The organism is Bradyrhizobium sp. TM233, from assembly GCF_036247965.1.
Classification (GTDB): domain Bacteria; phylum Pseudomonadota; class Alphaproteobacteria; order Rhizobiales; family Xanthobacteraceae; genus Bradyrhizobium; species Bradyrhizobium ottawaense.
Map to the genome: position 1 here is coordinate 511,687 of NZ_BTIG01000007.1, position 57,671 is coordinate 569,357.

The 57,671-nt window shown below is 65.3% G+C and carries 49 protein-coding genes (2 of these 49 only partly in view); 16 read left to right on the forward strand and 33 right to left on the reverse strand.

Features of this window, described 5'->3' with window-relative positions; translation table 11 throughout:
- Positions 1–271, reverse strand: the start of a protein-coding gene (locus tag AABA86_RS17010; RefSeq protein ID WP_338307603.1) for an MMPL family transporter. It extends 2,318 nt beyond the left edge of the window; the window shows 271 of its 2,589 coding nt (coding positions 1–271); the start codon lies at positions 269–271; its stop codon lies beyond the left edge, outside the window.
- Between the two features lie 462 nt (positions 272–733).
- Here AABA86_RS17010 and ispH point away from each other — a divergent pair, with 462 nt between their 5' ends.
- The 3 genes from ispH to AABA86_RS17025 all read left to right on the forward strand — a co-directional run bounded on the left by ispH (position 734) and on the right by AABA86_RS17025 (position 4,847).
- Complete coding sequence (ispH, locus tag AABA86_RS17015) at positions 734–1,660, forward strand: 4-hydroxy-3-methylbut-2-enyl diphosphate reductase (protein WP_028143209.1); 927 nt, start codon at positions 734–736, stop codon at positions 1,658–1,660.
- 36 nt (positions 1,661–1,696) lie between these two features.
- The gene (gene hpnH / locus AABA86_RS17020; RefSeq protein WP_212251355.1) at positions 1,697–2,857 is read left to right on the forward strand and encodes an adenosyl-hopene transferase HpnH; all 1,161 of its coding nucleotides are present in this window, start codon (positions 1,697–1,699) and stop codon (positions 2,855–2,857) included.
- 1,015 nt (positions 2,858–3,872) lie between these two features.
- Positions 3,873–4,847: an alpha/beta hydrolase family protein gene (locus tag AABA86_RS17025; protein ID WP_338307604.1), complete on the forward strand. Its 975-nt coding sequence runs from the start codon at positions 3,873–3,875 to the stop codon at positions 4,845–4,847.
- A gap of 83 nt (positions 4,848–4,930) precedes the next feature.
- On the opposite strand, the gene AABA86_RS17030 is transcribed toward AABA86_RS17025, so the two are convergent.
- The 8 genes from AABA86_RS17030 to AABA86_RS17065 form a co-directional block, all read right to left on the reverse strand.
- Complete coding sequence (locus AABA86_RS17030) at positions 4,931–5,323, reverse strand: type II toxin-antitoxin system VapC family toxin (RefSeq protein WP_338307605.1); 393 nt, start codon at positions 5,321–5,323, stop codon at positions 4,931–4,933.
- Positions 5,310–5,585 carry an AbrB/MazE/SpoVT family DNA-binding domain-containing protein gene (locus AABA86_RS17035; protein WP_212251352.1) on the reverse strand — a complete coding sequence of 92 codons (276 nt, stop codon included), beginning with the start codon at positions 5,583–5,585 and terminating at the stop codon, positions 5,310–5,312. Before AABA86_RS17035 ends, AABA86_RS17030 begins: the two co-directional genes overlap by 14 nt.
- 190 nt (positions 5,586–5,775) lie before the next feature.
- Positions 5,776–6,525, reverse strand: coding sequence for a phosphorylase (locus tag AABA86_RS17040; RefSeq protein ID WP_338307606.1), 750 nt, complete (start codon positions 6,523–6,525; stop codon positions 5,776–5,778).
- Positions 6,522–8,504: a squalene--hopene cyclase gene (gene shc / locus AABA86_RS17045; protein WP_338307607.1), complete on the reverse strand. Its 1,983-nt coding sequence runs from the start codon at positions 8,502–8,504 to the stop codon at positions 6,522–6,524. The genes AABA86_RS17040 and shc overlap by 4 nt, the downstream gene beginning before the upstream one ends.
- A 51-nt stretch (positions 8,505–8,555) precedes the next feature.
- Complete coding sequence (gene hpnE, locus AABA86_RS17050) at positions 8,556–9,812, reverse strand: hydroxysqualene dehydroxylase HpnE (protein WP_338307608.1); 1,257 nt, start codon at positions 9,810–9,812, stop codon at positions 8,556–8,558.
- Positions 9,812–10,651: a presqualene diphosphate synthase HpnD gene (gene hpnD / locus AABA86_RS17055; protein WP_338307609.1), complete on the reverse strand. Its 840-nt coding sequence runs from the start codon at positions 10,649–10,651 to the stop codon at positions 9,812–9,814. The genes hpnE and hpnD overlap by 1 nt, the downstream gene beginning before the upstream one ends.
- Positions 10,641–11,525 (reverse strand): squalene synthase HpnC, encoded by an 885-nt coding sequence (hpnC, locus tag AABA86_RS17060; RefSeq protein WP_338307610.1) that lies wholly within the window; start codon positions 11,523–11,525, stop codon positions 10,641–10,643. Before hpnC ends, hpnD begins: the two co-directional genes overlap by 11 nt.
- Positions 11,526–11,718: 193 nt before the next feature.
- Complete coding sequence (locus AABA86_RS17065) at positions 11,719–11,952, reverse strand: hypothetical protein (protein WP_212251345.1); 234 nt, start codon at positions 11,950–11,952, stop codon at positions 11,719–11,721.
- A 459-nt stretch (positions 11,953–12,411) separates the two neighbouring features.
- On the opposite strand from AABA86_RS17065, the gene AABA86_RS17070 reads away from it, so the two are divergent.
- Entirely contained in the window at positions 12,412–12,909 is a 498-nt protein-coding gene (locus tag AABA86_RS17070; RefSeq protein ID WP_028143220.1) for a hypothetical protein, read from the forward strand.
- Positions 12,910–12,986: 77 nt separating this feature from the next.
- Positions 12,987–13,820 carry a hypothetical protein gene (locus AABA86_RS17075; RefSeq protein WP_338307611.1) on the forward strand — a complete coding sequence of 278 codons (834 nt, stop codon included), beginning with the start codon at positions 12,987–12,989 and terminating at the stop codon, positions 13,818–13,820.
- A gap of 28 nt (positions 13,821–13,848) precedes the next feature.
- Here the strand turns inward: AABA86_RS17075 and AABA86_RS17080 are convergent, their stop codons facing one another.
- The 4 genes from AABA86_RS17080 to AABA86_RS17095 form a co-directional block, all read right to left on the reverse strand.
- Positions 13,849–16,215 (reverse strand): efflux RND transporter permease subunit, encoded by a 2,367-nt coding sequence (locus AABA86_RS17080; RefSeq protein ID WP_338307612.1) that lies wholly within the window; start codon positions 16,213–16,215, stop codon positions 13,849–13,851.
- A 207-nt stretch (positions 16,216–16,422) separates the two neighbouring features.
- Entirely contained in the window at positions 16,423–17,208 is a 786-nt protein-coding gene (gene eutC / locus AABA86_RS17085; protein WP_338307613.1) for an ethanolamine ammonia-lyase subunit EutC, read from the reverse strand.
- A gap of 6 nt (positions 17,209–17,214) precedes the next feature.
- On the reverse strand, positions 17,215–18,801 hold the full coding sequence (locus tag AABA86_RS17090; RefSeq protein ID WP_338307614.1) for a B12-binding domain-containing radical SAM protein: 1,587 nt from the start codon (positions 18,799–18,801) through the stop codon (positions 17,215–17,217).
- Positions 18,802–18,945: 144 nt separating this feature from the next.
- On the reverse strand, positions 18,946–20,328 hold the full coding sequence (locus AABA86_RS17095; RefSeq protein WP_338307615.1) for an ethanolamine ammonia-lyase subunit EutB: 1,383 nt from the start codon (positions 20,326–20,328) through the stop codon (positions 18,946–18,948).
- A gap of 222 nt (positions 20,329–20,550) precedes the next feature.
- On the opposite strand from AABA86_RS17095, the gene AABA86_RS17100 reads away from it, so the two are divergent.
- Entirely contained in the window at positions 20,551–22,290 is a 1,740-nt protein-coding gene (locus tag AABA86_RS17100; protein ID WP_338307616.1) for a methyl-accepting chemotaxis protein, read from the forward strand.
- A 332-nt stretch (positions 22,291–22,622) separates the two neighbouring features.
- Positions 22,623–23,975 carry an epoxide hydrolase family protein gene (locus AABA86_RS17105; RefSeq protein ID WP_338307617.1) on the forward strand — a complete coding sequence of 451 codons (1,353 nt, stop codon included), beginning with the start codon at positions 22,623–22,625 and terminating at the stop codon, positions 23,973–23,975.
- A 105-nt stretch (positions 23,976–24,080) separates the two neighbouring features.
- Here the strand turns inward: AABA86_RS17105 and AABA86_RS17110 are convergent, their stop codons facing one another.
- The 16 genes from AABA86_RS17110 to hpaR all read right to left on the reverse strand — a co-directional run bounded on the left by AABA86_RS17110 (position 24,081) and on the right by hpaR (position 45,221).
- A complete protein-coding gene (locus AABA86_RS17110; RefSeq protein ID WP_338307618.1) occupies positions 24,081–25,043 on the reverse strand; it encodes an alpha/beta fold hydrolase in 963 nt (320 codons plus the stop codon).
- Between the two features lie 139 nt (positions 25,044–25,182).
- Entirely contained in the window at positions 25,183–26,397 is a 1,215-nt protein-coding gene (locus AABA86_RS17115) for an acyl-CoA dehydrogenase family protein (RefSeq protein ID WP_338307619.1), read from the reverse strand.
- Positions 26,398–26,555: 158 nt separating this feature from the next.
- On the reverse strand, positions 26,556–27,767 hold the full coding sequence (locus tag AABA86_RS17120) for an ABC transporter substrate-binding protein (protein WP_338307620.1): 1,212 nt from the start codon (positions 27,765–27,767) through the stop codon (positions 26,556–26,558).
- A gap of 116 nt (positions 27,768–27,883) precedes the next feature.
- Positions 27,884–28,459, reverse strand: a complete 576-nt coding sequence (locus tag AABA86_RS17125; RefSeq protein ID WP_212251320.1) for an HdeD family acid-resistance protein — start codon at positions 28,457–28,459, stop codon at positions 27,884–27,886.
- 126 nt (positions 28,460–28,585) lie between these two features.
- Positions 28,586–30,109 carry an FAD-dependent oxidoreductase gene (locus AABA86_RS17130; protein ID WP_338307621.1) on the reverse strand — a complete coding sequence of 508 codons (1,524 nt, stop codon included), beginning with the start codon at positions 30,107–30,109 and terminating at the stop codon, positions 28,586–28,588.
- Between the two features lie 27 nt (positions 30,110–30,136).
- Positions 30,137–30,763, reverse strand: a complete 627-nt coding sequence (gene folE / locus AABA86_RS17135) for a GTP cyclohydrolase I FolE (RefSeq protein WP_338307622.1) — start codon at positions 30,761–30,763, stop codon at positions 30,137–30,139.
- 135 nt (positions 30,764–30,898) lie between these two features.
- A complete protein-coding gene (locus tag AABA86_RS17140) occupies positions 30,899–31,789 on the reverse strand; it encodes an alpha/beta fold hydrolase (protein WP_338307623.1) in 891 nt (296 codons plus the stop codon).
- A 126-nt stretch (positions 31,790–31,915) separates the two neighbouring features.
- Positions 31,916–32,743 (reverse strand): metal-dependent phosphohydrolase, encoded by an 828-nt coding sequence (locus tag AABA86_RS17145; RefSeq protein ID WP_212251312.1) that lies wholly within the window; start codon positions 32,741–32,743, stop codon positions 31,916–31,918.
- Positions 32,744–32,958: 215 nt separating this feature from the next.
- On the reverse strand, positions 32,959–33,837 hold the full coding sequence (locus AABA86_RS17150) for a transglutaminase family protein (protein WP_212251310.1): 879 nt from the start codon (positions 33,835–33,837) through the stop codon (positions 32,959–32,961).
- Positions 33,834–36,371: a circularly permuted type 2 ATP-grasp protein gene (locus AABA86_RS17155; RefSeq protein ID WP_338307624.1), complete on the reverse strand. Its 2,538-nt coding sequence runs from the start codon at positions 36,369–36,371 to the stop codon at positions 33,834–33,836. Before AABA86_RS17155 ends, AABA86_RS17150 begins: the two co-directional genes overlap by 4 nt.
- Before the next feature lie 27 nt (positions 36,372–36,398).
- On the reverse strand, positions 36,399–39,668 hold the full coding sequence (locus AABA86_RS17160; protein ID WP_338307625.1) for a transglutaminase family protein: 3,270 nt from the start codon (positions 39,666–39,668) through the stop codon (positions 36,399–36,401).
- A 247-nt stretch (positions 39,669–39,915) separates the two neighbouring features.
- Complete coding sequence (locus AABA86_RS17165) at positions 39,916–41,220, reverse strand: methyl-accepting chemotaxis protein (RefSeq protein WP_338307626.1); 1,305 nt, start codon at positions 41,218–41,220, stop codon at positions 39,916–39,918.
- Entirely contained in the window at positions 41,198–41,716 is a 519-nt protein-coding gene (locus AABA86_RS17170; protein WP_212251302.1) for a PAS domain-containing protein, read from the reverse strand. Before AABA86_RS17170 ends, AABA86_RS17165 begins: the two co-directional genes overlap by 23 nt.
- 243 nt (positions 41,717–41,959) lie before the next feature.
- Entirely contained in the window at positions 41,960–43,483 is a 1,524-nt protein-coding gene (locus AABA86_RS17175; RefSeq protein WP_338307627.1) for a UxaA family hydrolase, read from the reverse strand.
- A gap of 162 nt (positions 43,484–43,645) precedes the next feature.
- Entirely contained in the window at positions 43,646–44,422 is a 777-nt protein-coding gene (locus AABA86_RS17180) for an HpcH/HpaI aldolase family protein (RefSeq protein ID WP_008549964.1), read from the reverse strand.
- A 265-nt stretch (positions 44,423–44,687) separates the two neighbouring features.
- The gene (hpaR, locus tag AABA86_RS17185) at positions 44,688–45,221 is read right to left on the reverse strand and encodes a homoprotocatechuate degradation operon regulator HpaR (RefSeq protein ID WP_212251296.1); all 534 of its coding nucleotides are present in this window, start codon (positions 45,219–45,221) and stop codon (positions 44,688–44,690) included.
- 111 nt (positions 45,222–45,332) lie between these two features.
- Here hpaR and hpaH point away from each other — a divergent pair, with 111 nt between their 5' ends.
- The 6 genes from hpaH to AABA86_RS17215 all read left to right on the forward strand — a co-directional run bounded on the left by hpaH (position 45,333) and on the right by AABA86_RS17215 (position 51,902).
- The gene (gene hpaH, locus AABA86_RS17190; protein ID WP_338307628.1) at positions 45,333–46,139 is read left to right on the forward strand and encodes a 2-oxo-hept-4-ene-1,7-dioate hydratase; all 807 of its coding nucleotides are present in this window, start codon (positions 45,333–45,335) and stop codon (positions 46,137–46,139) included.
- A 29-nt stretch (positions 46,140–46,168) separates the two neighbouring features.
- Positions 46,169–46,567 (forward strand): 5-carboxymethyl-2-hydroxymuconate Delta-isomerase, encoded by a 399-nt coding sequence (locus AABA86_RS17195; RefSeq protein ID WP_338307629.1) that lies wholly within the window; start codon positions 46,169–46,171, stop codon positions 46,565–46,567.
- A complete protein-coding gene (gene hpaE / locus AABA86_RS17200; RefSeq protein WP_338307630.1) occupies positions 46,560–48,098 on the forward strand; it encodes a 5-carboxymethyl-2-hydroxymuconate semialdehyde dehydrogenase in 1,539 nt (512 codons plus the stop codon). The genes AABA86_RS17195 and hpaE overlap by 8 nt, the downstream gene beginning before the upstream one ends.
- 128 nt (positions 48,099–48,226) lie before the next feature.
- A complete protein-coding gene (gene hpaD / locus AABA86_RS17205; protein ID WP_212251288.1) occupies positions 48,227–49,210 on the forward strand; it encodes a 3,4-dihydroxyphenylacetate 2,3-dioxygenase in 984 nt (327 codons plus the stop codon).
- Positions 49,211–49,384: 174 nt separating this feature from the next.
- Positions 49,385–50,254, forward strand: a complete 870-nt coding sequence (locus AABA86_RS17210; RefSeq protein WP_338307631.1) for a fumarylacetoacetate hydrolase family protein — start codon at positions 49,385–49,387, stop codon at positions 50,252–50,254.
- A 19-nt stretch (positions 50,255–50,273) separates the two neighbouring features.
- Positions 50,274–51,902, forward strand: a complete 1,629-nt coding sequence (locus tag AABA86_RS17215) for a thiamine pyrophosphate-dependent enzyme (RefSeq protein WP_338307632.1) — start codon at positions 50,274–50,276, stop codon at positions 51,900–51,902.
- Between the two features lie 107 nt (positions 51,903–52,009).
- On the opposite strand, the gene alkB is transcribed toward AABA86_RS17215, so the two are convergent.
- The 4 genes from alkB to AABA86_RS17235 form a co-directional block, all read right to left on the reverse strand.
- Entirely contained in the window at positions 52,010–52,663 is a 654-nt protein-coding gene (gene alkB, locus AABA86_RS17220) for a DNA oxidative demethylase AlkB (protein ID WP_338307633.1), read from the reverse strand.
- Between the two features lie 9 nt (positions 52,664–52,672).
- Positions 52,673–53,419 carry a 2OG-Fe(II) oxygenase gene (locus AABA86_RS17225; RefSeq protein ID WP_445083468.1) on the reverse strand — a complete coding sequence of 249 codons (747 nt, stop codon included), beginning with the start codon at positions 53,417–53,419 and terminating at the stop codon, positions 52,673–52,675.
- Between the two features lie 205 nt (positions 53,420–53,624).
- Positions 53,625–54,311, reverse strand: coding sequence for a DUF2848 domain-containing protein (locus AABA86_RS17230; protein WP_338307635.1), 687 nt, complete (start codon positions 54,309–54,311; stop codon positions 53,625–53,627).
- Entirely contained in the window at positions 54,304–55,653 is a 1,350-nt protein-coding gene (locus tag AABA86_RS17235; protein WP_338307636.1) for an amidase, read from the reverse strand. Before AABA86_RS17235 ends, AABA86_RS17230 begins: the two co-directional genes overlap by 8 nt.
- Before the next feature lie 192 nt (positions 55,654–55,845).
- Between AABA86_RS17235 and AABA86_RS17240 the strand changes: the two genes are divergently transcribed.
- The 3 genes in view from AABA86_RS17240 to AABA86_RS17250 are tightly spaced (at most 5 nt apart) and all read left to right on the forward strand, a layout consistent with a single transcriptional unit that may run on beyond the window.
- Positions 55,846–56,259, forward strand: coding sequence for a Zn-ribbon domain-containing OB-fold protein (locus AABA86_RS17240; protein WP_338307637.1), 414 nt, complete (start codon positions 55,846–55,848; stop codon positions 56,257–56,259).
- A 3-nt stretch (positions 56,260–56,262) separates the two neighbouring features.
- A complete protein-coding gene (locus AABA86_RS17245) occupies positions 56,263–57,402 on the forward strand; it encodes a thiolase C-terminal domain-containing protein (RefSeq protein WP_338307638.1) in 1,140 nt (379 codons plus the stop codon).
- Between the two features lie 5 nt (positions 57,403–57,407).
- Positions 57,408–57,671, forward strand: the 5' portion of a protein-coding gene (locus AABA86_RS17250; protein ID WP_038947755.1) for an SDR family oxidoreductase. It continues 651 nt past the right edge of the window; the window shows 264 of its 915 coding nt (coding positions 1–264); its start codon is at positions 57,408–57,410; the stop codon falls past the right edge of the window.

Here is a 57,671-nt window from a genome sequence, read left to right on the forward strand (position 1 = left end):
GCGCGTCCGCCGCTGCGCTGGTCATCTCGGGGGTCCGGGCCTCGACCACAGCGAGGATCGTCTCGTTTTGATCGAACGCTTTGTCGAACTGCTGGTCACGCTTGCGCCAGTCGAGATTCTGGGAAATCAGCGAATTGATGTCGGTGTTGATGGCGAAGTGGTGCACAGCGTAATAGCCCGCTCCCACCGACAGCAGGAGCCCGAGAACGACGACGAGGGAGGCAAACCGGGTGCAGGCCCTGACGATGGCAACGACTACGCTTTGCAGCACTTCTTTTCTTTCTGCGGTTAACAGCTTGCCGGAAACGCCCGCTGTTTATCGGAGTTCCCGGGCGAAACCTATTGCTGTTTTGAGTGGCACTCGCCGCCAGAAGGTTCGAGGTAAACGGCGGAAGACCGTGGCAAAATCATGCGGGGCGGTCGGTATAGACGGGGAGTTGAGGCGGGAAAGTGACGAAGGGCTGGTCACTGATGTCGCTGACTTGCGCACTCCCAAGTTCCTACTATAATACCGCGCAATTGGCCCGGCAGGGAACCCGGGTCCATTCGATCTTTCCTTACCGCCGATTTTTTGACACAAAGTATTGCGCCTCCATGCGCCGGAGCCCCGACGGGGGTGGGTGGCTACCGCGTGCGCGAACCATGGTGCGGATATTGCAACGCATTGGTCAGTATCGGGGTGCCGACGGGAACTTGCGAAGCGGATTGGTGCAACTTGCGTGATGGACATCCAATGGAAGTTTATCTGGCGCAGCCGCGCGGCTTTTGCGCGGGCGTGGTGCGTGCGATCGAGATCGTGGAACGGGCGCTGGAGAAGTACGGCCCGCCCGTCTACGTGCGCCATGAGATCGTGCACAACAAATACGTCGTCGAGAGCCTGAAGAACAAAGGGGCAATCTTCGTCGAGGAGCTGTCCGAGGTCCCGCCGAAGGCCGTGACGGTCTTCAGCGCTCATGGCGTCGCCCGCAGCGTCGAGGAAGAGGCCGCCGCGCGCGACCTTCCCGTGCTCAATGCCACCTGCCCGCTGGTCACGAAAGTTCACAATCAGGGGAAGCGCTACATCACCAGGGGCCGCACGCTGATCCTGATCGGCCATGCCGGCCACCCCGAGGTCGAGGGCACGATGGGCCAGGTTCCCGCCCCCGTGCTGCTTGTCCAAAGCGTTCAAGAGGTTACGGCCCTGACGCTGCCGGCGGATACGCCAGTGGCCTACATCACCCAGACCACCCTGTCGGTCGACGACACCAAGGATATCATCGCGGCCCTTCAGACCCGCTTTACAGATATTCAAGGTCCGGATATCCGGGATATCTGCTATGCGACACAGAACCGCCAATCTGCGGTAAGGGACTTGAGCAAGCTGGTCGACGTGATCTTGGTGGTGGGCGCTGCCAATAGCTCGAATTCGAACCGGCTTCGCGAAATCGGCACCGAAGCCGGCGTCGCGAGTTATTTGATTGCCGACGGCAGCGAGCTCAATCCGGAGTGGTTGAAGAATGCCAGGACCGTCGGCATCACGGCCGGCGCTTCGGCGCCCGAGGTACTCGTGGATGACGTGATCGAAGCGATGCGGCGGATCGGACCGGTCAAGGTCCAGGTACTGCCGGGCCGCGAGGAAAACATCGAATTCCGGCTTCCGGCCCAATTGGCTGCTAGCTGACCCACCCGAATTCCAAGCCCAGAAAGAAACTTTGTAATGGCTATCCCCTTCTTCAAGGAAATGCGTATCGGCGCCTATCTGCTCAAGCAGAAAATGCTTGGCCGCAAACGCTATCCGCTCGTGCTGATGCTGGAGCCGCTGTTTCGTTGCAACCTCGCCTGCGTCGGCTGCGGCAAGATCGATTATCCCGATGCGATCCTCAACCGCCGCATGACGGCGCAGGAGTGCTGGGACGCGGCCGACGAGTGCGGCGCGCCGATGGTCGCCATTCCCGGCGGCGAGCCGCTGATCCACAAGGAGATCGGCGAGATCGTGCGCGGCCTCGTTGAGCGCAAGAAGTTCGTCTCGCTCTGCACCAACGCGCTGCTGCTCGAGAAGAAGCTCGATCTGTTCGAGCCCTCCCCTTACCTGTTCTTCTCCGTGCATCTCGACGGCCTGAAGGACCACCACGACAAGGCGGTGTCGCAGAAGGGCGTGTTCGACCGCGCCGTCTCCGCGATCAAGGCGGCCAAGGCGCGCGGCTTCACCGTCAACGTCAACGCCACCATCTTCGACGGCCATCCGGCCGAGGAGATCGCGAAATTCCTGGACCTCACCGTCGAGCTCGGTGTCGGCGTCTCGATGTCGCCGGGCTACGCCTATGAGCGCGCGCCGGACCAGGAGCACTTCCTCAACCGCACCAAGACCAAGAAGCTGTTCCGCGACGTCTTCGCGATGGGCAAGGGCAAGAAGTGGAACTTCATGCATTCCGGCCTGTTCCTGGACTTCCTCGCCGGCAACCAGGAATACGAGTGCACGCCGTGGGGCATGCCCGCGCGCAACATCTTCGGCTGGCAGAAGCCCTGCTACCTGCTCGGTGAAGGCTACGCAAAAACCTTCAAGGAGCTGATGGAGACCACCGACTGGGAGACCTACGGCACCGGTCGTTACGAGAAGTGCGCCGACTGTATGGCCCATTGCGGCTACGAGCCGACGGCGGCGACCGCTGCGCTCAACAACCCGATCAAGGCGATGTGGGTGTCGCTGCGCGGCATCAGGACCTCCGGTCCGATGGCGCCCGAGATCGACATGAGCAAGCAGCGCCCGGCGCAGTACATCTTCTCGGCGGAAGTGCAGAAGCGCCTGTCGGAGATTCGCAAGGACGAGGCCGACGCTGCACAGGCCAAGGCCGCGCAGAAGGCTTCGACCGCGGCGTAAGCGGACGCAATCAACTCTCACCACGAAGGCCCGGCCGCGATCGCGACCGGGCCTTCTCTTTATGTGGGTCGTTGTGCCGGCGGTCCGTGTCCCGGACGCGCTGCAGCGCTCTTTGCGCTGCTGCGCAGAGCCGGGACCCAGCAGCCGCGTGCCGTGTCGATGCATGGGCCCCGGCTCTGCAGCGCACCGCCCAGGGGCGCTGCGCAGCGTCCGGGGCACGAGACCTTTGCGACGAAATCCATATGGCCTCAGGCGACTCTTCACGCAGACACACCTTCGCAACCTCGCGGCGCATTTCGCCCGAGTCTTGCTGATCGTTGCCGCCCTCAACTGGACCAGAGGGCGCAGGGAAGGCCGGGCGCCGGCGGCACCCGCGGTCCGCGTGCATCGAAAACGCACACGGGGTGGACTACAGGTGCTGCCGGTCGCCCGGCCTTCCCTGCGCGGATGGTTTTAACGGTGTCCTTCGTGCTCTCCTCGGGGAGCGATGCACTATTGCCCCCGTCGTCTTCGCGGCTGATCGATGTGCGCACCCGGTCGGGCCGCGGCATCACCGCAAGACTTGACGCCAGCCTGCGGGCGTCAGGACCACACGACTTCTCCGTCCGCGGACGGCCTCGCCGAAAGCATCGGACGCTCGCGTGTGCTCGCCCCCGATATCCAGCGCGGCCGCTGTTACGGCGCCGTGTCGTGTCGCGTCGCGCATGACTCACGGTTGCCCGCCCTGTCATCGCCTTTCCGCGCCGGCGCTGCCGCGTCCACCGCACCCCGGCCCGCATCTCGTGACGATCGCGAAGCGCCCCTCTGGCAGGGCCGGGATGAGCGCTACATGCCACAAATCCGAAATTCTGAAAAGCGGAATATTTTTGCCGGAAGGGGTTGACGGGTGGTCTGGTGTTTTGCCCGACGGGTCATTTTGACAGCCGTTTGCTGCAGCCAATCGATGGGTTTCGCTTCGCTTTACCCATCCTACCATCTAAGATTGCAGCAGGTTTCAATTTTGGAGTCTTGGCCCTTGCGCGCCTCATTTCTCGTGCTCGCACTGCTGGTGGCGGGCATATCCGCGGAAGCAGATGCTCAGCCATTCAAGGCAAGCGTCACGCGCATCACGGTGCAGGACGCTATCCCGTTTGACGCATTGGTAGCGTATCCGACCGACGTGGCCGAACTATCCTTTCAGGATGGCCCCTACATTGTTGCCGCTGGCCGTGACGCGCCCATCGCGCCCGGGGCACGTTTTCCGATTGTTCTTTTCTCGCATGGCGGAGGAGGAACGATCAAAACGGGAGGCACTCCGCTCCCCTATGCCGATCTTCTGACGTCGTTGGCGCGCGAAGGTTTTATCGTGGTGGCGCCTTTTCACCCAGGATCCAAGCTCCCTCGCGAAGCTCTCGAAGACCGCCCCCGCCAGATCCATAGGGCGCTCGATGCCGTATTGGCCGATCCACGCTTCGCAGCGCATGCCGATCCTAACCGCCTTGGCATGACGGGATTTTCTTACGGCGGTGCCGTCACGCTGATTATCGCGGGCGCAGCTCCCAGCCTGGCTCACTTGGCGGTCTACTGCCGAAACCGCACGAACGATCCGATGGCCTGCGACGGCATCCCAACCGACGGCTCTTTGGCCAACGCGGTCGGCAGGAGATCACCGGATACGCTCGCGGTGAAAGCGCTCGTCCTGCTTGAGCCATGGGGCTCCTTGTTCGATCGGACCGGATTGATGTCGCTCGACATGCCGACCCTGCTCTATCGCGCGGAAAGCAGCGCTCTCCACGCTGACGGCAACATCCTCGCTCTTGCGGAGGCCTTGCCCCATCCGCCACGGCTAGAGACCGTACCAGGCGGCCATTTCATATTTTTCGGTCCATGCCCTCCGGCGCTGGAAGCGGACGCGCCCGCTGTGTGCAAGGATGCTCCGGGCATCGACCGGGCGGCAATCCATCGACGGATCAAGGTTGAAATTGGGGACTTCCTTCGCCGAAATCTCTAGCATCGCATCGGCGAGGATAAAATTACGGTGACAGTCCAGCACTGTCACCGTAATTCGAGCGATCAGTCGGACGATGGCCGCGACTACAGTGCTTCACGCACCCCTGCATGCCCCGCCGCTTTCGCCGCCTTGACGAGCTTGCGATCGAAGGTGACGAAAGCCTCGCAATGGCCGGATCTCGTCAGATGCAGGGCATCGGCGAAATCCATTCCCCTCTCGGCAAGGTCGAGCGCCGCCGCAACCGTCGCGCCGTCCTCGATCGTGACGGTCGGCAACCCCGCGAAGGCACGAAGCGCGTGCACGATGTCCGCAGTCCGATAGCCGTACGCGCTTCGCAGCACCCACTCGACTTCGAGGAGCACCGTGACGGCGGCGAAGACGTTCTCGCCATCGATCAAGGTGCGGGCACGTGGGGATTGGGTGGCGTGATCCCTGGTCAGGTAACGAACGATCAGGTTGGTATCAATCGCGATCATGCCGCCGCCTGGCTTCGGCCAGCACGCTTGCGTCCATCTCTTCGAGCGTTTTCGGCTTGCCTCGGTAAGCCAGGACCCCAAACACCTCTTCCGGTCGCGTCGCCTCAAAGGCCGGCGCCGGCTTCAGCAGGATGCCCTCCGAAGTCTCCTCGACGGTGAGCCGCGTTCCCGCCTTCCACTCCCGCCGTCGGCGGATGGAGCTGGGCAGAATGACCTGGCCTTTGGTGGAAACGATCGTCGTGAGCTTGTCCGTGGCGGCCATTGCCCGACCTTTCCGATGTAAGACAGATGTAAGATAATCGCAGACGGGCCCACGTTCAAGCTGTCAGGTCGCGTGCGGAGGCCGCATCGAGTAGATCCTCCGCCTGTGACGACGATCACGTGGTTCAAAAAAAGAAAAGGCCCGGTCACCTGACCGGGCCTTTTCCTTATTCTCAACTCGACGACGCCACTCACGCCGCCTTGGACACCAGCGCCTCGCTCTCGATCAGCTCGGTGCCGATCAGATAGTCGCGGCAGCCGCGCAAGGAGCGCAGCGCGCGGTTGAAGTCGATGCCGGTCGAGACCAGCGCATGCAGGGTTGCGGGATTGCGCACGATGCCGCGCAGCACGGCGGCGAGGTCGATCTGGCCGTTCGGCTTGATGGCGGCGCGGGCGAGTGCCGGCAGGGCGCGGTGGGCGGGGTCGCTGATGACGCGGACCGCGGCAAAGGGCAGCCCGGCTTCAGTGGCGTAGGCGGCGGCGATGTGGCTTTCCATGTCGACGGCAGAGGCGCCGGTCTCCGAATGCAGCGCCGCCTTGCAGGCGCGCTTGGTGACCACTTCCTCGGCACCGGCGAGGCTGCCGCGCACCACGCGGCGGCGGCCCGAGGTCAGGCGGTCGATCAGATCGTCGCCGAGCGAGAGGCCGGCGGCCCAGCGGCTATCGCCGTCGAGCACCTCGGTCGCCAGCACGACGTCGCCGGAGCGCAGGCTCGGGTCGAGACCGCCGGCCACGCCGAACGAGATCACGCCGCGAATCGTCTTGGGATCCACCACGGTCAGGAGCGCCCGCAACTGGGTCGGGCTGCTGGATGAGCAGATGACGGCCATGCCGGGGCCGGCCGCGATGCGGGCCTCCTGCACCAATCCAGTCACGATCAAGATCGGCCGCGGATCAATGGCATTGCCCGCGGTAAGATAGTCCCCCGTCCCCAAAGTCACATTCCGACCCCTACCACCCTGCTGTTGGTGTTCCGCAAGTTCCGATACCGCGCCAGCGCCCACAGCGGGAAGAACTTCGGGTAACCATGATACCGCAGATAGAATACACGCGGAAAGCCTGTGGCGGTGTACCGCTGCTCGTCCCACAGTCCTTTTTTGTTCTGTGTTGCAATCAGGTACTCCACCCCGCGGGCGACGGCCGGGTGATCAACCTCGCCTGCCGCCATCAGGGCAAGCAAGGCCCATGCCGTTTGCGAGGCGGTCGAGGGGGCGGCTTCCCATCCCTTGTAGTCCAGCCGGTAGCTGACCGCGTCCTCGCCCCAGCCGCCGTCCTTGTTCTGGATCGAGGCCAGCCAGGCGGCAGCTTTGCGAATCATGGGGTCCTTGTGGGCGACGCCGGCCATGTTGAGGGCGCAGAGCACCGACCAGGTTCCATAGATGAAATTCATGCCCCAGCGGCCGTACCAGGAGCCCTCGGGGTGCTGGGTCTTCCTGAGATAGGCGACCCCATCAGCCACGTGCTTGCTCGTCTTCTCGGTCTCGCCGAGCTGAGCCAGCATCGAGATGCAGCGCGCCGTGACGTCCTCGGTCGGCGGGTCGAGCAGCGCGCCATGGTCCGAGAACGGGATGTTGTTCAAATAGTATTCGAGATTGTTCACGTCGAAGGCGGCCCAGCCGCCATCGTCGCTCTGCATCCCCTCGATCCACTCCCGTCCCCGGTCGATCGCGACGTCGTAGCCGGTCGCACCGTGCTCCCGGCGCATGCGGTCCATCGACATCACCACCACGGCGGTGTCGTCGAGATCGGGGTAATGAGCATTGTTGTACTGAAAGGCCCAGCCGCCCGGACGCACGTCGGGCCGCTTCGCCGCCCAGTCGCCCTTCACCTCGAGCTCCTGCTTCGGGATCAGCCAGTCGAGGCCCTGCTTGGCCGCCGGCACCGCCTTGTCGCCGCCGGCTTCCAGCAGCGCATGCGCCGTCAGCGTCGTGTCCCACACCGGCGAGACGCAGGGCTGGCAATAGGCCTCGTCGTCGTGGATCACCAGCAGCTTGTCGATGCCCCGGCGCGTGATCGCGCGCGGCGGGAAATTCTCATCCTTGCCGAGCGCGTCGTACATCATGACGATGTTGGCCATGGGCGGGTAGATCGCGCCCATGCCGTCCTCGCCGTTCAGCCGCTCCTCGGTGAAGGCGAGCGCCGCGTCGATCGCGCGCTTGCGCAAGGCCTTCGGGAACATCGGCTCGATCGCGCGCAGAATCGCGTCGAGCGAGCGAAACAGCAGAAACCAGGCCATGCTCTGGTGCGGCGCCTTCGCGGTCATGCCGATCGAGCGCGGATCCTGCAGGAACAGCTCGTCGATGCCGACGCCCTTGGGGTTCTTCGCGCGCGGCTTGAGCGCTGCGAGCACCATCAACGGCACCATGGTGGTGCGCGCCCAGTACGAGATCTTGTTGAGGTGGAACGGCGACCAGAACGGCAGCAGCACGATCTCGATCGGCAGCACCGGCACCGCGCGCCAGGTCACCACGCCGTACATCGCAAGCAGGAAGCGCGTGAAGACGTTGCTGTTGATCGCGCCGCCGCGCGCATGAATCGCCTCGCGCGCACGCACCATGTGGGGGGCATCGACGCTATCGCCGATCATCTTCAGCGCGAAGTAAGCCTTCACGCTGGCGCTCATGTCGAACTCGCCGTCATGCACCAGCGGCCAGCCGCCATGGGCGCCCTGGATGCGGCGCAGGTAATTGGCGATCTTGGCTTCGAGCACGGTGTCGACCGGCTCGGCGAGATAATGGCGCAACAGGACGTATTCGGCCGGAATCGTGCAGTCGGCCTCGAGCTCGAACACCCAATGGCCGTCCGCCTGCTGGAAGCCGATGACGCCCTGCGTCGCCGATGCAATGCTCGATTCCAGGATGCCCGATTGCAAGATGCCCGATTGAGGGGCTTCGCGGCTGGTCGCTTTCACGGAATCCATCTCGCTCGATTGCTCCGATAGTCGATTGAAATTGGCCGGGAGGTCTGCCCGTCAGGGCCGCTTTGCGGCGAGAATCAGATCGGCGGCGCGATCACCGGATCGAACCGATCCCTCGATGGTTGCAGGCAATCCCGTAGCAGTCCAATCACCGGCAAGGAACAGGTTTTTCAGCGCAGTGACCGGCCCCGGACGCAGGGCATTCTGCGCCGGCGTCGCCGCAAATGTGGCACGGCGCTCGCGCACGATCTGCCAAGGGGGCAGTTCGCCGGAAACGCCGCCGGCCTTGCAGACGTCGTTCCAGATCGTCTGCGCGAGTTCCTCACGCGGCATGTCGACCAGACGGTCGCTGTTGCTGATGGTGACGGACAACCGGTTCGGGAACGCGAACAGCCACTCCACGACGCCGCCGATCACGCCGAGGATCGGCGCCGAAGCCGGCGGCGGTGTGATCCGGAAATGCGCATTCACGATGGCGCGATATTCGGTCGGCGTCTTCACGCCCGGCAGCAGGCTCGCAGCAGCACGCGGCGGCACCGCCATCACGACGACGTCGCCCTCCCCGATCTGAACGACATCCTCGCCGCCGAAATTCAGCGCACTGGCCTTGCCGTCAATGCTGGTGAAGGACCGCAGCTCGTGGCCGAGCTGAACGGTGTGGCCGCGCTCCTGCAGGAACTTCACGGCCGGCTCGATCAGAACGGCGCTGAGGCCGTCGCGCGCGATGAGGGGACGGCAGGCCTGTCCGCCGGCCAGCAGCGTCTCGCGCACGATAGCGCCGGCAAGCCCGGCCGAGCCCTCGGGCGGATCGACGTTGAGCGCCGCGAGCAGCAGCGGCTGCACCAGACGCTGATAGAGCACGCCTTCGCAAGGAATGGATTTGCCGACCAATGTGTCTTCCGACGCCCAGATCAGCGGCGCCAGCTTCAGATAATCGGTGAGGCCGGTGTCGGGCACGCGGCGGCCTTCGTCCAGCACCCAGGTCGGCAGCCGGCCGGTGCCGAGATCGATCTGCCAGCGCTGCCCGGTCTTGATGTCGACGAAGGGAAACTGCGCGCTGTCAGGGCCGACGAGGCCGGCCTCGCTGCCGATCGAACGCGCATAGGCGCGCGCATGGCTGTTGCCCGACAGCAGCAGATGATTGCCGTTGTCGATGGTGAGATTGGTGGCGCCGTCGAAATAGGAACGGCAACGGCCGCCGGCCTGCTGCGTCGCCTCGTGCACGGCGACCTTGAAGCCGGCATTGGCGAGCCGCACGGCGGCGGAGAGGCCGGAAATTCCGGCACCGATGATATGAGCTGTCTTTTGCATCAGATGAAAGCGTAGCGAAGCAGGATCAGGATACGTGTGACCTTCGACACACGCACCGGCCGGCGCGGCGCGTTGAAGCCGCGCGCAATCAGCAGATCCAGAATGGAATGATAGTATTTCGACATGATCCGCGGCGCGCGCACCGTGCGACGCCTGTTGCGGTTCATGATCTCGTCCGACTTCTCGAAATGCGACTTGGCGCGCTGCGCCAGCGGCAGGCAGACCTTCGGCAGCGCGCGCTCGGTGATCACGCGGTTCGGGTCGTCGGAGGTGATGCCGGCATGCAGCAGCGCCTCGCGCGGCAGATAGAGCCGGCCGAGGCCGGCATCCTCGTCGATGTCGCGCAGGATGTTGGTGAGCTGGAGCGCGCGGCCGAGATGGTGCGCGAGCTGGATGCCGTCGTCCTCGGGCAGGCCGAACACCCGCACCGACAGCCGTCCCACCGCGCTGGCGACGCGGTCGCAATACAGATCCAGCGTCGCCATGTCGGGCGCGCGGATGTCCTGCGGCACGTCCATCTCCATGCCGTCGACGATGGCGAGGAAATCCTCGCGCTTGAGGCCGAAGGTCTTCACCGAGCCAACGTAGTCCTGCAGCCGCGGCGGCGGATTGCCCTGATAGAGCGCGTCGATGTCGTTGCGCCATTCCTGAAGCGCGGCGAGACGCTCCGCGCGCGGGCCGTCGGAATCGGCAATGTCGTCGACCTGGCGGCAGAAGCTGTAGATCTGGAACATCGCTTCGCGCTGGTCATGCGGCAGGATGCGCATCGCGGCGTAGAAGGAGCTGCCGGATGCGGTCGAGCCATAATTGGCGCCGGGCGAGGTCGCCTCAAGCGTCATGTGCAGTCCCCGGTCTGGAAATGGCCTTGCGTCCAATTGCGCGGCGGCCGACCTCGCCGATCATTCCGGCAAGGCTGAAGACGAGCAGCTCGAACTTGTTCAGGTGCACCCGCTCCCGCAGGGGATCGCGCACCTTCAAGAGGCGCACGATGCGGTCGGCATAGGCCTGGATCACCGCGACGTCGACGCCGAGGCGGAAATCCCGGATCTCCGCAGCCAGCGACCTGCCCTCGTCGAGCAGCGCTTGGTTGCGAACGGCGAGCGCCTGCAGGCAGGCCAGCATCGCCGGCGGCGACTGCGAAAGCCCGAGCTGCTCGACGGAAGCACCGTGTGCTGCCAGCGCATCGCGCGGCAGATAGACGCGGTTGAGCTCGCGAAAATCCTTGCCGCAATCCTGCAGGTGATTGTTGATCTGCAAGGCTGCGCAGAGCGCATCCGAGGCGGCCCAGGTCGAGGTGCTCTCGCCGTGGACATCGAGCATGAAGCGGCCGACCGGCATCGCCGAGTAACGGCAATAGTGGATGACCTCGTCCCAGTTCTCGTAGCGCAGCTTGGTCACGTCCATGCGGAACGCGATGAGCACGTCGAGCGCGTGGCGCGGCGCCATGCCGCGCTCGGCCAGTGCACGGCGCAAGGTGACGGCCTCGGCCTGGGTGTCGCCCTTGCCGAGCAGTTCCGCCTCGAGCAGGTCGAGATAAGCGAGCTTCTGATCGGGCGGCAGGGTCGCGTGATCGGCAATGTCGTCGGCGGTGCGGACGAAATTGTAATACGCCAGGATCAGGGCGCGATGACGCGGATGAATGATCCAGGACGCGACGGGAAAATTCTCGTCGCGGTCACCTTTACCGGATCGCAATTCGCTCGCAGAGGTCATCGAGGGCTGGTTTACAATCGTTTGGACAGGAAGGGCTTCTTCGCTCGCGCGGGCTCATGCCGGCGATCCGCCGCGGCCCCCATATAGGGGAATACGACCGCAAAACCAATCCTGTCTCTCGATGGCTGCCCTTTCGTGGATCGGGCCCGAAAAGGCGGCCCGGAGGCCGCCTTTTGTGGGCCAGTGGCCGAGCTTACTGGTTGTGGGTCTTCAGAACCTGGTCGCAGGCCTGCGAGATCTTGGACCGGTTCTCCTTGAGGCAGGCCAGGATGGTGAAATCGCCCTGGTCGATGACCGGGCGGCAGAACTTCTGCACGTCGCGCGTGCAGGCCTTCTGCTCGGCGTCCGTGCCGCGCCCTGCCTGGGCAAAGGCCGCCGTCGAAAGGGATGCCGACAGCAGGGTGAGAGCGACGAGAAGCTTACGCATTGTATTCCTTCATTCTGACGGCAGAATCGCACCGGACCCGGACTGCACAGGGCGGATACCGGAACGGATTGTTCTGATGGCAAGTCGCCGCGACAGGTGCGGCCTCAGAGAAGGCACAAGCACTGGCAAATGCGGCCAAATTGGCGCCACGCCCACCAAATCAGGTCTTCCCCGCGCCTTCATTGGCAGATGTAAGAGATTGATACTACGTCATAATTCGGAAGCACTGCGTTTTACTGCATACCTGTTGCAGAGCTGCATCTGTCCGCCCCGCCTTTCCCGCCAGAAACATGCGGAAACAGGGCAAATCGACGGGTCCAGGCCTGGCGAGAGGCGTCGTGAACCGCCATCTCTGGCGGCCGGGCTTTGAACCTGACACTGGCTCGGAGCACTAAACTTTCGATGTGGCGAGACGTTATCACGCTTAAGCGGGCGTCGTTCCAAAACGGGATATTTGAGATGAAATTCTTTGGGCGATCTGGACTGGCAATCAAAGCGGCCGGCATCGGGGCGGCACTGCTCTTCTCGGTTTCGGCAGGCCACGCTCAGTCGTCCGGCCCGTTTGCCGGTTTCGACGGCGCGTGGACCGGCACCGGCACGGTGTCGCTGTCCGACGGCTCCACCGAGCGCATTCGCTGCAAGGCCGACTACAAGGTCGCCGGCAGCGGCCTCAATTTGAAGCAGGCTCTGCACTGCGCCTCCGACAGCTACAAGTTCGACCTCACCAGCGACGTGACGAGCCAGGGCGAGCGCATCTCCGGAAATTGGAGCGAGTCCAGCCGCAACATCTTCGGCAATCTCCAGGGCACCGCCGGCGGTGGCCAGATCGACGTGTTCGTCGAGGCCAACGGCTTTGCCGCAAATCTGTCGCTGCGCACCAACGGCACCAAGCAGACGGTGCAGATCAGCTCAAAGGGCGAGATCCGCGGCGTCAACATCACGATGACGAAGGGCTGAGGCCCGTCTCGCTTCGAAAGAAACACGCCCCCGGTTCTCGCGAGCCGGGGGCTTTTTGCTGACATGGACCTGCTGAGATGGATCCAATTCGCAGACATCTGCTCAAGGCCGTCGGGCTCCTCGCCGCCAGTCGCGCCTTCGCCAACGACCGGCAGGAAAAGAACATGCAGCCTTCATCGGTGAAGCCGCGTCACGTGCTCTGCTTTCTCGGCAAGGACGACAGCCTGCTGCATCCGCCAAAGGCCGTGGCCGAGACCATCGCCGATTTCGGCTTCGAGATCGACCGCACCTATTCGCAGGCAAAACCCGATGCGAATATGGTGCGTTCGTTCGGCGTGTGCTGGGACCGTGTCTTCCCGAAAGCGTGGTCTGCGTCAGACGAAGCCGCCGTGGCCAACCACAAGGCGGTCCTCTACGTGCGGAGCCCGCCGATGCATCAGCAGAAGACGGCCGCTTATTCGGCCGCGGCCCTGCAGATCGTGGACGAGATGCTCGACGCCGGCGCCGTTGCGGCGAAGGGCGAGAGCGCCGGCGTCGCTCACGGCATCGCGCGGTGGCGAGGTCTCATGGATCAGGCGCGCAAGGGCGCCTTGACCAGCCGGGGCCTGAGCATGACCCCCGCCGTCACGAAGGCCTGCCGCCTTGCCTTCGCCAAGCGCCCGCTCGCCGGTAACAGCTACTACGAGACCGTCGGCTATCACCTCGTCGGCCTGCCGGAGGTCTACGTCGCGAAATCGCGCGGCAACGAATGGTCCGCGGTGATGGCGATGGAGGAGATCGCCAACGCCATGGCCGAGCGCGGCATCGAGGCGACGCTGCGCGAGCGCAAGCTCACGCTCTCGCACGAGCAGGACTACGCGGAGGACGACTTCAAGTTCAATCCGTACGGGATCGTCCGGATCGAGGCGTGAGGCAGGGCAGCCTTAGCTGCCTCGCCGCTCAGATCGCCGGCTTGTCGGTCCCCTGCAGCTTGGCGTGCAGGTTGATCAGCCACATCGCCGTCGGCCGCAGGATGAAGAGGTCGGCGACGAGCGCCATCACCATCGAGAAGGCACTGAGCCAGCCGAACAGCCGCAGCGACGGCAGGTCGGAGAACACGGTGACGACGAGGCCGCAGGCCAGCACCACCGTGGTCAGGATCAGCGCCGGACCGACCAGCACGGTCGCCCGCTCCACCGCGAGCGCGGAGCCGACGCCCGGCTTGCTCTCGAGGCGGAGGCGGTTGAGGAAGTGGATGGTGGCGCTGAGGCCGAGCCCGAACGAGACGGTGAGCGCGACGACGCTGGCGAATTGCAGGCCCTCGCCCATCGCCCACAGCACCGTTCCCGACATCACCACCGGGAAGATGCCGGGCAGGATGCAGGCGAACATCACCACCCAGGAGCGGAAGGCAAGGCCGATGAAGATCGCGACCAGCGCGAATTCGACGGTGAGCCCGCGGTTCAGCTTCTCGATCATGCTGGCCGAGTTGCGCGCCGCGATCGCGGCAAGGCCGGTCACCGCGACCTCGTAGCCCGGATGCTTCTTGCGGACGGCGTCGAGCTCGGCATCGAGCTTGTCGACGATCGGCAGGAGCTGGCTGGAATCCTTGTCCGGCACGCGGCCGGCGACCACGACCGCGTCCTGCTCGGCGTCGATGAAGCGCCGCACCAGATGCTCGGGAATGACGCTGACATATTCCTTCAGCGTCGCGACGTCGGCGCTGCCGGCCTTTTCCGCAAGCCAGCGGCGCAGGGTTTCGACCGACCAGACATTGCCGACACCGGCCGCCTTCTCCACCGTCGCATGCACATCCGCGATGGTCTGCAGCGTCTCCGGCGAATAGAGCGATTCACCCTTGGGGAACTGGATCAGCACGTTGACCGGGTTGGCGCCGGTGAGCTTGGCGTCGAGCCGGTTGCTGGCGGCGACTGCCTGACGCTTGTCCGGCACCTGGTCGGCAAGCCGGTAGCGCGGCTCCAGATTGGCGTAGATGACGCCGAGGCCGCCGACGAACAGCACCGCGATCAGGCTGAACAGGCCGGGCCGGCCCACCATCCGCACCGCGATCCAGTAGCAGAAATTGCGCAGCGCCTGGACGCCGGCATCCGCGCTCTGGAACTTGACCGCGAACGTCTTCTCGTTGCGCACGAGCAGCACGCCGAACACCGGCACCAGCGACAGCACCGCGACCAGCGCGATGATCGTGGCGGCAAGGCCCGCCTCGCCGAACTTGCGGATCAGGTCGGAGTTGGAGAACTGCAGCGCGATGAAGGAAATGCCGGCGGTGCCGTGCGTCAGCACGCAGGCCGGGCCCACCACCAGCACCGCGTTCTTGAACGCGGTGAACTTGTCCTGGCCCGCGATCAGCCGGTCGCGCGCGGCGAAGGTGAGCTGCATCGAGTCCGAGAAGCTGATCACCATGATGAGCGGCGTCATCACGTTCAGGAACATGTTGAGATTGAAATTGGCCCAGCCGAGCGCGCCGAGCGCCAGGAGGATCGCGATCATCGGCGGGAACGCCGCGGCGACCATGAACGAGACCTTGCGGAAGAAGATGATGGCGATGATGCAGCCGGCGAGAATGCCGAGGATGTTGTAGGTCAGCCCGTCGCGCTCGACGGCATTGCGGATCTCGAGCTGCATCACCGGTACGCCGGAGAGCTGCACGTTGAGACCGGTGTCGCTGAGATCCTCCTTCATCAGGGCGCGGATGTCGCCCACGGTCTTGGTCAGCTTGCTGGACGCCACCACCTCCGGGTCGAGCGACAGGACGATCAGCGCCAGCGTGCCATCTTCCGACAACAGCTTGCCGCGGATGATCTCGTTGTTTTTGACGGTCTCGATGAACTTGTCGTAGTCGGCGCCCTCGGGCAGCTCGGGCGGGAATAGCGCCGCCGGCAGCTTGCCCGGCGCCGGCGCCTGGCGCGCCGAGAACAGCGAGACCAGCCCGCGCGTGCCTTCAACCAGTTGCAGGTCGGTGACGAAGTCGCGCAGCTTCTCCAGATTGTTCCGGGCCAGCAGGTTCTTGCCCTCGACCACGACGAGGACGTCGAATTCCTCGGCCGGGAACTTCTTCGTCACCTCTTCGTATTGATGGAATTCGCGACTGTCGGAGCGAAACAGCTGCGACAGCGAATCGTCGATCTTGATCCGGTGGATACCGAACACGGCGCCGACGATCAGGACGAGCAGGATAATGCAGGAGAGGATCGGCGCCCGGACGGCGATCAGCCCGATGCGCTCCAGCCCGAAGGCGATCGAGGACGCAGGTCCCTGCTCGACCTTGTCGACATGAACCTCATTCTCGCTGTGCTTTTCGAGCATGCCTTATCCAGTTCCTAAATCGGCTCAGTCTGAGAGCTTGTTGCGCCCCGCGAACGGCTTGAAAACGCCATACCAATGGGAGGCTTGCCCTTTGAAAATGCGCGGAAAATCGCCGCGAGGGGTTTAGCAGGTGAACCGGTCTTTTCGCAAGCAGGCGAAGTGTGGCCAAATCGATCAAGAAGTGGCGATCTGGGCCCGGGTTGCCCGTCATTCGGGCAAGGCCGTGCCAATTCGACGCGGCGCGCGCTCTGCGCTCTCATCCTTCAGCGCCACGCCGCTGACCTGCCGGGCCAGCCCTTCGCGGACCAGCCAGGCGATCTTGAAGGCGGCCTCGTCGTAGCTCAACCCAGCATCGTGAATGTTGGACACGCAATTTCGCTCGGCGTCGGTGCGGCCGGGCTTCGGCGCAAAGGTCAGATAGGCGCCGAGGCTGTCGGGCGCCGACAGGCCCGGCCGCTCGCCGATCAGCATCAAGGCCATGCGCGCACCGAGAATGGCGCCGATCTGGTCGCCGAGCGCGACGCGCGCGCCTGAGGCGACGACGACATGGCCGACCGCGACGTCGTCCCCTTCCGCGAGCAGCGGCAGCAGGCGCCTCACCAGGGCCACCGCATGGGCGTGGACCGCCGCCGCGGACAGGCCGTCGCCGATCACGAGCGCAAGCCGGCACGGCGCCGAGGCCGCTCGCGCCAAAACCTCGGCCGAGCCGGGGTCGAGCCGCCGTCCCAGATCCGGCCGCCGCAGATAGTCCCTGCGGTCGACCGCATGGCTCCTCACCTCGGTGACGGCAAGTCCCAGCGCGCCGAGATCGGCGAGCAAACGCGGCGCATCGAAGGCGGCATGCACGGCATCGCGGGCGCGGGCATGATCGAGCGTGAAATCGAGCAGCGCCTTGGTCGGCACGCTCGCGCCGCTGCGCCCGAGCGCAACGCGCGCGGGCGTGAACGCCCGCAGATCGAGGGTCGGACGGCGCGGCAGGGCCGGATCAGACATGTCGCATCATTCGGCGGGAACGGCGGCCTCGCGCAGCCGGATCGAGTAGTTCGAGGCGTTCTGCCTGCCGCTGGAGGCCGCGCGCGCAAAGGTGATGAGGTGGTGCGCGATCAGGGTGCATCCGATCAGGCCTTCGAGATCGCCGCGCTTGATGCGCCCCAGCGCGAACTTCCAGAACACGCGCTTGTAGTCGCCGAGCACGCCGACCTTCCAGAAGATGTTACGCAGCATGACGAGGCCACGCCTGATGTTGGCCCAGGTCTTCATCTCGTCCGGAGTCGGCACCTCGAGGCGGTGCACGTAGACGTGGTCGCATTGATACTGGAAGCGCTCAAACACCTTCTCGGGCTCGTAGGCGACGCCCATGCAGTGCTTCCACGACGCGACGACATCGTCATAGGGCAGCAGGAAGTCGACATTGGAATCGCGGCCCTCGTCCTCGATCAAGCGGCCCTCGCGCTCCAGCCGGTCCCACAGCGGCGTCTTCGGCAGCGCCTGCAGCAGGTTGATGGTTAGCAGCGGAATCCGCGACTCCTCGACGAAGTCGAGCAGCACCTCCGACGTGTTCGGCTTGTCGGTGTCGAGACCCATGATGATGCCGGACACCACCTCCATGCCGTAGGAGTTGATAGTCCGCACGCCCTCGAGGATCGGGACCATCATGTTGTGGTCCTTCTGCATCGCCAACAGCGCGTCGGGATCGGGCGTCTCGATGCCGCAGAAAATGGTGATGAAATAGGCCTCGCGCATCTTCTCGAGGATCTCGGGGCGCTTGGCGATGTTGAGCGTCGCTTCGCAGGCGAGCCGCACCACGTAGCCGGTCCGCTTCTGCCATTCGATCAGATGCGGCAGCAAATCCAGCGCCGCCTTGCGGTTGCCGATGAAATTGTCGTCGACGAAATAGACCGTGTCCGTCATGCCGCATTCGCGCAGGCGGTCGAGCTCGGCGATGATCTGCTCCGGCGCTTTGAGGCGTGGATTGCGGCCGTAGAGGCCGGGGATGTCGCAGAACTCGCACTGATAGGGACAGCCGCTGGAATACTGGATGCTGCCGAGCATGTATTTCTTCACGTCGGCAAGTTCGTAGGCCGGGATCGGAAACTCCGTCATCGGCACGCGGTCCTTGGTGGTGAGCACCACCTGTTCCTCAGGACGCGTGGTGTCGCGCGACAGGATCTCGATCAGCCGGTTGGTGGCATCGCCGAGCTCGCCGACATGGAGATAGTCGAACGACGGGTAATAGTCGGGACAGGCGCTGACGGAGGGACCGCCGAGCGCGACCGGCAGATCGAATTCATGCGCGCGGCGGCAGATGTCGTTCATCTGCTGGCGCTGGATGTGCATGCCGCTGACGAAGACCACCTCGGCCCACTCGAACTCCTCCCTGGTCGTGCGACGCAGGTTCTCGTCGACGAATTTGACCTGCCAATCCTGCGGCAGATAGGCGGAAATCAGCAGCAGCCCCTGCGGCGGCATGAAGGCACGGACACCATCGGTCAGGGGATAGGAGTGCTCGAACGTCCCGAACGACGAGGTGTAGCGCGGAAAAACACAGAGGATCCGGCGGGACGTTCCGTTACTTTCAGCTCGCATCAAAGCTCCCCCGCCACGCTCGACCTGGTTGCGGAAATTGCCAGCCAGACACATAGCGTAATGCTGCCGCCGGAATTTCTCAATATTGTGGCACAAGCATAATTCCCGGAATGACCGATAGTTTCCTCGGGAAGACCAGCGCCCTTACGCGATCAGCCGCGAGGCAAAATCGGGCAGCAGGCCTGCATCGCCGGCAAGACGGAAATCGGCGCCCGTAATGCCCGAGCGCGCCAGCCAGTCGTCGAATTCCGGCGCGCGGCGCAGACCGAAGACGTCACGGACATAGAGCGCGTCGTGAAAAGACGTCGACTGGTAGTTCAGCATGACGTCGTCGGCGCCGGGCACGCCCATGATGAAGGTGACGCCGGCGGCGGCGAGCAGCGTCAGCAGAGTGTCCATGTCGTCCTGGTCCGCCTCGGCATGGTTGGTGTAGCAGATGTCGATCCCGAGCGGCAGGCCGAGCAATTTGCCGCAGAAATGATCCTCCAGCCCGGCGCGGATGATTTCCTTGCCGTCATAGAGATATTCCGGGCCGATGAAGCCGACCACGCTGTTGACCAGCAGCGGGGCAAAGGCGCGGGCGACCGCATAGGCGCGCGCCTCGCAGGTCTGCTGGTCGACGCCGTGATGGGCGCCCGCCGACAGCGCCGAGCCCTGGCCGGTCTCGAAATACATCACGTTCTGCCCGACGCTGCCGCGCCGCTGCGACAGCCCGGCCTCCTGCGCCTCCTTCAGGAGCGCAAGGTCGATGCCGAAACTGCGATTGGCAGCCTCGGTGCCGGCCACCGACTGGAAGACGAGGTCGACCGGGACGCCCTGCCCGATCAGCGACAGCGTCGTCGTGACATGGGTCAGCACGCAGCCTTGCGTCGGGATCTTCAGCCGCGTGATGATCTCGTCGAGCAGCCGCAGCAATTGCGCGATGACGGCCGGATCGTCGCTGGCGGGATTGATGCCGATGCAGGCATCGCCGGCACCGAGCAGGATGCCGTCGAGGATCGAGGCGGTGATGCCCCGGGCATCGTCGAACGGATGGTTGGGCTGCAGCCGCGTGCTCATCCGCCCCTTCAGGCCGATGGTGTTGCGGAAGGCGGTGGTGACCTCGCATTTCCGCGCCGCCAGGATCAGATCCTGATTGCGCATCAGCTTCGACACCGCCGCTGCCATCTCCGGGGTGATGCCGCCCGCCAGCTTGCGCAGGACCTCCGGCGTCGCCGCATCCGACAGCAGCCAGTCGCGGAAGCCGCCGACCGTCAGGGATGCCACCGGCGCGAAGGCCTTGGCGTCATGGCTGTCGATGACGAGGCGGGTGACCTCGTCGGCCTCGTAGGGAATCACGGCTTCCTGCAGGAATTGGCCGAGCGGAACGTCGGCGAGCGCCATTCGCGCCGCGATCATCTGCTCGGCAGTGTCGGCGGCGATCCCGGCCAGCCGGTCGCCGGAGCGCGGCGGCGTCGCCCTGGCAAGGAGGTCGCGCAAGTCCGGGAAGGTGTGGGTCGTGGCGTCGATGGTGTGGCGGTAGACCAAGGGTCTCTCCGGGGTGCGTCGGCCGGTGGCCGACCTAAGACTATCCTGAAACTCTACCTTCGGATCAAGACGCTGAAATATCTTATCTTTCCTACGACCAAGGACGAAGGGAGCCAGTGGCCGCGTTAACGCCGCATCCATCTTCGTTCTGCATAGTTTTGCATCAAATTCAAACGACCCCGCTCCCCGGCCGCTTCAGGCCAATCCGGGCCCCTGAACACCATGACATCAGACCGATCTGGGAATGCCGCCAAGCTGGCCGGCCGTTTCACGCTCGCCACCAAGCTCTATGCGATCTTCGCGCTGTTCGCGCTGCTGACGGCGGCGATCGCGATGCTGTCCGACTACAACAGCCGCCGCGGCGCCGACCTGACCAGCGCGATCGAGACGGCGAACGCCGCCGCGCTGAACGTCGAGCGCGTCAACTCGCTGGTCTATGCGGTCGTGATGGAATCGCGCGGCGTCTACATGTCGACCGAGCCCGCCGTGGTGAAGAAATACGGCGAGGGCCTGCTCAAGTTCAACGCCCAGATCCTCGACGTCGTCAAGCGCTGGGAGACCATCGTCAAAGCCGACGATGCCGAGCAGTTCGCCACCTTCAAGAAGCGCATCGAGCAGTTCGTCGAGTTCCGCAAGGAGCTGGTGCGCCGCGGCGTCGAGATCAATGCGGCCGCGGGCCGCGAGTGGGGCGATAACGACGCCAACCGCACCGTGCGCTCGGCGCTGAACAAGGATCTCGAGGCGCTGTCCAAGGTCTATGCCGAGCGCGCCAAGCAGATCGCGCGTGAGACTGAAACCAATCGCACCCTGTCCTTCGTGCTGACCTGCCTCGGCGGCGTGGCGCTGGCCCTGGTTGTGATCGGCATCGTCATCATCGCCCGCTCGGTCGCCCGGCCGCTCGCAGCGATCACCGCGACCATCAAGCAGGTCGCCGACGGGACCGAGAATGTGGTGGTGCCGCACTCCGGCCGCGCCGACGAGATCGGCGCACTGGCGCGCGCGATCCAGGTCTTCCAGGAGGCCATGGGCCGCAACCGCAACCTCGCCTCGCAGGTCTCGCAGGACTCTGCCGCGCGCGAGGAGCGCGCGCGTCACATCGAGCAATCCGTCGAGGAGTTTCGCGGGGCGATCGGCGCGATCATGCGCGGCCTGAGCGACAACGCCTCCACCATGCGCGAGACCGCGCAGACCATCACCCGCGTCACCGCGGATGCCTCTAGCCGCGCCGGCACGGCGGCGAACGCCACCGAGCAGGCCTCGCACAACGTCACGGCGGTGGCGGGCGCCGCCGAGGAGCTGTCGGCCTCGGTGGTGGAGATCGGCCGCCAGGTGCGGCAGAGCGCCGGCGCGGTCGAGCAGACCGGCCAGCGCACCGAGAAGTCGATCTCCGAGATCGAGAGCCTTGCCGCGGCGACGCAACGCATCGACGGCGTGCTCAATCTGATCCAGGCGATCGCCGAGCAGACCAATCTGCTGGCGCTGAACGCCACCATCGAAGCCGCCCGCGCCGGCGACGCCGGCCGCGGCTTTGCCGTGGTCGCGCATGAAGTGAAGGCGCTTGCAGGCCAGACCGCCAAGGCCACCGCGGAGATCAGCGAGAACGTCTCGATGATCCAGGCCTCGACCCGCAACGCGGTCGATGCCGTGCGCGAGATCGGCGGAGCGGTGCGCGAGATCAACGAGGTCACCTCGGCGATCGCCGGCGCCATCGGCCAGCAGGACGCCGCCACGCGCGAGATTTCCTCCAACGCGCAAAGCGCAGCGCAGGGCAACGAGACGCTGGTCGCCAACATCACCTCGCTGCGCGACGCCATCGGCGAGACCGACACGGCGGCAGCCTCGGTGCTGACGGCGGCGGGCAGCCTGACCGAGACCGCGGACACGCTGTCGCGCGAGGTGGAGAAGTTCTTCCAGAACCTGCGCGCAGGCGCGGCGGACCGCCGCATCGCCAGGGCGGGATGATCAAGGCGGGATGACGGCGCGTCCGCCGCTACAAAGTCGGCGGCGAGCCTCCTCCAAACAAAAAAGTGCGAAACAACCCCATGCACAGTAGACGGGGTCAGCATTATCAATGGCTTGGCGGCCGGGTGGCGGCTGCTGATTTTTCGAAGTCCGTCCTAAGCGGAAATGGACAGCAATGCTGAGCTTGCGCCGTTTCGCCATGTCCGCGACGGCTCACAGCATCTAACAACGCCTAACGAGCTATCGGCCGGCCTCCACGCCATGTTGGAGAGCCAGACGAAGGAGTGTCCTGCCCCGCAGGCGCCGATCGCCTGAGGCCAGGAGGCACTCCGATGCCCATGCCATCCAATTCGTCATCCAGTTCGTCATCCAATTCGGAAATCATCATCGACAGAGATCGGCGCACGCTGCTCGGCACCGCTGCGATTGGAGTTGCGGCGGCGATTTCCGCGAGCGTGTTTCCCGCGCACTGGGCGCTGGCGGCCGACGAGAGCGTCATTCGCCCCTTCCGTATCGACATTCCCGAGCAGGATCTCGTCGAGCTTCGCCGTCGCGTGCTGGCGACACGCTGGCCCGACCGCGAGACCGTTTCCGATCAGTCCCAGGGCATCCCGCTGGCGAAGCTGCAGTCGCTCGTGCACTATTGGGGCACGGGCTACGACTGGCGCAAGATCGAAGCGAAGATGAACGCGCTTCCGCAATTCGTCACAACGATCGACGGGATCGACATTCATTTCATCCATGTCCGCTCCAGACATCCCAATGCGCTCCCTGTCGTGATCACCCACGGCTGGCCGGGATCGGTGTTCGAGCAGCTCAAGGTGATCGATCCGCTCACGGATCCGACGGGCCATGGCGGACGGCCTGAAGACGCGTTCGACGTGGTGATCCCCTCGATGCCCGGCTATGGATTCTCGGGCAAGCCGCGCGACACCGGCTGGGGTCCTGAGCGCACGGCGCGCATCTGGGCAGACCTGATGAAGCGGCTGGGTTACACCCATTACGTCGCCCAGGGCGGCGACTGGGGTTCGCCCGTCTCCAGCGCGATGGCGCGGCTGGCGCCGGCAGGCTTGCTCGGCATTCACATCAACTTGCCGGCGATCGTCCCGCCCGAGATCGCCGCGATCCTCGCCGCCGGCGGCCCTGCCCCGGCGGGACTGTCCGAGAAGGAACGCACGGCATTCGAAGCATTCAGCGCGGCGGCCAGGATGGGCAACCGGTCGTATGCGGTGATGATGGGAACGAGGCCGCAGACGGTCGGCTACGGCTTGACGGATTCTCCCGCGGGACTGGCGGCCTGGATGCTCGGTCATCCAGGCTTCTCGCAGTGGAATTACGATGGCACCGACCCTGAGAAGTCCCGCGACGAGGTGCTGGACGACATCACGCTCTACTGGCTGACGAACAGCGCGATTTCATCGGCGCGACTTTACTGGGAATACGGCGGGCGCAGTCCCGCTCTCGCCGCCCCCGAGAAGACCGCGGAGATCTCGCTCCCGGTGGCCATCACCGTCTTTCCCGGCGAGAGCTATCAAGCCCCGGAGACCTGGGCCCGGCGCGCCTATCGCAACCTCACCTACTTCCACGAGGTCGACAAAGGCGGTCATTTTGCGGCCTGGGAGCAGCCCGAGCTTTTTTCCGCGGAGCTGCGCGCCGCATTCAAACCGCTTCGGCGCGCGAGCTGACGCACTCCTGCGCTTTGGCGCGCATGATGCAGCGGACGACGGGCGTCCGCTGCATCGTCGCAGCTCGGCTGGACAGGCCGCCGATAGAAGCCAATCAGCTCACCGTCATTTCCCGTCGAGGAAAGCCCGCACCTTGCTCACGGTCTGCGCCGGCTGCTCTTCCATGATCCAATGTCCGGAGCCGGTGACGATGCCGCCGTCAACCTTGGTGCCGACTTCGCGCATGATCGCCACTTGCTGATCGCCAAACGACTTTTCAGCGCCGAGGGCCAGGATCGGCATGTTCAACTTGGTCCCGGCAAAAACCTTGTTGTCCGTGGCGTCCTTCCCAAACGCTGCAAACTGCTCGAAGGCGTAATGCATGTTGCCTGGCCTGGCGTAGAGTTTCGCATAATGGTTGCGCGTCGCTTCGTCGATGGCCTTCGGGTCGGCCGACAGCTCATTGTAGAACCGGTCGAGATAGATGCGCTCGCGGCCCTTGACCAGGCGGTCGACGTCAGGGCCGCGGAAGTTGAAATGCCACAGCATGGGGCTTTTCAGGATTTCGTCCCAGGGCCCGATGCCGGGCAGCGGCGCGTCGATGACGACCCATTTGGTGATGCGGTCGGGATATTGCGCCGCGAGCGCATAGCCCACCATGTTGCCGATGTCGTGCGTCACCAGATCGGCTTTCTGGACGTTGAGCTTGTCCATGACCATGGCGATGTCGACGCCCTGGTTTTTCTTGTCGTAGCCGCCTGGGGCTTGAGACGACAGCCCCATGCCGCGCAGGTCCGGAACGATCACGGTGTGGTCCTTGTAAAGTGCCTTGGCGAGCGGCGCCCACATGTCGCCTGTATCGCCAAAGCCGTGCAGGAGCACGACCGCCGGTCCCTTCCCGCCGACGCGGACATGCAGGGTGACGCCGTTGACCGAGATGCGCTGGATTTTGAAATCCGCGGGAAAGGGCTCCACTGCTGCAAGCGCGGATCGGCCGCTGCAGATGATCAGGATCGTCAGGATCGAGGCGAAGATTGCCGCGATGGATCGCGCGCCGGACGTCCGGCGGCTCGGGGCGAAACTGCACATTGTTGACCTGCTCGCTCTTGTGCCGAGCGCAACAACGTCGGCAATGCACGCATTGAAGTGATCCCGTCATCCAAGCATACCATGCTACCTATGACCAGATACTTCCGCGCATTGGGCCAGTCCCGGAGAAGCTGTCTGCCTATCCCATCACCCCGCCGCGCTTGATCAGCTCCTTGCCGACAGCGGCCAGATGCACCTGGTCCGGCCCGTCGCCGATGCGGATGAAGCGGGCGTAGACGTAAGCACGCGCCAGGAACGTATCCTGCGAGACGCCGGCGGCGCCGTGGATCTGGATGGCGCGGTCGATGACACGGGCGGCCATGCCGGGCACCACGATCTTGGCCGCCGCGATCAGGTCGCGCGCGGCCTTGTTGCCTTCGCGGTCCATCTTGTCGGCGGCTTGCAGCGTCAGGAGCCGCGCCTGCGCGATCTCGCAGAACGAGTTTGCGATATCCTCGCGCACCGAGCCCTGCTCGGCGAGCGGCCTGCCGAACGCGACGCGGGAGACGGCGCGCTGGCACATCAATTCGAGCGCGCGCTGGGCGCAGCCGATCAGCCGCATGCAATGGTGGATGCGGCCGGGCCCGAGCCGCCCCTGCGCGATCTCGAAACCGCGGCCTTCGCCGAGCAGGATGTTTTCCGCGGGCACGCGGACATTGTCGTAGACGATCTCGGGGTGGCCGCTAGGGGCGTCGTCATAGCCATAGGTGAGCATGTCGCGGACGATGCGGACGCCGGGCGTGTTCCTGGGCACCAGGATCATGGATTGCTGGCGGTGGCGGTCGGGATCGTCGGGCGCGGTCTTGCCCATCACGATCAGGATCTCGCAATCCTCGTTCATCGCGCCTGAGGTGAACCATTTGCGGCCGTTGATGACGTAGTCGTCCCCATCGCGCGTGATGGCGCACTGGATGTTGGTGGCATCGCTGGAGGCGACCTGCGGCTCGGTCATCGAGAAGCCGGAGCGGATGCGCCCCTCCAGGAGCGGCTTCAGCCAGCGCTCCTGCTGCGCCCTGGTGCCGTAGTTTGCGAGCACCTCCATGTTGCCGACATCGGGCGCGGAGCAGTTGAAGACCTCGGGTGCCCAGAGGATGCGGCCCATGATCTCCTTCACGGGCGCGTATTCGAGATTGGTCAGACCGGGGCCGTGCTCGCCGGAGAGAAACAGATTCCACAGCCCCTGCTCCCGCGCCAGCCGCTTCAGGTCCTGGAGCACTTGCGGCGTCTTGTAGCGCGCGGCCTCCGGCTTGACCTGCTCGTAATAGAGGTCCTCGACCGGCTCGACATGTGTCCGCATGAACTGGCGGACGCGGTCCTGGAGTTCCAGCGAACGGGCGGAGTGTTGAAAGTCCATTTTAATCCTCCCGCTCGCCGACACTCGCGTCAGTCTCGTAGGGTGGGCAAAGCGAAGCGTGCCCACGTTCCTGCTTCCATCTTGAGTAGCGGTGGGCACGGCGCAAGGGCGCCTTTGCCCACCCTACGATTCCGAATTCGCGGGGAGAGCTCTGCCCCTCACGTCCCTTTCAGCAATTCACTCGCCACCACCCAGTCGTTGCCGTCGAACTGCAGCATGTAGCCGTCCTTGATCGGGCGGAAATCCTGCGGCGTGGTGTTGAGCGTGATGCCGGGCATCAGCAGCGACAGCGGCACGTTCTTCAGGTTCGCCGCCTGCGCCATGATGTTCTCGCGCGTCAGATTGTCCTTGCACTGCTTCAGCAGCACCACCAATGCCTCGGCGACGGTGTAGCCATAGAGGCCGGCGACGTTGTTGACGTCGGCATTGGGCAGGCGCTTCTTCATGAAGTCGATATAGGCCGTCATCGCCGGATCGTCCTTCGGCGTCTCGACGAACGGCTTGAGCGCGCCGAGCGAGAGCACGCCCTTGCCGGCATCGAGCCCGGCCGGGACCATCACGGTCGCCTTGTTGGCGCAGCCGGAGGCAAGGAAGCGCGTCGGCTGCCAGCCGACCTCATGAGCTTTCCGGATCGCCTGCGCACAGGCGCGCGGCGTCACCGAATAGATCATGAAGACGTCGGCCTTGGTGTTCGCCAGCGTCAGCACCTGGGAATCGACGGTGGGGTCCGCGACCTCGAAGCTCGAGGCCATCGCGATCGCCTTGTCGGCGTCAGCGCCGAGCGCCTCCTTGACACCGCGAAGATATTCCTTGCCGGCATCGTCGTTCTGATAGAGCACGGCGAAGCGCGCGTTCGGGTTCTTAGCGCGCGCATAGGCGACGTCGATCGCGGCCTCGCTGGTGTAGTTCGGCGCCCAGGGCAGCGCCATCGACCACGGCATGTTGGCGGGATCGTTCCATTTCGAGGCCGAGCTGATCAGGAACAGCTGCGGCACCTTGTTGCTGTTGAGATATTTTGCGATCGCCGAGCTCGGCGCCGTGCCCATGGTCGCGAAGATGAAGGCGACGCCGTCGCCCTCGACGAGGCGCCGCGCCGCCTCCATGGTCTTGGGCGGCGAGAACGCATCGTCCAGCGAGATCAGGTTGAGCTTGCGGCCGCCAACCCCGCCCTTCTCGTTGACCTCGTCGAAATAGGCCGCGATGACCCTGCCCGTGATGCTGAGCGGCGAGGCCGGCCCGCTATAGGGCATGGTGTTGCCGATCTTGATCTCGGTGTCGCTGACGCCGGGACCGTAGGATTTTTGCGCGGAGACTGGCGTGGACAGGCAGGCGGCAGCGAGCGCTGCGGCCAGGGCCAAGGCGGCTTTCATGGTTTCTCCCCGGTGATCATCGTCCGCGCGAGGCGACCGCGCGGCGTGCTGCTTTTTGTCAGCGTGCCAGATCAGCGGAGTTCCGCAAGATGGTCTTGCGTCGAGTTGCTGATGGCTCAGCCGCGCCGCTTCAAGCTGAAGCCCAGGCTGATCCAGCCCGCTCCCGCCATGATCAGGTCGAGGCCGAGGAACAGGCCGAGGATGTAGACGCTGTTCACCGGCCAGCGCGCGACGATCAGGAGGCCGAGCAGCAGCGTGATGGCGCCCGACAGCGCCACCCACACCCACGGGCTTTCACGCTTCATGTTGAAGGCGAGAAACAGCCGGACGGCGCCCGAGGCGATCAGCGAGGCGCCGAGAAACAGCGTCAGCAGAACGGCCGCGAATAGCGGATTCTCGAAGGTGAGAAATCCCGCGACGACGTAGAGCACGCCGAGCAAGGCCCAGACCAGGAACTTGCCCCAGCTCTTCATCTGGAATGCGCCGATAATTTCGGCAGCGCCGGCGACGATCATCATCGCGCCGACCACGATCACGCTCGCCACCGTCGCCATCACCACGCTGCCGAGCGCGACGAAGCCGGCGATGAGATAGACGAAGCCGAGCGCGACGATCCAGCCCCATTTGGCATGCAGGGCGGCAATGCCGGAGCCGAGGCTCGCATGGTGAGACGTATCCGAAGCACTTGTCATGGCGGTCACTCCTGCATGCGCAGCCCGGAACGCGGCCGAAACCAGCACGCGCCGCTCCAGGACGATAGCCAGCAGAGCAGCGGCAGCCATGCGCGACATTGACGCAAATCAAGGGAATACGGCGCTTCAGGTGCGGGACCGCTCCATCTCGAGCTCGGCCTTGAGGTTGTCGAGATCGCGGTAGATCGAAGCAACCGCGAGCACGCGGCCGTCCTTGCGGTACTTCAACAGGCAGTCCTTGCCGCCGATGCTGCCGTCGATCGCGATCTCGTCAAAGCTCTCGGCGTGGCCGACATAGTTGATCGGCACGTCGTAGTGTTGCGACCAGAAGAACGGCACGGCGTCGAAGCGCTCGCGCTTGCCGAGCATGTTGCGCGCCGCGGTCTGGCCCTGGCGTTCGGCAACGACCCAATGCTCGACGCGGATGCTCTGCCGCGAATGCGGATCGGGCCAGCGCGCGATGTCGCCGGCCGCGAAAATGCCGGCGACACTGGTTTCGAGATATTCGCTCACGCTGACACCGCGATCCGCCGCAAGCCCGGCGTGCTCGGCCAGCGCAAGGCGCGGCCTGACGCCGATGCCGACCACGACGAGGTCGGCTTCGATGACAGCTCCGCTCTTCAGCGTGGCGCGGTTGCCGTCGAGCTTTTCGACGGTGTCCTTGAGGTGAAAGATCACGCCGTTCTCTTCATGGAGCGACCGGACGAAGTCGCCCATCTCGGAGCCGAGCACCTTCTGCATCGGCCGCTCTTCCGGCGCGACCACGTGCACCTCGATCTTGCGCGCCCGCAAGGACGCCGCGACTTCGAGGCCGATGAAGCTGGCGCCGATCACCAAAGCGCGCCTGGCACTCCCCGCGGCCTTGATGATGGCGCGGCTGTCGGCGACCGAGCGCAAGGTGTGGACATGCGGCTGGTCGGCGCCCGGGATCTGCAGCTTGACCGGCTCGGCACCGGTCGCGAGCAGCAGCCGGTCGAACGGGAGTTTGTCGCCATTGCCGAGCGTGACATTGCGCGCCTTCGCATCGATGGCGGAGACATCAGTGTTGAGCCTGAGATCGATGCCCGCGTCCCGATAAAAATCCTCGCCCCGCAGCGGCAGCCAATCCTCCGGTGCGTTGCCCGCGAGATAATCCTTGGAGAGGTTGGGCCGGTCGACCGGCATCGCGCCGTCATCGCTGAGCATGGTGATGGCGCCGGCAAAGCCCTCGCGCCGGAGCGTCTCGGCGGCTGCGAATCCGGCTGCGCCGCCGCCGACGATCACGAATTTCTCCGGCGTCGGCGCGCTGCGATGAGCGGTCGACGGCTTGGGCGCCTCGCGCTTGCGCCGAACGATGATGTTGTCCCGATCGCGCGCGACCTCCCACACCGCCAGCGCGTTCAGCGCCGGCGGGCGGGTGGCTTCGCCCGTGCGCAAGGAGAAGCAGGCATGATGCCAGGGACAGCGGATGGTGTCGCCCACCACCAGGCCCTCGGCGAGCGGCCCGTGGTAGTGGCTGCAGGCCGGCTCGATCGCAAAAATCTCGCTGCCGGCCTGCACCAGCAGGACGTCTTCCTCGCCGACATGACCGAGCAGTTTGCCATCCCTAAACGCGGTCAGCGACACGCCTTTGCTCAGGTCGGGTCCGCTCGGCTTGTTGTTCTCGGTCATGGCGCCGTCTCCTTGAGCAGCCGCGGGTCAATCGTCCGAATTGGCGAGCCCCAACAGTTCCTGGCGCGTCAGCGCATTGTCGCGGAACACGCCCAGCATGCGGCTGGTGACGAGATCGGTCCCGGGCTTGTGCGCGCCGCGCGTGGTCATGCAGTGATGCGTTGCCTTGATGATGACGCCGACGCCTTCAGGCTTGAGCACGTCGTTGATGGTATTGGCGATCTGCGCGGTCATCTTCTCCTGGATCTGGAGGCGCTTCGCGTAGATGTCCACCACGCGCGCAAGCTTGCTGATGCCGACGACACGGCCCTGCGGGATATAGGCGACCCAGGCGCGGCCGACGATCGGCGCCATGTGGTGCTCGCAATGGCTCTCGAAGCGAACGCCGCGCAGGACGATCATCTCGTCATAGCCTTCGATCTCCTCGAAGGTCTTTTGCAGGATTTCCGTCGGATCCCGCGCATAGCCGGAAAAATACTCTTCGAAGGCACGTGCGACCCGGTCCGGCGTTTCACGCAGACCGTCGCGCGCGGGATCGTCACCGGCCCAGCGGATCATGGTCCGGATCGCCTGCTCGACCTCCGACCTGTCGGGCCGTTCGGCCGGCGCCTGCGCCACCGCGACACGTTCCAGCTTGCGCACTTGTGACTTCATCGAGATCCTCCCCTGCAACGAGCCGCATACAGAAGCGACCCTCAGCTTGGACGGCTGCAATCGCAAAAGGTTCCCAGGATCAGGAAAAATCGGAGGGACGGCAGACAAGCCAGCTGGCCGGACGAGAAACGGCCTTTATGAGGCCGCTTCCCGGACCTCGACCACCGCCTGCGCCCATTCGGCCGGCCGCTCCTGCGGCAGATTATGACCGGCATCGGTGAAGACGCGCCGCTCGAATGGGCCCTCGAACTTGCGCGCGTGATGAGCGGTGCCGGGATTGACGCCGTCGCTGTCGCCGTCGATCGCGATAGCCGGGACGCGGATCGGCGGTTGGCCCGTGAGCTTCGCCTCGATCGCGGCATAAGCGGGGTCGCCCTCGACCAGCGCGTAGCGGTGGCGGTAGGAGTGGATCACGACGTCGACGAAATCAGGATTGTCGAACGACACCGCGCTCCGTTCGAACGTCGTGTCGTCGAACGCCCATTTCGGCGACCACATCGCCCAGAGCTGGCGGGCAAAGCCGCGCCGGTTGCGCTCCAGCGCGCGGCGGCCGCGCTCGTTGTGGAAGAGATATTGATACCAGAGCGCAGCCTCTTCCGGCGGCGAGGCCGGCTCCATGGCGCGGGCGATGTCCTGGATGTTGTAGGAATTGCCGGAGACGAGGGCGATCACGCGCTCCGGGTAGAGCGCTGAGACCACGCAGGCCGCGCGCCCGCCCCAGTCATAGCCGCCGACAACGGCACGCTCGATGCCGAGCGCGTCCATGAAGGCCAGAAGATCGGCCCCGAGCGCCGCCTGCTCGCCGGAGCGCGGCGTCGTCGGAGAACGAAAACGCGTCGGCCCATAGCCGCGCAGCCAGGGCACCAGCACCCGCGCGCCGGCTTCGGCAATGATCGGCGCGGTCTCGGCATAGGCGTTCACGTCATAGGGAAAGCCGTGGCCCATGATGCAGGGCCAGCCATCCGGCGCGCCGTATTCGCGATAGGCGATGTCGAGGATATCCGTGGTGACGGTTTTTTGTTGCATGATTTGCCTGCGGATCTGGTCGCTGTCGTAGCCCGTATGGAGCCAAGCGGAATACGGGATTTACGGATGCGGGCGCCCCCGCATTTCGCTTCGCTCCATGCGGGCTACAAGAAACGAGGGCTCGACCTATCTCTGCGGGCCGGACAGCGAGATGTCGCGCTCGGCGCGGAAGACGTTGCTGTAGAGATTGGCGATCCATTGCCGGCCGATCTCGGTCTTGTTGAGGTAGCCGATCTCGGTCTGGATGTGCGGCGCGACGCTGTTCCAATAGAATTGTGGATAGCGGTTCACGATGTCGGCCGGCGAATCGTAGCCGAGCTGGCGATTGATGCCGACCTCCTCGAACTCGTAATAGAGCGCGTTGGCCTTGCGCAGATAGTTGGGATCGCCGAGCTGGCCGATGAAATCGGCGGCGCGCAGGATCGAGGCATCGACGTCATACTCATGGCCTTCCTGGGCCGGAAAGCGCGTTCCCTCGATAGCGCGGGCGATGCGTTCAGGATCGAGGCCGGGAATGTGCTGCAGCCGCCGCGAGACATAGAGCTTCGAGCGGTCGACGTGATACATCATCAAGCTGGCGTCCGACGCACCGCGCGGCAATGAGATCTTGGTGTCGGCGGCATCGATGACAAAGCCGTCGATGTCATCCTCCTCGAACAGGCCGCGGACATAGCCGATATCGTGAGCGAGGCAGGCGATCAGGACATGGACGTAGTCCTCAGCCGTCAGATGGGTATGGAGACTTCGGCCACTGAGGATCGAATGGCCCGCGAGCGTCACCAGCATCGTATGTTCGATATTGTGGTAAAGTGCATCGCTGTTACCGATACATTCCATCGCCGTGCGGGTTGCGCTCTCGACCATGCTTGCAGCGGTCTCGCCGTACCGACGCCGCATAAACGTACCCAGCAGCTTCTCCAGGGATTCAGCCGCCAGTCTCGGCAACGTCATCATGGATGCAGCCCCGCGTGTCGGTGGTGTCCCATGTCAGCTCCCGAAGTCTCGTTCTTGTCCTCGACGCAACGACCCAGCATAGCCCATCTTGGGCCGAGTGACCAAACCCCCGGGAACGCGATTACGGAAATATGTTACCGTTGTGCTATGCAAGATCGCGGTTGCGATGAAGGCGCGGCACATCCGGGCAGCGAGCCCGGCCGACGGGGCCGCTTTTATTCCACCAGCACCACGTCCACGGCGACTCCGAGCTTCTGCTTCGGCGAGCCGACGATGATGCCGTCGACCGGCGAGACGTCGGAAAAGTCGCGCCCGACCGCAAGCACGATATGGTCGTTGCCGATCAAGAGATCGTTGGTCGGGTCGAAATCGACCCAGCCAAGCTCCGCCCCGCACCAAAGCGACACCCAGGCATGGGTGGCATCGGCGCCTTGCAGGCGGGCCTGGCCCGGCGGTGGAATGGTGCGCAGGTAGCCGCTGACATAGGCCGCCGGCAGACCGAGCCCGCGCAGCCCTGCGATCATCACATGGGCAAAGTCCTGGCAGACGCCGTGGCGCTTGTCGAAGACCTCGTTCAGCGGCGTCGAGATCACGGTGGCCTTGGGGTCGTAGCGAAACTCGGTGCGGATGCGATGCATGAGATCGACCGCGCCCTCGAGGATGCCCGCGCCCGGCGCAAAGCTCGTCCCCGCATAGGCGCTGACCGGACGCAGCACCGGCACCAGCGGGCTCGCAAAGACATAGCCGACCGGCGAGGACGGCCCGAGGCTGGTCGCCTCGAAGGCGATGTCGCGGATGCTCTCCCAGCCCGGGCTGCCCGCATCGCGCGCCGGCGGCCGGCGCGACACCGCCACGCGCGACCGCGAGTCGATCCGCAAGTTGCGATGGGAGGCCTCGATCACGATGCTCTCGGTCAGCGTGCCGAAGAAATCGCGCCGGACGTTGCGTTCGGCGGGGCGCGGACGAATCTCCACCTTGTGCGAGATCAGCTCCTGCCCGCCGCCGCTCCTGGGCTCCAGCCGCAGCGTGCAGCGGGCGAAGCTGACCGGATTCTCGTATTCGTAGGTGGTGACGTGACGGATGTCGTAGATCACGCCAGCCCCGTCAGCTTTTCCGGCCGGGCGGCATTGGGGCCATGCGGGAAGTAGTGCTGCCCGATCGCCTCGGCGAGGCTGAGCAGGTCCTGCTCCAGCGCGAACAGCGTCTTGACCTCGAGCTTCTCGGCTTCCGCGGTCGCCAGCATCGCCTGCATCGCCACGGCAAGGCGCTGCGGCTTCTCGATCAGGCCGTGCTCCTTCAGGCTCGGCAGCGCGGCGATGTGCTCGTTCAGCGTCGTCACCTGGAACGCCACCGAACGCGGATTGTAGCCGTCGAGCACGGCAAGGTCGCGCACCGGCGCCAGGATCGGCGCCAGCAGGTAACGCGAGCGGTAAGTGATCTGGCAGTCCACCAGCGTCAGCAGGATGTCGAGATCCTCGTCGCCGGCCTCGTCATAGGCGAACTGGCGCGTGAAGCGCGTGGTGTTGATGGCGCGCTCGGTGCGGCGGCCGATGTCGAGGAAGCGCCAGCCGGCGGCGCGATTCATGTTCTCCTGCGCCAGCCCTGCGAGGCTCGCGAGTTCCTGCAAGGTCAGCTCGGCCGCGCTCAGCACACCGTCGTCGCCCTCGACCTGATAGGCCAGGCGCTCAGCCATTTCGGTGATGACCTGCCAGGCATCGGGCGACAGCCGCTCGCGCAACGAGGTCGCCGTGCGCTGCGCCGCGCGCACCAGCGACAACGCCGAGCCGAACCGTTCCGCGCTCTGCAACGCTTCGGCGGTGATCCGCCCGGGCGCGGCGCGCGAGGTCTGCGAGATCGCGCCCCAGGCGACCAGCAGGCGCTGGATGCGTTCGCCCGATTGCAGCGAGGCCGCGGTGCCCTTGTTGGGCCCGCTCGGCGAGCCCAGCGCGCGCACCAGCCGAAGCGTCGCCTCGGCGCGTTCGAGATAGCGGCCGAGCCAGAACAGATTGTCGGCGGCGCGGCTCGGCAGCACGCCGGCGATGCGGCGGATGCGGACCTTGTCGGTCGCCGGCAGCAGCGTCGCGGTCGAGACCTGCTTGTCGGAGACCACCCAGACGTCGGCGGCGCGCGCGCCGTCGCCCATCGACACCGCGCGCGCATCCGGCTGCTCGGCGATCCGGCAGAAGCCGCCGGGCATGATAGCCCAGCCCTCTGGCGTCGCCGCCGCGAACACGCGCAGCACGAAGGGACGCGGCGTGATCTGGCCCTGCTCCCACACCGGCATGGTCGAGAGCCGCACCACCTCCTGGCCGACATAGTCCATGCCGCGTGCGGCGATGGCGTCGATCAGGCGCTGGCGGTCGCTCGCATCCAGCTCGCTCGCGAGCACCGGTCCGTTGCTGTCGAATCCGGGCACGCCGCGCCGATAGGCGCCTTCGATCGCGACCTCGTCGAGCCGTGCCAGCACCTCCTCGCGCGCGCTGCGCTGGCCGCACCACCAGGTCGCGATATGCGGCATCTTGAGCTCTTCGCCGAGCAGGCGGCGGCTGAGCGCCGGCAGGAAGCCGAGCAGCGCCCGTGCCTCCAGCACGCCCGAGCCCGGCATGTTGGCGACGACGACGCCGTCCTTGCGCAGCACGTCGATCAGGCCGGGCACACCGAGATGCGAGGACGCATCGAGCTCGAGCGGATCGAGCGAATTGGAATCGACCCGGCGAAGCAGCACGTCGAGCCGCTTCAGGCCGGCGACGGTGCGGATGTGGATGCGGTTGTCGCTGACGGCGAGATCGTCGCCCTCGACCAGCAGGAAGCCGAGATAGCGCGCCAGCGTCGCATGCTCGAAATAGGTCTCGCTGAAGCTGCCCGGCGTGAGCACGCCGATCCTGGGCTCGTCGCGGTCGGCGCGCGCACGAAGACTGTCGCGGAACGCCTCGAAGAACGGCGCGACGCGCGGCACGTTCATCGACTTGTAGAGGTCGGACAAGGCGCGCGAGAGCACGAGGCGATTCTCCAGCGCGTAGCCCGCGCCCGACGGCGCCTGGGTGCGGTCGCCGAGCACCCACCAGCGGCCGTCGGGTCCGCGGCCGACATCGGCGGCATAGATCGACAGATAGCGCCCGCCCGGCGGCGGCACGCCGCAGACGGGGCGGAGATATTCGGGACTGCCGGCAATCGCTGCCGCCGGCAGCGCGCCTTCCGCGACCAGCCGGCCCTCGCCGTAGATGTCGCGCAGCACGAGCTCGAGCAGCTCGGCGCGCTGGGTGATGCCGGCGCAAAGCTGCTGCCAGTCGGCCTCGTCGATCAGGAGCGGCAGATGGCTGATCGACCACGGCCGGTCGGCGCTGTCGCCGGGCGCTCGGTAGGTGACGCCGGCCTCGCGCAGATGGCGGTCGGCCATGCCGAAGCGACGCTCGATCTCCTCGGGCGCGAGCGCGCCGAAGGCATCGAAGAAGCGGCTCCAGACCGCGCGCGGGGCGCCGTCGGGGCCCAGGAACTCGTCGGGGATATCAGGCAGGCGCCTATAGTCGCGGACCCATTGCGCGAAGCGGCGCTGGCCTTCACGCTGGCCTTCACGCTGGCCTTGCCCCTTACCCGCCTTGTGGTCCTCTTCCGCCGCGCCCTCGGCCATGCGCCTCTCCCTGCCCCACCATCATACTCATTGCAGGAGCGGGGTCCGCAAGTCGAGGGTCAGCGGAAACTCATTTGTGCGTTCCTCGGGCGGTGGCTGGACCGGCCCTGGCGTATGGCCGTGGTCCTGGAATCGCGCCAGCCGCCGCGCCTCGGCCTCGTAGGTGTTGACCGGCTTGGTATCGTAGCTGCGCCCACCGGGATGGGCGACGTGGTAGACGCAGCCGCCGAGCGAGCGGCCGTTCCAGGTGTCAATGAGATCAAAGGTCAGCGGCGCATGCACCGGGATAGTCGGGTGCAGGCCGGAGGCCGGCTGCCAGGCCTTGAAACGGACCCCGGCCACGGCCTCGGCGGAGCGGCCGGTCGAGGTCATCGGCAGGCGACGGCCGTTGCAGGTCACGATGTGGCGGCCCTCGACAAAACCCTCCGCCTTGACCTGAAGCCGCTCGACCGATGAATCGACATAGCGCACGGTGCCGCCGGCCGAGCCCTCCTCGCCCAGCACATGCCAGGGTTCCAGCGCCTGGCGCAGCTCCAGCGTCACGCCGCCATGGTGGACGCGGCCGAAGGCGGGGAAGCGGAATTCGAGCTGCGCCAGGTACCATTCCGGCTCGAACGGGTAGCCGAACTCCTTGAGCTCGCCGAGCACGTCCAGAAAATCCTCCCAGATGAAATGCGGCAGCATGAAGCGGTCGTGCAGCGCCGTGCCCCAGCGCACGAACTTGCCGGCCTGTGGCTCGCGCCACATCTTCGCGATCAGCGCGCGGATCAGGAGCTGCTGCGCCAGCGACATGCGCGGATCGGGCGGCATCTCGAGCGCGCGGAATTCGACGAGGCCGAGACGCCCCGTGGGGCCCTCCGGGGAATAGAGCTTGTCGATGCAGATCTCGGCGCGATGGGTGTTGCCGGTGATGTCGACGAGCAGATGCCGGAACAACCGGTCCACCAGCCACAGCGGCGCCTGGGTGCCCGGCGGCGGCACGTGCGAGAGCGCGATCTCGAGCTCGTAGATGCTGTCGTGGCGGGCTTCGTCGATGCGCGGCGCCTGGCTGGTCGGGCCGATGAACAGGCCGGAGAAGAAATAGGACAGCGACGGATGCCGCTGCCAGTACAGCACGAGGCTCCGCAGCAGATCGGGCCGGCGCAAGAACGGCGAGTCCTCCGGACTGGAGCCGCCGATCACGACATGATTGCCGCCGCCGGTGCCGGTGTGGCGGCCGTCGACCAGGAAACGGTTGGCGCCGAGACGCACCTTGCCCGCGTCCTCATAGAGGCCAGTGGTGATATCGACCGCCTCGCGCCAGCTCTTCGCCGGCTGGATGTTGATCTCGATGACACCGGGATCGGGCGTCACCTTGATCACCTCGACGCGCGGGTCGAACGGCGGCGGATAGCCTTCGACATGGACCTGGAGCTGCATCTCCTCGGCGGTGGCTTCGAGCGCGGCGACCAGTTCGAGATAATCCTCGATGCGCTCGACCGGCGGCATGAAGGCGCAGAGCACGCCGTCGCGGACCTCGACCGACATCGCGGTGCGGACCGGGACGGACGTGTTGAGCTGCTCGGGCGCGGCCCGCGGCGGCGCTTCAGGGCGCGCTGCGAGGGTGAACACCGGCAGCTTGCCGCGCGCCTCGATCGGGTCCCGCTCGACGATGTAGGGATATTGATTGGGTGGAACGTAGCCGAGCGACCCGATCGGCAGGCGCAGGCCGAGAGGAGAATCGCCCGGCATCAGGAACAGATGATTGCGCCGCAGCTGCCAGCGCTCGCTGCGCCAGCGCGGCGGCGCGTTCCAGCGCTGCACCGGCAGCACGAAGCCGCGCGGCGTGTTGAGGCCCTGCTCGAACACGCGCGCCATGCGCGCGCGCTCCTCCGGATTGGCTAATTTGGAGTCGGACGGATCGACGTTGACGGGAAGCTCGGCTTCCTTCTGAAGCCAGAGCGCGGTGTCCTCATAGGCCGGCATGATGTAGCCGGGATCGAGCCCGAGCCGGAGTGCCGCGCCCTCCATGAAGGTCCCGGCATCCTTCACCTCGGCACGACGCGGATTCCCGATCCTGGCGATCAGGTCGGCATTCTTCCAGATCGGCACCCCGTCCTTGCGCCAGTACAGGCCAAACGCCCAGCGCGGCAGGCTCTCGCCCGGATACCATTTGCCCTGGCCGTAATGCAGAAGGCCGCCGGGCGCGAAGCGCGTGCGCAGGCGGCGGATCAGATCGTCGCCGAGCGCGCGCTTGGTCGGGCCGACCGCCTCCGTGTTCCACTCCGCAGCTTCGAGATCGTCGACCGAGACGAAGGTGGGCTCGCCGCCCATGGTCAGCCGCACGTCATCGGCGGCAAGATCGCCGTCGACCTGCTCGCCGAGATCGTTGAGCCGGGCCCAGGATTCGTCGGAGAACGGCTTGGTGATGCGCGGCGCCTCGCGGATGCGGCGGACGCTCATATCGAAGGCGAACTCGACCTCGGCAAAGCCGGCGCTGCCGGAGATCGGCGCCGCCGAGCGATAATGCGGCGTGGCGGCGACCGGGATGTGGCCCTCGCCCGCGAGCATGCCGGAGGTCGCGTCGAAACCGATCCAGCCGGCGCCGGGCAGATAGACCTCGGCCCAGGCGTGCAGGTCGGTGAAGTCGTTCTCCACTTCCGGCGGTCCCTCGATCGGATCGATGTCGGGACGGATCTGGATGAGATAGCCGGAGACGAAACGTGCGGCGAGGCCGAGATGACGGAAGGTCTGGATCAGCAGCCAGGCGGAGTCGCGGCATGATCCGGCGCCGGAGACGAGCGTCTCCTCCGGCGTCTGCACGCCGGGCTCCATCCGGATGATGTAGCGGACCTTCTTCTGAAGCTCCCGGTTCAGATCGACCAGGAAGTTGACCGTGTTCGGAGCGTCCTGCGGGATCGAGTCGAGATATTTCGCGAACAGCCGATCCGGCTTGACGGTCTCCAGATAAGGCGCCAGTTCGGTCTTCAGGTCGTTCGGATAGTCGAACGGAAAACTGTCGGCATAGGGCTCGACGAAGAAGTCGAACGGGTTGACCACGGTCATCTGCGCCGTGAAGTCGACCTCGATCTTCAATTCGGTCGTCTTCTCCGGGAAGACATAGCGGGCGATCCAGTTGCCTTGCGGATCCTGCTGCCAGTTCACGAAATGGTTGGACGGCGTGACCTTGAGCGAATAGCTCAGGATCGGCGTGCGCGTATGCGGCGCCGGCCGCAGGCGGATGGTCTGCGGACCGACATCGATCGGGCGATCGTATTTGTAGTGCGTGACGTGGTGTAGTGCGACGTAGATCGACACGGGGTGCGATGCTCCAGCAGCTTTTTTGAGCAGAACACCTGAGGTGGACGCGATCAAGCACTAACAACGGGCAGAGGGTGCCTAGGAAGTATCCGGGCTACGCGGGCAGTGTCGCAGGGCGGGCAAAGGCGCGCTCTTGCGCGCCGTGCCCACGGCTTCTGTTGCGTGGGCACGGCGCAAGTGCGCCTTTGCCCACTCTACGATTTCGAGCCAGCGGAGAGAAGGCACCGTCCTGTCGGCGAAAGCCCTATGCCGCGGACGTCAGCCGCTGCAGGAACTGCGTCACTTCGCGGCGGAGGGTCTCGACCTCGCCGTGGACGCGTTCGGAGGCGCTGTTGACGCGGCTGGCGACGCGCCCCGTGTCGGCAGCGGCTTCGCTGATGCCTGACACGTTGGAGGACACTTGCGAGGTGCCGGCCGAGGCCTCCTGGACGTTGCGGGCGATCTCGCGGGTCGCGGTGCCCTGCTGCTCGATCGAGGCGGCGATGCTCGCGGTGATGCCGTCGATCTCTGCGATGGTCTGCGCAATCGCCTCGACGGCTGCGACCGAGTTGGTGGTCGATTGCTGCATCTCGCCGACCTTGGCGCTGATCTCCTCGGTCGCCTTGGCGGTCTGGGTGGCGAGGCTCTTGACCTCGGAGGCGACGACGGCGAAGCCGCGGCCGGCCTCGCCTGCCCGCGCCGCCTCGATCGTGGCGTTGAGCGCCAAGAGGTTGGTCTGCTCGGCGATTTCGCTGATCAGCTTGACGACATCGCCGATCCGCAGCGCGGCATCCGCGAGGCTGCGAATCTCGCTGCCGGCACGATTGGCTTCGTCGACGGCGCGCCCGGTGCTCGTGGTCGAGCCGGCCACCTGGCGGCTGATCTCGGCGATCGAGGATGCGAGCTGTTCCGCCGCGCTCGCCACCGTCGCAACGTTGCTCGAGGCCTGATCGGACGCACTGCGCATGCCGGAGGTCTGGCGGTTCGTCGTCTCCGCCGCCGCCGCCATCTGGCCGGCATCGGATTCGAGGTCGGTCGCGGCGCTCATCAGGCTGCCTGCGACCTCGTCGAGATGCGTGCCGAACTGCTTTGCAAGGCCGGCGATCTCGACCACGCGGCGGCCGAGGCTGTCGGTGCCGGCATTGATGACGGTGGCCGAGCGGCGGAACGAGCCGGGCAATCCGCGCGCGAGGATCTTGCGGAAATACTTGCCGCGGCTGGCATAGTCCATCGATGCCGAAGCCTCGCGGACGAAGGCGTCGGCGATGTCGAGCATGTCGTTGACCGACTTCTGGATGGTGCCGATCCGCCCGGCCTGGCGCTCGCTCAGGATCCGCGCTTCGAGATCGCCGCGCGCCGCCTTGCGGCAGACATCGGCGACCTCATCGACGGCCACCGCCGTGCGGTGCTGACACCAGAGCGCGTAGCCGAGCAGCAGGATCGCCGCGCCGAGCGGCGCTGCACTGATGATTCCGGTCCAGCCGAGCAGCGAGAGGACGAACGCGATACCAGCGAGAAGGCACGCGACTGCGGTCGCTCCCTGCGCCTTAGAGAGAGAGCACAAATTCATCGTAACCGACACCGTTTTGCTTGAGCAGACCGACCATCATTTCGAAGCTCGCACGCATGCCGTCCTTGGCATTGGCGTGGCGCGCCTCTTCCGCGCAGAGCGCCTTGTAGATCGGTTTGATTTTCTCGACCGGCGCCGGATCGGGCCTGCGTCGATTGGAATGATAGCCGATGATGTTGCCGTGATCGTCGAGCGTCGGGGTGACATGGGCGAACACCCAATAATGGCTGCCATCTCCCGCGAGATTGACGACGTAAGCGAAGATCTCCTGCTTGGCCTGGAGCGTATCCCACAGCAGCTTGAAGACGCAGCGCGGCATGTCGGGATGGCGGATCAGGCTGTGGGGCGCGCCCATCAGCTGCTTCCAGGGGTATTTCGCCATGCGGAGAAAGACGTCATTGGCGTAGGTGATGCGGCCTTTGAGATCGGTCTTCGATACAATCAGCTCCTCCTCACCGAGGAGATTTTCCACCCCAGTGGGACGTATCGCTTGCATCGGTTCGATCCTTGGAAAGGCCGGCCCACCACGCTGTGGAGCCGCATCGCCCCGTGTCTACGGCAACAATGTTAACCAGATGTAAGCCGGGAACTGTCGCGACGAGGCCTCTGCCTCCGTATCATTACGTAGCGAAGGATTGTTGCATCCCGGACAAGCACACGCGCCGCCGAAATCGTCGCGGGTATCAAGGCTCCCGACCGCTTTTGATTGCTTTTGCGCGAGATAGCTCGCCGAGCGCGATTACATCGTCGCGCCCAGCACCCACGGCGCGAACTCTGCGCCGCCGAAATCAAAACTCTCGCTCTTGGTCGGCTGTCCCGAGGCTGTCTTGAGGATCAGATCGAAGATGCGCTGGCCGCATTGCTCGACGCTCTCCTCGCCTTCGAGGATGGTGCCGCAATTGACGTCCATGTCCTCTTCCATGCGCTTGTACATGGGCGTGTTGGTGGCGAGCTTGATCGAGGGCGCCGGCTTGCAGCCGAACACGCTGCCGCGGCCCGTGGTGAAGCAGACGAGATTGGCGCCGCCCGCGACCTGTCCGGTCGCCGCAACAGGGTCGTAGCCGGGCGTGTCCATGAACACGAACCCCTTCTTGGTGATGGGCTCGGCGTAACGCAGCACCTCGACGAGGTTGGTGGTGCCGGCCTTCGCCATCGCGCCGAGCGATTTTTCAAGAATGGTGGTGAGACCGCCGGCCTTGTTGCCGGGGCTCGGATTGGCGTTCATCTCGGCGCCTTCGCGCGTCGTGTATTCGTCCCACCAGCGCATCAGGTCGACCAGCTTCTCGCCGACCTCGCGGCTGACGGCGCGGCGCGTCAAGAGATGCTCGGCGCCGTAGGTCTCCGGCGTCTCCGACAGGATCACGGTGCCGCCGTGACGCACGATGAGATCGCTGGCCGCACCGAGCGCGGGATTGGCGGACACCCCGGAATAGCCGTCCGAGCCGCCGCATTGCAGCGCGACCGTCAGCTCGCTCACCGGTACGGATTCCCGCGTGACCTTGTTGGCGTCGGCCAGCGCCTCGCGCACGAAGGCGATGCCCGCTTCCACCGTCTTGCGGGTGCCGCCGACCTCCTGGATGTCCATCGCGCGCAGGCGGCCGGCGAGCTTCTGCTCCTCCATGAGACCACCGATCTGGTTCACCTCGCAGCCGAGGCCGAGCACGATCACATGAGAGAAGTTCACGTGCCGCGCATAGCCGCCGAGCGTGCGGCGGAGCAGTGCCAGGGGCTCGTTCTGCGTCATGCCGCAGCCGGTCTTGTGGGTCAGCGCGACCACGCCGTCGACATTGGGAAAGTCGGCCAGCGGATTGTCGCCGGTGAAGGGATTCTTCTTGAAGACGTCGGCGACGAGGCTTGCGACGTGCGCGCTGCAATTCACCGAGGTGAGGATGCCGATATAGTTGCGCGTGGCGACGCGGCCGTCCGGGCGGCGGATGCCTTCGAAGCTCGCCGGCAGATCGAAATTCGGCGTCGGCTTGACGTCGGCGCAATAGGCATAGTCCTTGGAGAAATCGCCCATGCCGATGTTCTGCACGTGCACGTGCTGGCCCGGCGCGATCGGAATGGTCGCAAAGCCGATGATCTGGCCGTAGCGGATGACAGGCTCGCCCACAGCGATCGGCTTGATCGCGACCTTGTGGCCGGAGGGGATGCGCTCGACCGTGGTCACGCCGTCGGCAACGACAGTACCGGGCGGCAAGCTGGCGCGCGCGATCAGCACGCCATCATCGGGATGCAGGCGGATGACGGGGCTGATGGTCATGGATATCTCCTGTATCGAAATGATCGTGCCCCGGACGCAGCGCAGCGTGAAACGATGCGCTGCTGATCCGGGGTCTGGTTGTTATGTCATGCGCTTCGTTATCGACCGGGTCCCGGCTCTGCGCTGCAGCGCTTTGCGCTGCAACGCGTCGGGGACACGAGATCAAGCCTTGCCGCCCGAATCCTTGCGGGTGGCGTTCACCTGCATCTTGGCGTAGGTCGTCATCAGGCCGACCTCGTTCGACAGCGTCACCAGCTTGAAGCCCATGTTGATGGCGCGCGCTGCGCCTTCGGCGCCGCTGCAATGGATGCCCGGGTTGAGGCCGCGCTTGCCGCATTCCTTGATGATCTTCTCGTAGATCGCGAGGATCTCGGGCTCGCTGCGGTCGAGCTTGGGCTCGAGGCCGTAGGAGAAGCCGAGATCGGACGGGCCGATATAGACGCCGTCGATGCCCTCGACGTCGAGGATCGCCTCCATGTTCTCGACCGCGGTCTTGGTCTCCATCATCGGCAGCAGGATGGTGTCGGCATTCGCGGTCTTCTGGTACGAGCCCGCGGTGCCGTACATGCCGGCGCGGATCGGGCCGTTGGAGCGCACGCCCTGCGGCGGATATTTGGAATAGGAGACGAGGTTCCTGGCTTCCTGCGGCGTGTTGACCATCGGGCAGATCACGCCATAGGCGCCGCCGTCGAGCACCTTGCCGATGATGCCGGGCTCGTTCCAGGGCACGCGGACCATCGGGGTCACCGGATGCTTGTCCATGGCCTGGAAGCATTGCACCATCGACAGATAGTCCTGCACGCCATGCTGCATGTCGACGGTGACGCTGTCGAAGCCGCATTGCGCGATCATCTCGGCCGAGAAGCCGGAGGGTATAGCGAGCCACGCGTTGACCACGGCCTTGCCCGACTTCCAGATTTCCTTGACCTTGTTCGCCACGTTGCCTTCCTTCTTTGTTGTTTGGACCGTGTTATTTGGACCGTGTCATTTGGACCGTCGTCACCATGACGAGCGCCGCGACAGCACGACCCGCTGTTAGCGCGAACCGGGCCGCCGCGCTACGCTCGCAATGACGCAACGCCTATGCGGCCGCCTTCTGGCGCCGGGAATCGGCGCCTGATCGACCGCCAGCCTGGACCGCCATTTGCGCGAAAATGCGCATGCATGTCCATGGCTTGGGGCACCCGGACGGGCATATCTGCTGTCACTCCTCGGAACTTGCCTCCTCGGCGCCGCCGAGCTCTGCAAGACTCTGTTCGAGCGCGCCCAGCATATCCTGCAATTCAGCGAGCTTGCGCGCACCGAAGCGCCGCGTGATCTCGGCATAGATCGCCTCCGAGGTCGGCGCCACCGAGGCCATCAGCTTCACGCCCTCTTTCGAAATCGAGACCATGCTGCGGCGCTGGTCCGCCTTGGCCGTCCTGCGCTCGATCAGATGACGCGCCTCGAGATCGCGCAGGATGCGCGACAGGCTCGGTCCCAGCAGGAACGCCGTGCGCGCGAGTTCCGTGACCTCGACAGTCTCGATCGCCGCCAGTGCACGCAGGATGCGCCATTGCTGCTCGGTCAGGCCGTGCTCGCGCAGCGAGGGACGAAACTGCCGCATCACCGCCTCGCGCGCCCGCAGCAGCGACATCGGCAGGGAGCGCGAGAAATCGCGCATCGGCACCTGCCGTGCAGTGGCAGGTCCTGCGGCAGGCGCGCTTCCGTTGGCTGGATCAGCCGGTCTCTTCACCATGATGCCCTTTCAAACCGCAAAACGTTTGCAGTGCAGCAAGCCGAAATTGTGTTTGACGCATTCACTTAACATGTTAAGTATCTCCCGGCACCCCAATTTGTAAGATCACAAATGGCGCTTTCCAACGACGATATCCAAGCTTGCGCGAGGCGTCTGCATCAGGCGGAGAAGACCCGCACGCAGATCCGGCAGCTCTCGCAGGATTTCCCCGGCATCACCATCGCCGATGCCTACGCGATTCAGAAGGCCTGGGTCGACGTCAAGATCGCGGAGGGGCGCATCGTCAAGGGGCACAAGATCGGGCTGACCTCGAAGGCGATGCAGAGCGCGCTCGATATCGATGAGCCCGATTCCGGCGTGCTGCTCGACGACATGTTCTTCGCCGATGGCGGGATCATTCCGACCGAGCGCTTCATCGCGACGCGCGTCGAGGCCGAGCTCGCCTTCGTCATGAGCAAACGGCTCGCTGGGCCCGACTGCACGCTGTTCGACGTGCTCAACGCCACCGACTTCGTGGTGCCGGCACTGGAAATCCTGGACACGCGGATCGAGCGCGTCGATCCCACGACCAAGGCGACGCGAAAGATCTTCGACACCATCGCCGACAATGCGGCGAATGCCGGCATCGTGCTCGGCGGACGGCCGATCCGGCCTTTGGACGCAGATTTGCGCTGGATCGGCGCGCTGTGTTTCAAGAACGGCCAGCTCGAGGAGACTGGCCTTGCCGCCGGCGTGCTCAATCATCCTGCGACGGCGGTTGCGTGGCTTGCGAACAAGATCGCGCCGCTCGGCCTTGCGCTCGAGCCGGGTCAGGTCGTGCTTGCCGGCTCCTTCATCCGTCCGATCGAGACCCGCAAGGGCGACACAATTCAGGCCGACTATGGCGCCTACGGCTCGGTCAGCTGCTACTTCGCCTAGGCGCAAGAAATACAGGGAGTGAAACCGCGATGCCGCATTTCACGATTGAATATTCGGCCAATCTCGATGGCCGCCTCGACATCGCAGCGGTGTGCGAGATCGTGCGCCAAGCGGCAGTCGAGACCGGCATCTTCCCGCTCGGCGGCATCCGCGTGCGCGCGATCAGGTGCGAGCACTATGCGATCGCCGACGCGCGGAACGACTACGGCTTTCTCGACATGGTGCTGCGCATCGGCGAAGGCCGCGACCTCAAGACGCGCCAGAAAGCCGGCGAGCATGTCTTCCAGGCACTGTCCCGACATCTCGATCCCGTCTTCGCCGCCAGCAAGTTCGCTTTGTCGTTCGACATGCAGATCAACGACAAGGACACCAGCTGGAAGCGCAACAACATCCACGACGCCCTGAAAGCGGAATCCGCCCATGGATAAGCCCAGCCCGAAAGCCGATGTATTCCAGGCCAACCGCGACCGCGTCGCGCCGCTGCTGAAGAAGCTGCGTGCCGACGGCATCGGTCACATGATCGACGGCAAGACAGTTGCCTCGATCTCCGGCGAGACGTTCGAGACGAAGTCGCCGGTCGACGGCACGACGCTCGCAAGCGTCGCGCGCGGCACCGCCGAGGACATCGACCGCGCCGCAACGGCCGCTGCGCTTGCCTTCAAGTCCTGGCGCGACATGGGCCCCGCGATGCGGAAGAAGCTGCTGCATCGCGTGGCCGACGCCATCGAGGACAATGCCGAGGACATCGCCGTGCTCGAATGCATCGACACCGGGCAGGCCTATCGCTTCATGGCCAAGGCGGCGATCCGCGCCGCCGAGAATTTCCGCTTCTTCGCCGACAAATGCGCGGAGGCGCGCGACGGCCTCAGCACGCCGAGCGACGAGCACTGGAACATCTCCACCCGCGTGCCGATCGGCCCGGTCGGCGTGATCACGCCGTGGAACACGCCGTTCATGCTCTCGACCTGGAAGATCGCCCCGGCCCTCGCTGCGGGGTGCACCGTCGTGCACAAGCCGGCCGAATGGTCGCCCGTCACGGCCAGCATCTTGTCGAAGCTCGTCAAGGAGGCCGGCGTTCCCGACGGCGTGCTCAACACCGTCCACGGTTTTGGTGAAGAGGCCGGCAAGGCGCTGACCGAGCATCCCGCGATCAAGGCGATCGGCTTCGTCGGCGAGAGCGCGACGGGCTCGGCGATCATGATCCAGGGTGCGCCGACGCTAAAGCGCGTGCATTTCGAGCTCGGCGGCAAGAACCCCGTGATCGTGTTCGACGACGCCGATCTCGACCGCGCGCTCGATGCCGTCGTGTTCATGATCTACTCGCTCAACGGCGAGCGCTGCACGTCGTCGAGCCGCCTCCTGGTTCAGGCCGGCATTGCGGACAAGTTCACCGAGAAGCTCACCGCGCGCGTGAAGGCGCTGAAGGTCGGCCATCCGCTCGATCCCTTAACCGAGATCGGGCCGCTGATCCACGAGCGGCATCTGGCAAAGGTCTGCTCCTATTTCGACGTCGCGCGCCAGGACGGTGCGACGATTGCGGTCGGCGGCAAGGCCCATGACGGCCCGGGCGGCGGACATTATGTCGAGCCCACCCTGGTCACCGGCGCGCACGGCAAGATGCGGGTGGCGCAGGAGGAAGTGTTCGGCCCGTTCCTCACCGTGCTGCCCTTCAAGGACGAAGCAGAAGCCATCGAGATCGCCAACGACATCCGCTATGGCCTGACTGGCTATGTCTGGACCAACGATGTCGGCCGGAGCTTGCGTGTCGCCGACGCGTTGGAGGCCGGCATGATCTGGCTGAACTCGGAGAATGTCCGCCATCTGCCGACGCCATTCGGCGGCATGAAGGCCTCCGGCATCGGCCGCGACGGCGGCGATTACTCGTTCGATTTCTACATGGAAACCAAGCACGTCTCGCTGGCGCGGGGCACGCACAAGATTCAGAAACTGGGAATTTAGGGAAACGGTCATTCCGGGGCGCGAAGCGAACCCGGAATCCATTCATCCACCAACTCTGCTGCGCGATGGATTCCGGGTTCGGCTCTACGAGCCGCCCCGGAATGACAGGAGACCGAGGGGAAACGCAAATGCCGGTACCGCAACATATCTTCGAGCCGCCTTTCAACATCATCCGCTCCAGCCACGTCGTGCTCGACGTCACCGATTTGAAGCTGAGCCGCGCGTTCTACGAAACCACTGTCGGCCTGCATGTCGAGGACGCCGACGACAAGGTCGTGTATTTGCGCGCCGCCGAGGAGCATCAGCATCACTCGCTGGTGCTGCGCAAGGCGGCGGTGCCCGCCTGCGCCCGGCTCGGCTTCAAGGTCGGCAACGACGGGGATCTCGACAAGGCCGCCGCCTTCCTCTCCGAGAACGGCCTTTCCTACGCCTTCGTCGATCAGCCCTTCCAGGGACGGACCCTGCAGTTCACCGATCCCTTCGGCTTCCAGATCGAGCTCTATGCGTCGATGGATCGCCGGCCGCATCTCCTGCGCCGCTATGATCTCTACAGGGGCTGCCACCCGCAACGGCTCGATCATTTCAACGTCTTCGCCGCCGAAGTGCAGGACACCGTGGAGTTCTACGCCCGGCTCGGCTTCCGCCTCACCGAATACGCCGAGGAGGATGGCCCGAACGGCCGCATCGCCGCCGCCTGGATGCATCGCAAGGGCAATGTCCACGACTTCGCGATCACCAACGGCAAGGGCCCTCGCCTGCACCATTTCGCCTACTGGACGCCGACGGCGATGAACATCATCCATCTCTGCGACGTCATGGCGTCTCAAGGTTTCGTCAAGAACATCGAGCGCGGCCCCGGACGCCACGGCATCTCCAACGCATTCTTCCTCTATGTCCGCGATCCCGACGGACACCGGCTCGAGCTCTACACCAGCGATTATTTCACCGGAGACCACGACCACGAGCCGCTGCGCTGGTCGCTGCGCGATCCGCGCCGCCAGACGCTGTGGGGCGCCCCGGCGCCGCGCTCCTGGTTCGAGCAGGGCTCGCCGTTTAGCGGGCAGGCCGTGCGGGAGCCGAAGTTTGTCGCGGACGTGCTGGTTGCGGATTGATGCCCATGACCTGCCGAGCTTCTCTTCCTGTCGTCCCTGCGAACGCAGGGACCCATACCCACAGGGAGGAGTTTTGCGAAGATTGGTCGTTCGGGATCGTCACCGTGCGCTATCGATGGATCACGCGGTACGGGTCCCTGCGTGCGCAGGGACGACAAGAGAGATAGACTGCCTATGAAACTCCCTCGCCTCGCCACCTATTCCGTCAAGGGCGATGCCCGTTATGGGGCCGTCCTCGAGGGCGGCATCGTCGACCTCTCCACACGTTACGCAAAACACTATCCGACGCTGCGCGAGGTGATCGCGGCCAGCAAGCTCGCGAGCCTCGCCGAGGAAGCCGCCGGCCGCGCGCCGGACCACGCGCTCGATGACATCACCTGGCTGCCGCCGGTGCCCGCGCCGGAAAAGATCATCTGCATCGGCGTCAACTATCCCGACCGCAACGCCGAATACAGGGATGGGCAGGACGCGCCGAAATATCCGAGCATGTTCATGCGCTCGCCGCGCTCCTTCGTCGGCCACGACACGCCGCTGGTGCGCCCGCGCGCGTCCGCCCAGCTCGACTATGAAGGCGAGATCGTGCTGGTGATCGGCAAGCAAGGCCGGCATATTCCGGAAAGCGCCGCGCTCGATCACATCGCAGCATTGACCCTTTGCAACGAAGGCTCGGTGCGCGATTGGCTCCGGCATGCCAAGTTCAACGTGACGCAGGGCAAGAACTTTGATTCCAGCGGCAGCCTCGGCCCATGGCTGGTGCCCTACGTCCAGGAATCGCAGATCGCCGATGTCAGGCTCACCACGCATGTCAACGGCGAGCTCAGGCAGGACGATCGCACCAGCCGGCTGATGTTCTCGTTCCGTTATCTCATCAATTATATCTCCACCTTCGCAACCCTTGTCCCCGGCGATATCATCGTCACGGGCACGCCGACCGGCGCCGGAGCCCGATTCGATCCGCCGCGTTACCTGAAGCCGGGCGATATCATCGAGGTCGCGGCCGAAGGCATCGGCAGCTTGCGAAATGGCGTCGTCGACGAAGCCTGAACAGGATTGGAATGATGCAATGACCACCCTCACCGGCGGCGAAGCGATCGTAAGCGGCCTGGTGGCCCACGGCGTCGACACCGTGTTCGGCCTGCCCGGTGCGCAGGTCTACGGCCTGTTCGACGCCTTCCATCAGGCCCAGCTCAAGGTGATCGGCGCGCGGCACGAACAGGCCTGCGGCTACATGGCGTTCGGCTATGCGCGCTCCAGCGGCAGGCCCGGCGTGTTCAGCGTAGTGCCCGGGCCCGGCGTGCTCAATGCCAGCGCCGCGCTGCTCACCGCATTCGGCTGCAACGAGCCGGTGCTGTGCGTCACCGGCCAGGTGCCGACGCAATTTCTGGGCAAGGGCCGCGGCCATCTGCACGAGATGCCGGACCAGCTTGCGACCTTGCGCACCTATGTGAAATGGGCCGACCGGATCGAATACCCCGGCAATGCGCCGACGGTCGTCGCGCGCGCCTTCCAGGAGATGATGTCGGGACGGCGCGGCCCGGCCTCGGTCGAGATGCCCTGGGACGTCTTCACCCAGCGCGCTGACACCGCCGCTGCCCGGATGCTGGAGCCGCTGCCCGCGCCGCAGCCCGATCCGGATCTCGTCAAGCGGGCCGCGGCGCTGATCAAGGCAAGCAAGGCGCCGATGATTTTCGTCGGCAGCGGCGCGATCGAGGCCGGCGAGGAGATCCTCGAGCTCGCTGAGATGATCGATGCACCCGTGGTCGCCTTCCGCAGCGGCCGCGGCATCGTCTCCAACGCGCATGAGCTCGGCCTCACCATGGCCGCCGCCTACAAGCTGTGGCCGACAACCGATCTGATGGTCGCAATCGGCACGCGCGCCGAGCTGCCGGCATCCGGCTTCCGCTGGCCCTATCAACCGAGCGGACTGAAATCCATTCGGATCGACATCGATCCGGTCGAGATGCGCCGGCTCGCCGCCGATGTCGCGATTGTCGCCGACGCCAGGGATGGGACCGCCGATCTCGCTGCAGCCGTGAAGAGGGCCGGCTATTCGAAAAGCAGCACGCGGCGCGGAGAGATCCGCGAGGCCACTGCGATGGCGCAAGCGGAGATCCAGCGCATCCAGCCGCAGATGGCGTATCTCAACATCCTGCGCGAGGTGCTGCCGGCGAACGCGATCGTCACCGACGAATTGTCGCAATTCGGCTTCGCCTCCTGGTACGGCTTTCCAGTCTACCAGCCGCGCACCTTCATCACCTCGGGCTACCAGGGCACGCTCGGCTCGGGCTTCCCGACTGCGCTCGGGGCCAAGGTCGCGAACCCGGACAAGCCTGTGGTCGCCATCACCGGCGATGGCGGCTTCATGTTCGGCGTGCAGGAGCTTGCCACCGCCGTGCAGTTCAACATCGGCGTGGTGACGCTGGTGTTCAACAACAACGCCTACGGCAATGTCCGCCGCGACCAGCGCGAACGTTTCGACGGCCGCGTGGTGGCGTCCGACCTCGTCAATCCCGATTTCGTCAAGCTCGCGGAATCCTTTGGCGTTGCGGCTGCGCGTGTCACAGCGCCCGATCAGTTCAAGGCGGCGATGGAAAAGGCGCTCAGCCATGGCGGGCCGTATCTGATCTCGGTCGAGGTGACGCGAGATTCGGAGGTCAGTCCGTGGGCGTTCATTCACCCGCCGAAGCCGTAATTGCTGTCATTCCGGGATGCGCCGTAAGGCGCAGGCCCGGAATCCATACTCCCGATCGTTGTTATGGATTCCGGGCTCGCGCTACGCGCGCCCCGGAATGACGAAGACTACCGCGTCCTGCGGAACGTCAGATTGATCCGCTTCCGCCCGAGCAGCGCATGCTCGCCGTCGGCGAGCGGCGCGACGCCGTGATAGGCGAGCCTGCTGGCTCCGCCCCAGACCACGACGTCGCCATGCACCAGGCGGAAGCGGCGCGGCTTGTCGCTGCGGACGAGGCCGCCGAACAGGAAGGTCGCGGGCAATCCGAGCGAGACCGAGACGATCGGCGCCGCATAGTCCAGCTCGTCCTTGTCCTGATGCAGCGACAGCCGCGTGCCGGGCTCGTAGCGGTTGACGAGGCAGGCATCGGGCGCGAAGGCTTGAAAGCCGCCCTGCTCTGCTGCATGCAAAGCTAGATCACGCAACACCGGCGGCATCGTCGGCCATGGCGCGCCGGTTCGCGGATCGATGGGGTCATAGCGATAGCCGGTGTGATCGGTGATCCAACCTCGTTCGCCGCAATTGGTCATGGCCACCGACATCAGGTGGCCGCTGGGCGTGGTCATCCGCCGGAACGGCGATTGCGCCACGATGGCGCGGACGGCGGCGATCAGCTCGCTTTCGATCGGTTTGACGAAGCCGCGCAGCAGCGCGGCACCGTCCGCGATCTCCTCGCGCGGCGGCTGGGCCTCGGCAACACCATCGAACAGATCAGCCGTCAATCGCAGCGCTCATTTGGCATCATGAAAGATCACACCCAGCGTGTGGCGCTGGCCGGATCTGATCCGGCTGACGCCATGGCGCAGATTAACGCGGTAGGTGCCGCGTGTCCCCTGCACCGGGCGGTGATGCACAGCGAAGGCAACCGCATCGCCCTGCGCCAGCGGCACGACCTCGGCGCGGGACTGCATGCGCGGGCGTTGCTCGGTCAGCACGAATTCGCCGCCGGTGAAATCGCGACCGGGCTCGGACAGGAGTATCGCGACCTGGAGCGGGAACACGTGCTCGCCATAGAGGTCCTGGTGCAGGCAATTGTAGTCGCCGGCCTCATATTGCAGCAGCAACGGCGTCGGCCGCGCCTGCCCCGCCTCGTGGCAGCGCTTCAGGAACGCCGCATGCGTTAGGGGATAGCGAATGTCGATCCCCATCGCCTCGTTCCAGCGGTTGGCGACGGTCTGGAGATGCGCATACAGCGCCGGGCGCAATTGCGCGATCAGATCTGGCAACGGGTAGGCGAAATATTTGTACTCGCCACGGCCAAAGCCGTGACGGCCCATGACGATGCGGCTGCGGAAATGCGTGTCGTCCGGGTAGAGCGCGGCGACGGCGCGGCACTGGTCCGGCGTCAGCAGGTGCTTGAGGACGGCGCAGCCCTGGGAGTCGAGTTCGGCGGTGATCTGAGGCCAGTCGAGGCCGTCGACGTGGGCGGTGAGGTCGGGAACGGAGGATTGGGCCGTTTTGCGTGCGGTCATTGTCATAACAATCACCCTGGCGGCCCGACGTTCACCCCGCCACCCGATTTCCGAGAACCGTCTCCGCGTCATTGCGAGCGAAGATCGATACCGACGTCAAGCAGACCAGTTTCGTAGGGTGGGCAAAGGTGCTCTTGCGCCGTGCCCACGACTTCGTAAGACGTGGGCACGCTTTCGCTTAGCCCACCCTACAGGACCGACGTTTGTGGAGCTAGCCTCGCACCGGTAGAGTTGTCACGTCATAGCCGTGCTTAATAGTCCGCTTCAGCACGGGGTCTTCCAGCTCGAAGTCGAACCGTTCCGCCGGGCGGATGCCGCCCTTGGCTGCAAACGTGCCGCCGAACATGGCGCAACCGTCGGGGAATTTTCCTCCTTCGAAGCCGCGTGCGATCAGGTCGTTCACCGGCAGCATCGCGTCCAGCGTGCCCTCCTGGTAGAGCACGCGCTCGCCCTTGATGGTGGCGTAGGAGCGCAGGATCATCTTGTCCCAGTGGCCGATGACGTCCTCCAGCTCCCACAGCGTCGAAGCGATCGGCTTGTCGCACATCTGCTTGGAGACCGTGACGCTGTAGGCCTCGACCTTGCGGTCGGTATGGTCGGAGCCGCAGCCGACGAAGATGCGGCCCTGCCAGCCGATCAGCACGAACTCGACCTCGCCGGAGGAATCGCCGCCGGTGCATTCGATACGATCTTCCTGGGTCAGCCGCCGCGCCGCGCCGCGATAATAGATCGGGGTCGAGGCCGGCGGGGCGATGCCCATCTCCTGCAGCTCTTTGATGTGCTTGTCGCGCGCGACGGGATCGCGGCCGGTCCAGCCGGCGATGACCATCTGGTCGATCGCGAGCGTCAGCGGCGTGGTGGCGTCCTGGGCGTCAACGGTGAAAGTCAGGTCAAACACGAATGACGGCCTCCATGCCGGCAGCAAGTTCAAAGATACGGCGGTCGGAGCCGCCTGCGCCCGCCAGCATCAGGCCGACGGGAATTTCGCCCTCACGATGCGCCGGCAGCGAGATGGCGCAGCCGTCGATCATGTTGATGAGAGTGCAGTTGCGCAGTGCGCGCAGGTTTTCCCTGGTGAACGCCTTGTCGTCGGCGAGATCGGCGATCTTCGGCGGCGTGTTGGCGGTGGTCGGCAGCACCAGCGCATCATAGGGCGCAATGCGCGCGTTGACGCGGGCGATCAGCGAGCGGCGCTCGTTGAGGAGATCGATGTAGTCGGCCGCGCTCTGCGCCTCGCCGCGCATGATCCGCACGGAGACACGGGGGTCGTAGACGTCGCCCTTGGAGGTGATGAGATAGCGGTGCCAGGCGTAGCTCTCGGACGCGGCAAAGCCGCCCTTGGCGTTCATCGGGCCGATGTCGTGGAACTCCGCCATCTCGATGCGCTCGATGATGGCGCCGTGATCCGAAAGCGTCTTCAGAGCGCGCTCGAACGTCTCGGAGACTTCAGCGTCGAGGTCGTCGAGCGCGATCGTGGTCGGCACCGCCAGTCGCATGCCCTGGATCGGACGCGGCTTCAGCGGGGCGATCGGCTCGTTCGCGAGCACGGCGTCGAGTATGGCACAGCAACTGACTGATCGTGCCAGAGGCCCGATGCTGTCGAGCGAGAACGACAGCGGCACGGAGCCATCGAGCGGCACGCGTCGCTGCGTCGGCTTGTAGCCGACGATGCCGTTGAAGGCCGCCGGAATCCGGCAGGAGCCGCCGGTGTCGGTGCCAAGCGCGCCATGCGCCATGCCGTCGAGCACGGACACCGCCGCGCCCGCGGACGAGCCGCCTGGCACATGGCCCACGGACCGGTTCCAGGCGCCCTTCGGCGTGCCGTAATGCGGATTGATGCCGATGCCGGAATAGGCGAACTCGGTCATGTTGGTGCGCCCGATCACGATGAAGCCGGCCCTGCGCAGCCGCGCCACCGTCGCCGCATCCTGCTCGGCCGGCGGCGAATCGTCGAGCGCACGGGAGCCGGCGCGCGTCACCTGGCCCTTGATGTCGAACAGATCCTTGATCGAGATCGGGATGCCGGCATAGCGCGATGGCGCCGCCTTGGCCTTGCGCAAGCCGTCCATCGCATCCGCCGCCGCGAGCGCGGCGTCCTTGTCGACATGGATGAAGGCGCGCTGGCCCTCCCCGGCGGGATCGGCGATCCTGGCGATGCACGCCTCGACCAGCTTGCGGGCGGTCGTGCGGCCGCTTTCGAGGTCTTCGGCGAGCTTCGCCAGCGTCGGAAATTCGGGCATGTCTGTCTCACGGAATATTGTCGCGCGCAATCTATAGCGCTGCCTCAGTTCGACACAAGCATTGTGCGCATGATGGCATGCATGCGTATTGCTGGACCGTTGACGCACCATGGTCGATTGTCGCATCAAGATCGAAACAGGCGGGCGTGAAGCCTGCCCGATCAAGATTTTCTTCTGGGAGGGCGTTCCGAGATGGCCGAACCGCAGCGCGCGCGACCGAAACCGACGCCGGAGACCCAGCATTTCTGGGACGGCACCAAAGCCGGCGAATTGCGCCTGCAACGCTGCGACGCCTGCGCGCATGTCTACTTCCCGCCGCGCCCGTTCTGCCCGTCCTGCGCCTCGCGCAAGGTCAGCATCTTCAAGGCGAGCGGCAGGGGCTTCCTCTACAGCTACGTGATCAATCACCGTCCCGCTGCGCCCGGCTTCACGCCGCCTTACGCGATTGCGGTGGTGGAGCTTGCCGAGGGGCCGCGGATGATGAGCAACATCATCGACTGCCCGCAGACGCCCGAGGCGCTCGAGCTCGACATGAAGCTCGAGGTCGCCTTCCAGGCGCTCGACGACAAGATCACCCTCCCCGTGTTTCGTCCGGCGAAGGGGTAAGCCATGCGCAAAAATCAGGTTGCCGTCGTCGGCGCGGCCGAGACCACCGAGCTCGGTGTCATCCCCAACGCCTCGCAGCTCCAGCTGCACGCGGATGCGGCGCTCAACGCCATCGCCGATGCCGGGCTGAAGCTCTCCGACATCGACGGCTTTGCCACGGCGGTGGAGACGCCGCAGCAGGTCTGCCACTATCTCGGCATCAAGCCGACCTGGGTGGACGGCACCTCGGTCGGCGGCTGCTCCTTCATGCTGCATGTTCGGCACGCCGCTGCCGCGATCGAGGCCGGGCTGTGCAAGACCGTGCTGATCACGCATGCCGAGAGCGGCAAGTCGATGATCGGCAAGGCACCGCGCTCGATCCCGGCCGACAGCCTGCAGGGCCAGTTCGAGGCGCCGTTCGGGGTCTACGGGCCGCCGAGCATGTTCCCGATTCCCGTGCTGCGCTTCATGAAGACCTACGGCATCACGCATGAGCAGCTTGCCTCGGTGGCGGTGGTGCAGCGGGAATGGGCGGCGAAGAATCCGCGCGCGATGATGAAGGACCCGATCACGGTCGCCGATGTCCTCAACTCGCGCATGATCGCCTATCCGTTCCGGCTGCTGCAGTGCTGTCTCGTCACCGACGGCGGCGGCGCGCTGATCCTGACCTCGGCCGACCGCGCCAGGGATTTTCCGCGCAAGCCCGTCTACATCATGGGCACCGGCGAGAGCGTGGAGACGCCGATGGTCAGCCAGATGGAGACGTTCAACTCCTCGCGCGCGTTCAAGACCGCAGGGCCGCTGGCCTTCAAGGAGGCCGGCATCGTACATAAGGACGTCGATCACCTCATGATCTACGATGCCTTCGCGCATCTGCCGCTGTTCGGCCTCGGCGATCTCGGATTCATGCCGCATGAGGAGACCGGCAAGTTCATCGCAGATGGCAATACGCGGCCCGGCGGGAAGCTTCCGCTCAACACCAATGGCGGCGGATTGAGCTATATGCATTCGGGCATGTACGGCATGTACGCGCTTCAGGAGAGCGTGCGGCAGATGCGTGGCATTGCGCCGGCGCAAGTGCCGAACGCGAAGATTTCGGTGTGTCATGGCGTCGGCGGCATGTTCGCGGCGAGTGGCACGATCGTGTTTACGAACGAGAGGTAAGGCACATGAGCAAATCACTGCAAGACAAGGTCATCATCGTCACCGGCGCAGGCCGCGGCATCGGGCGCGAGATCGCGCTGCTCTGCGCGGCGGAAGGCGCCAAGGTCGTCGTCAACGATCCCGGCGGAGCCTCGGACGGTGCCGGCTCGAACGCGGCGCCTGCCGAGGAAGTGGTCGAGGAGATCAAGAAGCGCGGCGGCACCGCGGTCGCCAATTTCGAGTCGGTGGCGGAAGCGATCCCGGCGAGCAAGATCGTGAAGACCGCGACC

Excerpts from the sequence above, each read along its gene's own strand:
- ispH (WP_028143209.1), top strand. The coding sequence starts at position 734 with ATGGAAGTTTATCTGGCGCAGCCGCGCGGCTTTTGCGCGGGCGTGGTG.
- hpnH (WP_212251355.1), top strand. The coding sequence starts at position 1,697 with ATGGCTATCCCCTTCTTCAAGGAAATGCGTATCGGCGCCTATCTGCTC.
- AABA86_RS17030 (WP_338307605.1), bottom strand. The coding sequence starts at position 5,323 with ATGATCGCGATTGATACCAACCTGATCGTTCGTTACCTGACCAGGGAT.
- AABA86_RS17035 (WP_212251352.1), bottom strand. The coding sequence starts at position 5,585 with ATGGCCGCCACGGACAAGCTCACGACGATCGTTTCCACCAAAGGCCAG.
- shc (WP_338307607.1), bottom strand. The coding sequence starts at position 8,504 with ATGGATTCCGTGAAAGCGACCAGCCGCGAAGCCCCTCAATCGGGCATC.
- hpnE (WP_338307608.1), bottom strand. The coding sequence starts at position 9,812 with ATGCAAAAGACAGCTCATATCATCGGTGCCGGAATTTCCGGCCTCTCC.
- hpnD (WP_338307609.1), bottom strand. The coding sequence starts at position 10,651 with ATGACGCTTGAGGCGACCTCGCCCGGCGCCAATTATGGCTCGACCGCA.
- hpnC (WP_338307610.1), bottom strand. The coding sequence starts at position 11,525 with ATGACCTCTGCGAGCGAATTGCGATCCGGTAAAGGTGACCGCGACGAG.
- AABA86_RS17065 (WP_212251345.1), bottom strand. The coding sequence starts at position 11,952 with ATGCGTAAGCTTCTCGTCGCTCTCACCCTGCTGTCGGCATCCCTTTCG.
- AABA86_RS17070 (WP_028143220.1), top strand. The coding sequence starts at position 12,412 with ATGAAATTCTTTGGGCGATCTGGACTGGCAATCAAAGCGGCCGGCATC.
- AABA86_RS17075 (WP_338307611.1), top strand. The coding sequence starts at position 12,987 with ATGGATCCAATTCGCAGACATCTGCTCAAGGCCGTCGGGCTCCTCGCC.
- AABA86_RS17080 (WP_338307612.1), bottom strand. The coding sequence starts at position 16,215 with ATGCTCGAAAAGCACAGCGAGAATGAGGTTCATGTCGACAAGGTCGAG.
- eutC (WP_338307613.1), bottom strand. The coding sequence starts at position 17,208 with ATGTCTGATCCGGCCCTGCCGCGCCGTCCGACCCTCGATCTGCGGGCG.
- AABA86_RS17090 (WP_338307614.1), bottom strand. The coding sequence starts at position 18,801 with ATGCGAGCTGAAAGTAACGGAACGTCCCGCCGGATCCTCTGTGTTTTT.
- AABA86_RS17100 (WP_338307616.1), top strand. The coding sequence starts at position 20,551 with ATGACATCAGACCGATCTGGGAATGCCGCCAAGCTGGCCGGCCGTTTC.
- AABA86_RS17105 (WP_338307617.1), top strand. The coding sequence starts at position 22,623 with ATGCCCATGCCATCCAATTCGTCATCCAGTTCGTCATCCAATTCGGAA.
- AABA86_RS17110 (WP_338307618.1), bottom strand. The coding sequence starts at position 25,043 with ATGTGCAGTTTCGCCCCGAGCCGCCGGACGTCCGGCGCGCGATCCATC.
- AABA86_RS17115 (WP_338307619.1), bottom strand. The coding sequence starts at position 26,397 with ATGGACTTTCAACACTCCGCCCGTTCGCTGGAACTCCAGGACCGCGTC.
- AABA86_RS17120 (WP_338307620.1), bottom strand. The coding sequence starts at position 27,767 with ATGAAAGCCGCCTTGGCCCTGGCCGCAGCGCTCGCTGCCGCCTGCCTG.
- AABA86_RS17125 (WP_212251320.1), bottom strand. The coding sequence starts at position 28,459 with ATGACAAGTGCTTCGGATACGTCTCACCATGCGAGCCTCGGCTCCGGC.
- AABA86_RS17130 (WP_338307621.1), bottom strand. The coding sequence starts at position 30,109 with ATGACCGAGAACAACAAGCCGAGCGGACCCGACCTGAGCAAAGGCGTG.
- folE (WP_338307622.1), bottom strand. The coding sequence starts at position 30,763 with ATGAAGTCACAAGTGCGCAAGCTGGAACGTGTCGCGGTGGCGCAGGCG.
- AABA86_RS17140 (WP_338307623.1), bottom strand. The coding sequence starts at position 31,789 with ATGCAACAAAAAACCGTCACCACGGATATCCTCGACATCGCCTATCGC.
- AABA86_RS17145 (WP_212251312.1), bottom strand. The coding sequence starts at position 32,743 with ATGATGACGTTGCCGAGACTGGCGGCTGAATCCCTGGAGAAGCTGCTG.
- AABA86_RS17155 (WP_338307624.1), bottom strand. The coding sequence starts at position 36,371 with ATGGCCGAGGGCGCGGCGGAAGAGGACCACAAGGCGGGTAAGGGGCAA.
- AABA86_RS17165 (WP_338307626.1), bottom strand. The coding sequence starts at position 41,220 with ATGAATTTGTGCTCTCTCTCTAAGGCGCAGGGAGCGACCGCAGTCGCG.
- AABA86_RS17170 (WP_212251302.1), bottom strand. The coding sequence starts at position 41,716 with ATGCAAGCGATACGTCCCACTGGGGTGGAAAATCTCCTCGGTGAGGAG.
- AABA86_RS17175 (WP_338307627.1), bottom strand. The coding sequence starts at position 43,483 with ATGACCATCAGCCCCGTCATCCGCCTGCATCCCGATGATGGCGTGCTG.
- hpaR (WP_212251296.1), bottom strand. The coding sequence starts at position 45,221 with ATGGTGAAGAGACCGGCTGATCCAGCCAACGGAAGCGCGCCTGCCGCA.
- hpaH (WP_338307628.1), top strand. The coding sequence starts at position 45,333 with ATGGCGCTTTCCAACGACGATATCCAAGCTTGCGCGAGGCGTCTGCAT.
- AABA86_RS17195 (WP_338307629.1), top strand. The coding sequence starts at position 46,169 with ATGCCGCATTTCACGATTGAATATTCGGCCAATCTCGATGGCCGCCTC.
- hpaE (WP_338307630.1), top strand. The coding sequence starts at position 46,560 with ATGGATAAGCCCAGCCCGAAAGCCGATGTATTCCAGGCCAACCGCGAC.
- hpaD (WP_212251288.1), top strand. The coding sequence starts at position 48,227 with ATGCCGGTACCGCAACATATCTTCGAGCCGCCTTTCAACATCATCCGC.
- AABA86_RS17210 (WP_338307631.1), top strand. The coding sequence starts at position 49,385 with ATGAAACTCCCTCGCCTCGCCACCTATTCCGTCAAGGGCGATGCCCGT.
- AABA86_RS17215 (WP_338307632.1), top strand. The coding sequence starts at position 50,274 with ATGACCACCCTCACCGGCGGCGAAGCGATCGTAAGCGGCCTGGTGGCC.
- AABA86_RS17225 (WP_445083468.1), bottom strand. The coding sequence starts at position 53,419 with ATGACAATGACCGCACGCAAAACGGCCCAATCCTCCGTTCCCGACCTC.
- AABA86_RS17235 (WP_338307636.1), bottom strand. The coding sequence starts at position 55,653 with ATGCCCGAATTTCCGACGCTGGCGAAGCTCGCCGAAGACCTCGAAAGC.
- AABA86_RS17240 (WP_338307637.1), top strand. The coding sequence starts at position 55,846 with ATGGCCGAACCGCAGCGCGCGCGACCGAAACCGACGCCGGAGACCCAG.
- AABA86_RS17245 (WP_338307638.1), top strand. The coding sequence starts at position 56,263 with ATGCGCAAAAATCAGGTTGCCGTCGTCGGCGCGGCCGAGACCACCGAG.